Here is a 57,671-nt window from a genome sequence, read left to right as displayed (position 1 = left end):
CAAGCAGCAGCAGCTTCACAGATTGGACAATGCTTCTCTATAAACAACAGGCTTCCATCGCCTAGATCCTTGATCTCAGCCATATAACCTTCTTTTGTGCGAATATCAGCCAGTTTCTCCAGTTTTCCAATTAGATGAGATTCCCCGCCAAGTTGGAAAAGGTATTGCTCCAGCATATTTTTATTTCGTACTGCCAGCAGCTTATCCAGCCCCTCGATTCCGAAAGCCTCTCTCATAGATTGAAGCAGACTAACTGACAACTCCGAATAACCGCTTGGAAAAAAACGATCAGCTTCAGGCGTTAATCTCCACAGCTTGGCCGGTCGCCCCATCGGACGGGCTTCTTCTTCATACGTAACTAATCCTTCTTCTTTCAGCGCATTTAAATGCTGGCGAATAGCCATTCCAGATAATAGAAACTCTGAGGCTAATGCCATAACATCCATACCACCCTGCTGCTTCAGCAGATTAATGATTCCTCTTCGCGTCTTCGTTGAGGAATCTTTGTTCGTTTGACTTCCGCTCATTATAGGGACCTCCTTTTGAGGCAACTGACTCTATATCACTCTCTACATTTTAAATAAAAATGTTGACAAAGTCAAAGCTGAACTGTAGCCTGAACTTTATAAAGAAATATGTTTACTAAGTATCCGGATATGGCGTATACATAAAAAATTTTGTTGGAGGTTAAAGGCAATGCCGAATCATCAAAGCATTTTTAGTCCGCGTTATTTTGCACTATCGATAGGAATTATTTTGTCAGTAATGGCAGTAGGATTTGAGGGCTTAGCCGTAACCACGATCGCTCCTTCCATCGCCGGTGATTTGAATGGCATTCATCTCTTTGGCTGGATATTCAGCACTTATCTGCTTGCTCAGATTGTTGGCACCCTGGTTGTCGGTCGTATTATTGATAAAAAAGGGCCAGCAGTACCGTTTACGATTGCACTTGTTTTGTTTATTGCGGGTCTGATTGCTGCGGCTGCTGCCAGCGATATGTACGTTATGATTGCGGCGCGAGCGCTGCAAGGCCTTGGTGCTGGTGCGATGATGACTTGCGTATACACCGCTATCTCCTTAAGCTATCCCGATGAATTACGTTCCAAAATACTCGGTGCATTCGGTACAGCCTACGTCCTTCCGTCTATGCTCGGTCCATTTGTTGCTGGTTTGATTGCAGAACAGTGGTCTTGGCGTTTTGTATTCTGGGGCATATTGCCGATTATCGTTTTGTCAGCCATCCTTAGCTTGCCGGCTTTTAGAAAATTGAAGGTACAAGGTACAAGGGAGGGTAATGGTGCCGCCGCTACGTGGATGGCTTTATTTTTAACGATAGGTACAGGTATTTTCCTCGTTGGACTTGGCATGCTGCCCAGAATTACAGGAGCTGTACTAAGCATTGCCGGCTTATCCGTCATGTCATATCCACTGCGCAAGCTGTTGCCTACGGGCACTCTACTATTCCGAAGAGGAATGCCAGCTATTCTAGCAACACGTGGACTTTTCTTCGCCGCATATGTCAGTACACAAAATTTTCTTGTGTTAGCTCTAATCGATATCAAAGGCATTAATCCCGCTCATGCCGGATTAATTGTTGCCAGCGCGGCGCTTAGCTGGTGTCTCTTTGCTTATTTGCAAGGGCGCTGGGATACAGCAGACCAAGGCCGTGGGCGTAATAGAAGAATTATTTTAGGCGTGCTGCTGCTCACAATAGGTTTTGCTTTAGTCGGTTGGATTCCAAACGTAACGGTTGCCTTGGCCGTAATGGGGCAAATCATTGCAGGAATTGGAATGGGATTATCCCATCCAACGAGCGGTGCGGTTGCATTTGCCCATACTAGTGAAGACGGAGCTGGCGAGACTTCCGCTAATTTGCAATTTGCAGATTCTTTCACACCGGGTGTGGTGATCGGTATAGGCGGTGCTATCCTTGTCGTTAGTCAAGCTGCCGGAATGACAATGCAATCGGGATTGATTGTAACGATGGGTTTTAATCTTTTGTTAATACTAATGAGTTTATTTGCAAGTATTCGTATTTCTTCTAAGAAACCAATGGCAGGCTAAAACACGATGGGGTGATCTGGAGGAGAAGAGATTATCTCAAGCGAATGAATGAGTGAGTTACTCTGTCAGTTAGTTCATAAAGAAGAAGAGGAGCCTAATTGCAGGCTCCTCTTCTATCGTGTACGACATTAATATAAAGTTTTTGTAGCGCCTGCGTCATAGCTCAGCAGCTCATCTGTTCGATTGTCGCGTATTTTGGCTGCCCATTCTGGATCAGCAAGCAGTGCACGGCCTATGGCTACCAGATCAAACTCTTCCTTTTCTAGTCTTTCAATTAAGCTGTTCAAAATGGCCGGCTTCGCAGCGTCCCCGCTGCTGCTTCTAAATTCATTATCCAGCCCAACTGAGCCTACAGTTATCGTTGGTTTTCCTGTCAGCTTCTTCGTCCATCCTGCCAGATTTAGATGAGAATCCTCAAACTCCGGCTCCCAATATCGCCGTGTTGAACAATGGAAGACATCCACTCCCGCATCAGCAAGCGGCGTCAAAAATTGCAAAAGCTGCTGAGGCGTTTCCGCCAATTTGGCATCATAATGACCCGCTTTCCATTGTGAGAATCGGAATACGATTGGAAAATCTTTTCCGACTGCACGACGGCATGCTTCAACAATCTCAACAGCGAAACGTGTCCTCGCTGCAAGGTCGCCGCCATAGCCATCAGTCCGTTTATTTGTTTGGTCCCAGAAGAACTGATCGATCAAATAACCATGCGCACCATGAAGCTCAATACCATCAAAGCCGATTCGTGCTGCATCTGCCGCTGACTGTGCGTAAGCTGCGATAACATCCCCAATCTCTTTCTCCGTTAGTGGCTCCGTTATTTTCTCACCTGATAGATTAAGTCCCGAAGGACCAATTGGCAATGCTTCCTTATTGGGGAGGTCGCCAATTTTGCGCGTTAACCCAACATGCCATAGCTGCGGAATAATTTTACCGCCGGCTTCATGCACTTCTTTTACCACATTGGACCAGCCGCTCAGCGCAGCCTCCCCATGAAAGTGAGGCCAATTCGGACTTGCAGCAGCAGCCTTATGATCGATTACGGTTCCTTCGGTGACGATAAGACCAACGCCATTCTCCGCCCGCCGACGATAATAAGCCGCAACATCAGCCCCTGGAACTCCATTTGGGGAGTATCCTCTTGTCATTGGCGCCATCACAATACGATTGGCAATCTGCAAATTTTTGGAGACAAAGGGCTTAAATAAAGCTTCAACCGATGTTTCATTTGTGGTATTAGACATGTACATTCCTCCTATATATTTGATTTGAGTTTAATTAGGTTTGTGTACTATAGATACTATCATGAATTACCGCGTATTCCCACCACTTTACTTATTTTCAATGCTGTAAAACCGAAAACCTTTTAATCTAAAAAAATGCTCTGATGGTATAATGGAAAAGGAATCCAAATAAAACAGTTTTCCAATAGGAGGGTTTGTATGGATTATCTTCGAGATTACACCATGTATGCAGCAATATTTGGCATGTTTAGTTTCAGTTGGTTTGGCTGGGCACAAGAAAATCCTAGAGCGAGTTGGCGCAAATACATTGGCATAGCTTCTGGCATTGCACTTCTAGTATGCTTGGCAGGCGTCTACCTAAGTATAACGAACTGGGACGCACCCTCCGCTTTGTCTAATCAATCATCTTTCCGTAACTATTTGATTTCGGTATACACTGAGATCATTTTGGCAGGTGCGGGTGCTTTTGTATTCATAAAAACAAAACGCAGCAAATACGTTTCCCCTTGGATTGCCTTTATTGTTGGTATTCATTTTATTAGTTTGAAACATGTTTTCAAAGATCCCAGTTTATATGTACTTGCTGCATTGTTGATTGCCGTTGCCATTAGTACGTTAATCATATCTCAAAAGCTTAAGGTAGCCCATAGCGCAATTACAGGTATTGGTGCTGGTACCGTTTTTTTCTGCTTCGCCCTCTTAGGTCTTATTCGATATATCTTGGTCTAATACAAGCCAAAACAACCATAACTGCATCTCTGCTGTTATGGTTGTTTTATTTATTTATTTTCTATCTATTAAAATGGCGCAGCTTCTCTGGATTCATGACAATATAAATGTCCGAAATGACGTTGTCTTTGATATGGAAGGTAATAACCGAAAACGTAAGCTCGCCAGACTTAATCACAATGCCGCTATTTCCATTTAGTTCAACAACATCACAAGTGAAATCTGAAGGAACTTCCGGTCTAATCGCCGTAAAATAACGGATAATAAGATTTTGCCCCACAATCGGACGCAGAGCCGCATTTGTTTTGCCGCCTCCATCCGTATACAATACTGTTTCCGTGGAAAGAATCGACAGCATGCGATTGATATTGCCAGAAATGATTGCGTTTACGAATTCCTCCATCATAGGACTAGCAATCTCCTGCGGAGTCAATTCACTGCTGGAAGAAGACCCTATGCTTTTTTTTGCCCTATAAAAAATTTGCCTACAGTTTCCGCTGCTCTTATCGAGAATAGCGGCAATATCTTGAAATGGGTAATGAAACAACTCCCTTAATAGAAAAACAACACGTTCTACGGCGGTCAGCTGCTGCAATAACAGCAAGTATGCGGTAGACAACATTTCCTTCGAAATGTATAGTTGGAGCGGATCGTTTGAGTTAACACCACTCGTAACGAGAGGCTCTGGCAGCCACGGGCCCACATACAATTCCCGCTGCCTGCTTGTCGATTTCAACTTATTCAGGCATTTATTCGTAACTACTTTGCACATATAAGCTTTAATAAACTGGATATGATCAGACTGATCTTCATGCAAAGAGATAAACGCGTCCTGAACAATATCTTCCGCATCCGCGACACTGCCCATCATTTGATAAGCGAGCGAAAATAATAACGGCTTCAATTCAACATATAGCTGTTCCGTATTCACATGTCACTCCCATTCATACCTTTATGTTGTTTAATTACAGCTTGTGCGGCTCTTCTAGCCCCAGCAAGCACAGCATCAACCAAAGTTTCTCCAACATGACCGGTCCAATCTCCTGCAACATAAAGACCTGGGATTTCCGGAACATCCGGCCCTGGATAAATGCCATTCTTATCAATAGAAGCAAAATCATGAGCAACCGTTATATTCGGTAAAAACTGACGGGCAGCTTCCACTTCGCGCCATCCCGGCTGCATAAGATCTAGCGCTTGCTCCAAGTGCTGTTCATCCTCTTTGGGATAGCTCGGATTTTCTCCAAGCTGCTTAATCATATGAATGACGACAGAATCCCCATCGTCGTTATGGCTGGCAACGGATGTTGGGTTGTTATAAAAAATAGGAGCGTCCAACCAGAAGCCAGCGATGAAGGATGCGCTTGGATTCGGTAGACGATGCAATACAAGATCCAAACAAGCCGCTTTTATCGTATGCGCTTGCTCCTTCCAATTAAGCAGGTTCTGATTAGCGTCCTTTACAAGCTTACATGCATCTCCTAGACCAGCGGCCACGATGACAGACGAAATCACCAATGACTCTCCATCCGCAAAACTGACTCGCAAATCCTCTTTGTCTGGTACAATTCCATCTACTGAACAACCAGTCACAATCGTAACCGAGGCTTGCTCTGCTTTTTGCTTTAGCGCATCTACAAGATTTGCCCACCCCTTTTCAATATAAAATGCCTTTCCGCCAAACGTTCGCTGCAATTGCTTGACAGCGATTGAGGCTATTAGCAGCTCTGGGTGCGGCACAAAGGTGTTCGTCCGACAAATCGAATAAATAACATGCCTAATCATCGGATCTTGAACTTCCTTTTCAGCCCATTCTCGGAATGTTACCCTTTCGAGTTTCGTTGTATCGATTTTAGCTAATTTCATCATAAACCGTGCTAGCTCTATTTTCCCAGTAATCGTGAACAATTTAGATGTCATCAATTGAATGGGCCCAGTCGGCAAAGGAAACACTTGATTGTTCCATATTGCGGCCACTGATGGCGGTGGATTGGCTCCTTTTAGCTTAACATCTAGCTCTTTTAGCACTTCCTCGCCTACCCCATCCTGATAGAAAGCATGAACACCAAGGTTGAGATAAGCTCCTTTCTTTTTCACCGTTAATGCCCTTCCGCCCAATCGATTGGACTTTTCGACTAGCAGCACGCGTAATCCTGCTTTAGCCAAATAAATAGAAGCTGTCAGACCAGATAAACCGCCGCCAATAATGACAGCGTCATAGGCTGTTTTTCGCTCATTCATAATGATCACCTCATGTTTTTGCTTATATGACAAATAACAAAGGTGTTTTGTTACAGAATAGTATTCATTTTCTGCCCTGATCACCACCGTTTTCTTCTAGACAACACGAGAAAAGTGAGCTACACTTTGTTAGAATTTGGCAAGATCATGAGGAGAATGGAGCAGGTTGAAGATGCGTATTGCCGCAGATATGAAACGTTTTTTGCAGGTGGATGGTGCAGGTAGGATGCTTTTCACCTTATTTTGTTATGGCATCGGCATGGGCATTCTAGCACCGATGAATGCAATTTATTTAAGTGAGAGCATCGGGCTTTCAAAGAATGAAGTCGTATCGATCTTCGTTGTGTCGCTGCTGCTCAATATGGGAACTACGATTACAGTTGGACTGTTAAGTGATAAGCTGCGCAGCAGAAAGAGACTGGTCATTACAGCTGCTTTGTTATGTCTCGTCGGTTTGTTCATTTATATGAACGCAGAAGGTTATGTCCAGGCGCTGATCGGCATGTGTGTTGTGAGCGCTCCGTCCGGACTCATTATGGGACAATTGTTCGCTATATCTCGGAATCATTTTGCTAGACTTGCCGGGGATATTGTGGAGATGGCACAAATATGGCTGCGCGCAGGGTACAGTGTTGGGTTTTTTTGCGGTTTGCTGGCAGGAGCGAACTTGTATTTGATTGCTACGTTTCAAGGTGTATTATGGGGCAACTTTGCAGGTTACGCAATGCTCGTTATCTTGCTGTTGTTCTACCGGGAACACTCTGAAGAGAAAAAACAAGCTAATATGGGAGCGAGCGAGCCTTTTTCCCTCATTATGCTAATTGCTCTGCTGCTGCTTGCATGCGCAGATGCCATTCGCGGATTGTACTTGCCGCTTGTCGTTAAAACGTTGTTCGGCAAGCCGGAATATATGTCTTATATTTGGAGCTCCCAAGCCGTATTCGAGCTGTTGTTCATGACCATCGCCGGTTATTGGGCGGCGAAATACGGCAGCAAAATAATTATTTTAATTGGCGGCTTTGGGGCGCTTATTACTTATACGATTTATGCCTTGCACTCGCCATTGATCGTTTTTTTCCTCATTCAGCCGATTTATTCTTTTTTTGTATCCATCTTGTACGGAGTAGCGATGGGGTATGTGCAGCGCATGTTCGCAGGCCGGACCGGATTCGGCGCAAGCTTGTACGTTTTCATTTCACTAACGGCATCATTAATCGGATATTTGTTACCATTATTCATCGAAGGGTACGATCCATCCATATTCGTCATTCCAATTGCGCTAGTATCTATTTCAATAACGATTATGTCTATCGTGCTGATAAGGGAACGTCGTCTGTCACAGCTGCCTCAATAATAAAACAAGCCTTGAGCCCATTCGGGTTCAAGGCTTATTCTTTGTTGCACAATGAACCTCAATAATCACTTTTCAACCCCGCATTTAACGGTAAGTCGGATTTACGACGCCAATTGCACGCTCCACGCTAAACTTGCCCTTCTCAAAGGTCAAATACTCATTGCCTTTCACATGAAAAGGAATCTCTTGATTATTATAAATAATTGCACCCTGAATCTCACGTACACTCATTCCAATGATTCCCTTCATTTGACCCTGGCGATCGGTAATAACGCGAATGCCGCTTGGAAAACGGATGAAGCTTTCTCCATTTCGATACAGCTCCGACCCCGCCTGCATATTTAACAGTTCATAGGTAACACCATCCACGATTCGGCTGTAGCCTGTCTCACCGGTAATCTCTTCTCCATGATCCATATTGTAGGGTACAAGTCCCGTAAACCATAGCTCGCCGTCTGGTGTAGGCAAAATACCGCATAAACGCTCAACATAATCTAACAGGCACAATATCGACGGAGAATACGCCTCAGTAAATCCCTCATCTCCAGTCCACGGGCTAACCGCCTGCGCAAAGCGGGTTGCTTTGGTAAATGAAGCTAAGATCGGGTACATCACCCAAGTGAGTTCAACGTGCCGTCCATGATGCTCGAAAGCATGAGGTGCGCGAATCAAGCTAAGGAAGTTCGATGCGCCTCCCCAGCTGTTGTAGCTAGAGAACGGATCAAAGCGCGGATCGTCCATAGCCATCGAAGTAAATGGATATTTGGCAAAAAATTTGCTTGTATTCAATAAATAACGTCTGAGCATCGTATCAAAAAAAGCCTGATCTCCTACTTCGCATGCCATTACGCGCAGCAGCACATCCGATTGTACTCGCACAAGCTCATCATTTCGGTCTCGATCATAGAAGAAATGATCCTCTCCATCAAAGCAATAACGATACAARCTCGTTAAGCTCTCTTCGGCTCTCGCTAGCCAGTGCTGCTTGCTAGGAAGCTCAAGCTCCTCTGCAATACGAGCCAAGTAAAGACGTTGACAATATACATTTGCAGTTAAATCCGGCGCCAAAAAAGGTAATATCGGAGAATCAGGATTCATTTGCGCAGCATCATTAAGATGAGGGGTGTCAGGGACATGCCAGAACCGCGGTGAAAGATCATGCCCCGTATCAAAAGTACTGAATGCCTCTACACAACCTGTTCCACGGGTATTTCGGTACTGAACCAGCCACTCATCGTAGCTTGCCATCGCAGTATACATCGTTTGCAAAAACGGCTTCCCCGCATGATTCAGCTTATAATGGTTCCATATACTGCGTGCAAGCGGCGTCACCAGCTGAATCTGCCGGAATGCAGGACCATGCTCCGTTACCTTATAAGGCAACAAACCATCCTCACGCTGGTGCACGGCAAACGAGCGGAAAGTTGCATCCGATACGGATGGTATAAAGCGAGAAAGTAGCTCAGCATTAATCGTTCCTGTACTTTCCAGCCAACAGCCGAGATAGATTCCTCCTTCTTGCAAAATCGGCTCTTCACCGCCCGTAGGAACAATACAATCGAGCAGCTTGCGCACTGCTGCATAATAAACCTGCTCAAGCTTGCCTGAACGTGTTGTAAAACGAATGCCGGATTGCTTCCATTCCTCAAGGCTATTTTTATGAGATGGTTTCGTCAACTCGCCAATCTTCTCATCTATAGACAGCTCTCGAAGCTGCTTCAGCAATGATTCGCTCATCCTAATCGCCTCGCTTTTCCGATATAATTGTTTTCTCCACTTATTTAAAAACAGACTGCCGCGAGGCAGCCTGTCTATTCATGCATTGCTGATACCAACTCACAGGAAACTATTGATTGTTTTTGAATATTTTCAGAGTGCCATTATAGAAGTCCTTAACAGCCACTTCTACGCTCTTGCGTCCGAAACCAATTTCATACATCGTCGATTCGGCAAGCTTGGAATATTCAGAGAAGCCCGGAGGATTGTAGCTGACCGCAAACGGCTCCTTGTTTGTCGCTTCTGAAACACGGCTTGTGTAGTCATAAACAATTTTCTCTACGCTGTTCGCGCTAGTTTCAAGGAGCTTGCGGTTAGCCGCAACCACTGGTACACCGCGATCATTGCCTAACAATTTCGCAACATCGGGATCATTAATGAAGAAACTCAACAACGTCGCTACCTCGTTTGGATGTTTGGTCTTGGCATAACCCGACAAACCTTGGCTTGACTCGAACACTACGCCTGTTCCCTTCTCGCCGCGCGGCAGCTGTACCATAATCAGCTCATCTTGCGTAAGTCCTTGCAATGCTGCCAATTGATTGGACGGAATTAAGCTCATCGCTACTTTTCCTGTGACAACTAATGACTTACTTGTATCGCCGGGAGGATTGGATACTTGCAGCTCGGAAGGGACAACACCGCCGGCTTTCATCGTTTCATCCCAATATTGGAACCATTTTAACACGTCAGCCTCTTCGAAGCCCAGCGTCCCTTTATCCATATCATAAAGCTGTTTGCCTTGCTGCTTCAGGCCGATATCCATTCCATCAATGGACATGTTATAAGTACCATAGACACCGCTGCCCAGTTTGTCCGAGATTTCTTTGCTGATTCGTGCAAAGTCTTCCCAATTCCAACCATCCTCAGGTACGGGAAGGCCCGCTTTCTCGAACATCGTCTTATTCACAACGACTCCGCGTGCATTAGCACCAGCAGAAATATGAAGAAGCTTGCCGCCTATCGTGCCGTATTGAATCATCGATTGATCCATATCGCTTAAATTAAGCTCTTTATCCACATATGGAGAAAGATCAAGAAGCACTTCCTTATTCGCATAATCGACCACATTTCCTCCTAAGAAAAAAATGTCTGGCGCCGTGCCGGAAGCAAGCTGCGTATTAAGCTTATCGAAATAACCAGTGGATGGGGCAAACTCGCCAACAACCTTAATGGATGGGTTTTTCTCTTGGAAAATTTTCAACGCCTCGTTTGTAATATCCGCCCTCTTTTGATCTCCCCACCACATAATGCGCAGTTCTACTTGTTTTGCTTCACTTGACTCATTTCCGTTTTTCTCTTTTTCATTGCTTGATCCTCCACTGCCCGTACCACCTGAGCATGCCGCAGTGAATACCATTAACATTCCTAAAGCCAAAATAAGCAACCGCTGTTTCATTTTGATTTCCCCCAATACCCTATTATGAATTCGCTTTCACTTATGATGCTACCCTGATTTCCATTTATACGGAATTTCATTCCTTCGGGTATTCATTATCAATTTTTTCGGTTATCGAGCAAGAAAACACAATATCATTTCAAACCGGTAGTTGCGATGCCGTCCAAGAAATAGCGTTGAAAAATAAGGAATATAAGCGTTATTGGCACAAGCGACAATGCCGACATCGCAAGCAGCGCGCCCCAATCCGATTGACCAGTAGGATCAAATAAAGAACGAATTCCCAGCTGCACTGTAAACAGCTTAATATCACTCAAGTAGATCATCTGGCTGAAAAAATCGTCCCATGACCAAATAAAAGTGAAAATAGCGGCGGATATCAAAGCGGGTACTAAGAGCGGAATGATAATGCGGAAATAAATTTGCCGCGGACTGCAGCCGTCAATCGTCGCACTTTCATCCAGCTCTCTCGGAATTCCGCGGATAAACTGCACCATCATAAGAATAAAAAAGGAATCATGCGCCAGCCATTTTGGCAGAACCAGCGGAAAATACGTATTGATCCATTGCAGCTCATTATAGATGACGTATTGCGGAACAAGCGTCACATGATAGGGCAGCATAATCGTCACCAGCATTAATGAAAACCAAAGTTTCTGAAACTTGAAATTCAACCGCGCGAACGCAAAGGCTGCTAAGGAGCAGGTAATCACATTGCCAAGCACGCTTAGAATCGATATCAGCCATGAGTTTGCAAAAAACTTACTAAATGCTATTCCCTGAAAGCCGCGCCAGCCGTTAATATAATTATCCAAAGTGAATGAGCTTGACCATAATCCCGGCTGTGTAAAGATCAGCTCATTAGGCTTAAAAGAGCTGCTTATTAACCATAATACCGGGTAAAGCATGGCAATGCCAAAGATGATAATGATCGTATGTTTAGTTAATCCGTTTAACTTTCTCACTTGCATAGCTGCCTTACCTCCCTTCCTTGCTGTCACCGTAAAATACCCAATATTTTGATGTTGCAAAAATAATGGCTGTAAACGCCCCGATGATCAGCAGCATAATCCAGGCTAACGCGGATGCATAACCCATATCGAAGAACGAGAAGCCTTTCATATACAAGTACAGGGTGTAGAACATGGTCGCATCAAGCGGGCCTCCACGGCCGTCGCCAATGACAAATGCAGGTGTAAACGCTTGAAATGAATTAATAATGCTCATCACGAGATTAAAGAAAATAACAGGAGAAATCATGGGAAGCGTAATGCGAAAAAATTGACGAGCTTTGCCTGCTCCATCCACTTGAGCTGCTTCATACAGATCAAGTGGCACTTGTTTAAGGCCTGCAAGGAAGATTACCATCGCTGAACCAAATTGCCATACGGACAATGAAATAATGGTATAAACAATGTAGCTCGGATGGGAAATCCATGAAGGTCCTTGAATGCCGAACCAGCCAAGAAATTGATTCACAAGGCCGCTGCCATCAAAAATCTGTCTCCACACAATCGCAATAGCGACACTGCCCCCGAGCAACGAAGGGATATAGTATACGGTGCGGTAAATGCCTAGCGCTCGAATACCTTTGTTTAGAACCATAGCGACCATCAGCGCGAAAGCAAGACGCAGCGGAACGGAAATGAACACGTATTTGATTGTAAGCCACAAGGAATTCGAGAAGGTTTCGTCATCTTTAAAAATGTTAATATAATTTGAAAAACCAATCCATTTTGGCGACGTTAATAAATCATACTTTGTGAGCGACAAATAAAACGATCCAAGCATTGGACCGAGCGTCAGGCAGAAAAACCCGATCAGCCATGGCAGCAAAAAGGTATATGCGGTTAAGTTATGCTGATTGCTAAGCGGCTTGAGGCTTTTTCTCATCATGAATACCCCTCTCTTATTGATGTAGTTCCATCATAAGGGAGGGGCTATGAACATAGAATGCTAATTCTTTGGGTGTTCACTATCATTTTTTTCAGATTTTAATTCCGATTGCTGCTGACGATAATCCGAAGGAGTCATTCCGTACATCCTTTTAAATTTGGAGCTGAAGTAGCTTGCATTGGAGAATCCAGTAAGCTCTGCAATATCCCAAAGGTTCAGCGTTGTTGTTTTTAGCATCCGAACAGCCTCAGCAATTCGTACCTCATTCAAATAGTGAATAAAGGTTTTACCTACTTTAGCTTTGAACATTTCTGAGAAATAAGATGAATTATAATTGTACTTCTCTGCAATCATCGTCAAATTCAATTCATACATATAGTTCTCGTCAATAAACTGCTTAGCCGCCAAAATCAAGGATGGATCACTTTCCTGTGAGTCGCTTTGACGCTTGCTCTCGATTTTAACTGCAATACGCATCAGAAACCGCTCCGCTTTCTCTACAGTATCGAGACTAAGTGTCATTTCCGGCCTTAGCCAAAGCTGTTCGCCGCTCTCCAAACCGATTTGCGATTCATGCGCAATGGTCTCAAGCATCAAGTAAAGCTGGAAAATCAATTTGACAAAACGAAGCTGTGATTTCATTCCGCGCTGTAATTCTTGTCTAATCGCTGCTTCAAACGATGAAAGCTCTCCTCGAAATAAATAGCGCTCAATAACCTTAATGGTATGCTCAGGTATAGCCGTATGCCCCTCAGAAGCATGAGCTAGTCCAGCAGCTTTGCCGTATGGCATGTTCCATGCCAGCAAAGAGCTAATATAACCTTCTTTCCACTGCTTAAATCCGCTTACCGTTTGACCAGTACCTATTTTAATTTCAAACGCCATGTACTTATTTACGCTTTGAGTCAGAAACTCAGCAAATTCCCGCTCCAATTCGTGGTCCGCAGCGATTACAAAATGCATGAGGCCAGGATAATTGGTATCACGAAATACCTCCATCTTCCCTTGGAACTTGTCTGCGCATTCTCTTGATATGATATCGAACGGCAATCGAAACTTGTCCGGCGTACGGTCAACCGAAGCGCTTGATTCCCCTCGCTCCCATAGCCCTGCTGTAATAAACCTAACCTCACGTTTATCCCATAAATCCAGCTCAAACAATCGGGAACGATCTTTTATAGTACTCTCCTGCAAAATCTCTTCCTTTACGAGATGAACGATAAAATGCTCTTTCATTTCCTTATAATATTGGGAGAGCCGCCACTGCGTCATAGCCGCCTGATCATGGCTTTGCCTTTCCTTGTCCAGCTCCTTCTTTACGTTTGAAAGCGTGTCGGTCAATTCTTTTCTAGCAACAGGTTTTAACAAATACTCGCGAGCCTGATTGCGAATGGCTGCTTTCGCATAATGAAAATCCTCATAACCTGTAATGACGATCAGACGCAGGGATGGGTACTGCTCGTGACAGGAATCTAAAAATAACATACCGTCCATCACAGGCATGTTCATATCTGTAATAACAATATCAATAGCCTCTGCTGAAAGCCTCTCGAGCGCTTCGACGCCATTAGAGGCTTCCCCTGCAATGATAAGTCCAATACTGTCCCAGTCTACCTTAAGCTTTAGACCCTGACGGATCTCGGGTTCATCATCCACGATTAATACTTTATACATGCTGGTGTTCCTCCTGTGCTGGTAGTATGAGCTCAATCGTTGTACCCTCGCCAAGCGTAGAATCGATGCGGACCTCAAATAGTGATTCGTAGTAAAGACGGCAGCGTGCAAGAACATTTCCTAGTCCAATTTGGCTGCTCCGGCTGGTAAGAATTTGCTCCAGCTGAACGGATTCCGATCGCTCCAGCAGCTTCTTCTGCTGCTCGCTTGTCATCCCCGGTCCGTTATCTGACACGATTAGATGTACCCTTCCCGCAGCATGGCTTACACGAATGCGGACGATTGCCTCGGATTGATGCATGAAGCTGTATTTAACGGCGTTCTCTATCAATGGCTGGAAAATAAATTTTACCGTCGACAATCTCAGAAGGTCGCCTTCCTCCTCAATCGTTATGTTCAGTTGATCACCGAAGCGGATTTTTAAGATCGACAAATAATAGTGAACATAAACTAGCTCTTCTTCCAACGGAACGAGGTCATCGCTAATTTTAAGAGAGAAACGCATCATCTTCCCTAGTGATTCTATAACTTCGACTGTATCATCTGTCCGTCGCTGTATGGCTAAGCTGCTCATGAGCTCCAGTGTATTAAACAGAAAATGCGGATTAATTTGCATGAGCAGCGCTTTGTATTCCGCTTGCTGCCTAAGCAGCTTAAGCTCGAACTCGGTTTTGATATGCTGTCGCAGTCTCGTAACCATGTTGCGGAACGTTTCAGTTGCGAAGCCCACTTCATTGCGTACCCTCTTCTCAGGCGCCAAACGGCTCTCAGCAAGCACAAAATCGCCTCTTTGTACATGCCGCATTGCGAGCACCAGCCGTGAAAGCGGCTTCGTAATTCCATGCGAGAACCAAGTCGCCAGTATCAAAGACACAATTAATAATACAGCCGCAACGATTAGAATCGTGCTTCGCAGGCGAAAGAGCTGTGAATACAAATCTTTCTCTGATACGAACCCAACAAGCATCCAGTTCGTTTTCGGCAGTTTTTTGTATACTAAAATTTCTTTTTCTCCGCTTAAATTATTTAAATAAACGACGCCCTGCTTCCTCCAGCCTGTCCGTAAATCGTCAACCTGCCGTACCATCTCCGAATGGGCTCCGTATTCGTTCTGGGACAGCATTGGTTTACCATGCTGATCTAATAAATAGATCGTTCCGCTCTCCCCAAGATGGATTCTGCCTAGCGGCTCCAGAAAATAGTCAGCGCTTACATTAATCTTCATCACACTTTTTGTCAGTGAAGGCTCAAATGAACTGATCGGCATCAGCATACTGATTACCGGATGTTTGTTGTTATTGCGCAGCTCTGCGACATCCGTATGAGCCGGAATCCAGTATTGATCCTCGTTTTTAAAATCGAGATACCACTTTTCCTTCAGAAAGGAATCGTTAGACACAACTAAATTGCCACTGCTGACCCACATGCCTTCCTGACGATAGACGGCGACACCAGAAACACTGGAATAACTGTTCGTTGTCTGCGTCAAAAACTGGCTCATTCGGTAATGGGCAAGATTTTTTTCTCCCTCCGTGGATGCGGAATCTGACGCTACTGCATCCCAATTATTCGTAATATCGCTATTAAAAACGATAGAGGCTAAATCATAGATTTGTGTTTGAACCATATCAATGTAAGACCCGTATTCATCCATTTTCTCCAGTGCTGAAGATTCAATGTAAGAGCGAATAATGGAACGGGACTCATTAAATAAAAGAATGGACAGGGTGACGAAGGATAAAACGAATAGTAAACAAAAGATTGCAATCAAACGACTTTTTAACGAATAAAACATAGCCAGTCCCCTCTCATGCCAGCCTTTCTTCCAACGATGTTTAGACCCGGTAATAAATCTAGGAATACATTCGCTGCAATCCCCTCTTCTTTAAACCTATTATAGTCGTCAATCTCATACATGCAATAAAATATAACAGGTAAACAGAATAGACATTGGCTCCTCCCCTCCCCCCAATCCAATGACAACCGAATATCTTTTCCTCAACAGGGAAAAGATGTAATCATTCGACACTTCACTTCGGATAGGAGACTCGCATGCGGAAATCGCCCAATTTTTCACCTAATCACACTACATCCGACAAGCCTTCTTACCCGAACATTTCTCCCCATCTGGAAGAAAACTTGAACGCGATCGAAGGTTTTTTTGCCAACTGCAAAGACTTGATAATACATCGCTGGAGTTATGGACAGGGCTTGGAGCAATCAGCCTTTACCGTCTACTTCGATACGCTAACGAAAACGACCGTTACGAATTTTGCAAAGGATACGCTGCAAAATCTGGTGCCGCATGAGCTTGGTCCTGCCGAGACGGTAACGATAAAAGATGTTATCCATTATTTTGAGAATCATGGCATCGCTTCCCCTAACGTTGAGCTTATGAGCGAAATGGAACAAGCCGTCAGAGGCATTCTGGACGGCAAAGTCGTCATTTTTTTTGACGGATGGCCTAAGGCTATCGCCTATTTTGCCCTTGATGTCGAGCAGCGTCAAACCTCAGAGCCCATTACGGAGCCTACCGTTCAAGGCCCGCATGTCAGCTTCATTGAAAGCTTGGATCGCAATATCGGTGTCATTCGAAGCTTGCTGAAATCGCCCGAACTTAAATTTGAGTATTTTATATCCGGGGAGAAGGTTCACAGAAAAGTGTCCTACGGCTATTTGGAAGGCGTCGTAAAGCCGGAGACATTAGAAGCGTTTAAGCAAAAGATTGAGGGTATAGATCAAGAAGAAATGATTGATATTTCCTATCTGGAAGAGTGGGTTAATGATTCCAACTACTCCCCTTTTCCGCAAGTTCGGTATACGGAGCGCCCGGATACGACGGTTACTTCTTTGCTGGATGGCAAAATCATTGCGTTAGTGGACGGAAGCCCATCGGTTCTTATCTGTCCAGGAAAATTCATTGAGTTTTTTACAAACAGCGAGGATTATTACTATCGGACGATTTTTTCTTCGTTAATTCGATTGATTCGACTGGCTGCGTTCCTCATAGCGCTTATGCTGCCCAGCACTTATATCGCGTTATCAACCTTCCACTCTGAACTCATACCGACGGTTCTCCTGCTAGCCATTTTAGATACACGGGAAGGTATCCCTTTCCCGGCTATGATTGAGGCGTTAATTATGGAGTTTTTCTTTGAGCTGCTGCGGGAGGCCGGCATTCGTCTGCCTCGGCCGATCGGTTCGGCCGTCAGCATAGTTGGGGCGCTTGTTATCGGTCAAGCAGCTATTCAATCACAGATTGCATCTCCGGTCATGGTCATTGTCGTGGCCTTGACCGGCATCGCTTCCTTTGCGCTTCCTCAATACAACATGGCCATCGCACTGCGGATTTTGCGCTTTCCGTTAATGTTTCTCGCAGCGACGTTTGGAGGGCTAGGCATCATGGTAGGCTTAATTCTCATTTACATTCATCTAGCGACTCTACGATCCTTAGGTGAGCCCTATCTAGATTCGTTTGCACCACTGGATTTGAAAAGGCTGCGAGATGCGATTTTTGTGCTGCCAAGACGATTGCTGGTTCATTCGCCTCGGAGTCGACAACTACATAAAAAATCCGCAGGAAGGAAGAAATCATAGTGAAGCCACTCCTCTCCTTTCTCGCTTCATTTCTTGTTCTTTCCTTGATTACTGGATGCTGGGATAATAATGAACTGGACGAGTATGGCTATGTGCAAGCGATATCGATTGATCGAGGCGAGGGTGATTTTGTCGATATTACGACTCACTTTTATAACCCTTCCAGCAAAATGCAGACTGATCCAGCAACGAGTATAGCAGCGAAAGGAATTAATATTCGAACAACAGGAGAAACCTTTTTTGAAGCGATGCGAGAGATCCCTGCAAAATTCGGACGTAAAGCCAAATGGGATCATATGCGAGTCATTATCATCGAAGAGAATTTAGCCAGAACGTTGAACATCCGTGAAGTGCTTGATTTTTTCTCAAGAGACCATGAGCCACGGGGCACTATTCTTCCCATCATAGCTGAGAAATCGGCGGCAGCATTTTTGGATATTAAACCGTTTATCGAGCAGACCATTGGTCAACAGTATAGAAAGATGGAGACGACCGGAGCTCTCTATTCCGCGAAAACGTCTAACCTTCCGCTATATGATCTCGCTATTCAGCTAAGCAGCCCCTCCAAAACCTCTGCTATGCCTTACCTGCATAAAAATAGCTTGGACAATAAAGCGTCAATTTCCGGGGTCGCATTGATTCAAGACGGGAGAATGGTAGGGGTTCTTACGGAAAAAGACACCGAAACGCTGATGATGCTGACAGACAAATATAAGTATGGAGTATTTGAATTCCCTTGCATGAATCATGAAAAAAAGAAACAGCTCTACAACAAAGAATCGCTTGAAATAATCAACTTCAACAGTCAATTGGTTTCGAAAGTGACAGATGAGAATGTAACCGTCGACATCCAAATGACGATTGAAGGTACAACCGGAGAACTACGATGCTCAAACCTGAAAACCAAGCAAGATATGGAGCGTTTTGAACAAACGATTAAGGAGCAGATCGAACATCAGATTCAACATGCAATCCGTACCTTTAAGGCAAAAAAAGTTGATGTGCTCGGAATCGGCAATCAAATTTATCGGAACAACCCGAAACTATGGAAACAATTAGAACCCATTTGGGAGGATAAGCTTGCTCAAATGCAATTTCAAACCCACGTTCAAGTTCATGTGTTAAGTACGGGCATGAACGCTGGTACGATATTTGGGAAAAAGGAGCACTAGATGTGTTAGGAAAATTCATCTGCGTCCTGCTGTTAGCATCCGCTATGCTGATCCATGACATCCCGAAAGTGAAAGCCGCAAGCAAACGAGATCGGTTTGTGTACATAGCGATGTTGGCGCCGCTCCTCTATCTTGCTGTTATCTTTTTAATAGCTAAGCCATGGCCTAGCCTCGATATGATTTTCAATTTATTTACCGAACCAGCTAAACTATTCATTCGTTGGCTCAATCCCTTGCATACGTGAGTTTTATAAAATTTGGAGGAGACCCCATGAAACAAAAAGAACGTATCAGTTCGATTCAAATGTCCATGCTGTTCCTTTTTTTCATGACAGGCTCCTCCATCGTCATTGTCCCTGCACCCTTAACGAACATTGCAGGCAATGGAGCATGGATCTCTCTTCTCATCGCCTCGGCGACAGGCATGCTTTTGCTGGCTGCTATCCTTTATTTAAACCGGCTAGCCCCAGAGCTTTCGTTGATTGAGCAAGGTCGCTCCGTGCTGGGAAAGGGACTCACCTTCTTGATATTGATCCCTTTCACCTTAGTATTGCTTTGGAATATTTCGGGCGTTGTCATTGAAATCGGAATCTTCTTCAAGAATACGATGATGAAAGAAACCCCTACCTATGCTGTAAGCACATTGTTTTTCATTATGATCGGAGTAACAGCGATGGCAGGAATCGAGGTCATTGCTCGGATGGCAGCTGTATTAATGTTTCTGATGTTCGGCTGTATTGTTCTTATCTTGATTCTGGTCTCAAACCTGTATAACACGCAATATCTGCTCCCTGTGATGCCAGATGGAATTGGACCAATCCTGAACGCCTCTTATGTAGTTTATGGTTTTCCCTACTCCGAGATGGTCGTATTTTCGGTCATCCTATCGTTTGTACGCAAGGATGAGAACGCTCAGCTGCGCAAACATATGTACTTTGCGCTTGTAATCAATTCCTTGACGCTGATTGCCTCGGTCATAAGCAGCATTATGGTACTGGGACCACTGTCCGGTGACTTGAAATACTCTTTGTACCAACTAGCCCGGCTAATATCGTTTCAGGAGGTAATCGAGCGAATTGAATCCATCATCGGATTCTCGCTCATCATAGGCTTTTATTTCAAAGCTTCTATTCTCCTGCTCATCCTGATCAAAATGTTGAAAGAACTTCTAGGCTTGAAAAATGAACGCTTGGTCGTATTTCCCGTAGCATTCATTTGCCTCATGCTGTCGTTAACCACCTATACGAAGGAATCTCAATTGGAGGAGTTCGTCAATGTGACATGGCCGCTGCTCAATAATTTTGCCTATACCTTACCCGTTCTTCTGATTTTAGTGCTCACAGTGATTAAGCATCATAGAAAACGGAGTAAGAAGCAATAGTTGTCATTGACTTGTTATTCAAACTAGCAATTAATAAAAAAGAGGCAGTCCCATCGGTCACTTAAGACCTTCTGGGACAACCTCTAGAATTGATTTACCTCTTAATTATGACTGAATTTCGTTTACGATTTGACGGAGAGCCTCTTCGAGCGGCGTGACTGGACGACCAAGCAGCTTCTGAAAATCATTGCTTTCCACTTCCAATGCTCCATCGCGAATCGCACTTTGAATCTGAACCAGAATAGGAACAACCGGTTCAGGTACGCCTGCACTGCTCATGATGCTGGCATAAGCAGTGTCATCCACTTGTTGAACAGGAATTTCCCGTCCCAAGACAGCGGCAAGAATGGAAACCAGCTCTTCTTGCGTCGTAAGCTTGCCGGACAACTCATAAACGGTATTTTCGTGGCCTTCGCCAGCGAGCACCGCCGCAGCTGCCACTGCATAATCGCGACGCGTTGCCCAGCCTACTTTGCCTGAACCCGCTGATGTCAGCCAAGGCGCACCTCCAAGGACCGCTTGAATGCTGCTGATCTCGTTCTCCAAATACCAGTTATTGCGCAGGAAGGAATAAGGAATTCCAGTGTTCTTAATCGCTTCCTCTGCAGCACGATGTACTGGCGCAAGAAAAAGTGAGCTCTCGCTTGCATTTCCTACACTGGTATACGCAATGAAACCAACATTAGCGCGCTGAGCGGCTGCTACGGCATCGGCATGCTGACGAATTCTCGTTTCGTTATCGCCGTCAGTTGATACGATCAATAGACGGTCGATGCCCGAGAACGCTTTATCTAGCGTTTGTGGCTGGTCAAAATCCCCATGACGCACATCCACTCCCCGCGCACGAAGGTGTTCAGCTTTCTCCGGATTGCGGACGCTGACAGCCAGATTCTCTGCCGGTATAGTCTCCAATAAAGTCTCTACTACAATTGATCCCAATTTCCCTGTTACACCTGTCACCAAAATTTTCATCGTAATTCCTCCATTTAGTTTAATGTATTATGATTACCCTTCGTTATAACCACCTTGGTTACAACTTGGGTATAAAAAAAGCTCAATGAGCTTTTTTGTTACACAAAATGAGCTGCGAGCTGGCTTAAGTTTACTTGAGCTAGCCTTTGTTCCATTGCAGATTGAGCTTCCTTCATTTCCAAACGAAGAGCTGCTTCAATATTTCGGCCAACCGGACACTTTGGGTTCGGATTATCATGAAAATTAAACAATTGACCATCCTCAATGACTTCCACGGCACGGTAAACGTCCAAAAGTGTGATCTCATCCCGATCTCTCAGCAAGGAAGCGCCTCCGACTCCTGGTCGAATATCTACCAAGCCTGCCTTCTTGAGCATCCCCATAATTCTGCGGATAATGACAGGATTCGTATTCACGCTGCCTGCAATATAATCGCCCGTACAATCATTGGAGCTAACGGCGATTAGAGAAAGGATGTGGACAGCAATGGAAAATCTGCTACTAATTTGTTTCACTTAGCATCACCACCGTTGTAACCATTGTAGTTACTACGAAGCGGATTGTCAATCCTTTAGAAGAAGATAAGCTTATTATATTCAAAACCAGCTTTTTTAGCCTGCCAAAGCAATTTTCATTTGCATAAGAAAAAAATTTTTGATAATATAACTGACGAACGTTCGTTAATGTGAGGTGATCTTATTGAAAAGCCAAGAAATTAAAGACATTGCTTTAAAGTTTTTCACAATTCATGGGTATGAGGGTGCATCTCTGTCTCAAATTGCCGACAATGTCGGAATGAAAAAACAGTCTCTCTATGCTCATTTCAAAGGAAAAGATGATCTATTTCTACAAGTATTACAAGATGCTAAAGAAGCAGAGGTCTCATCGAAGCTAAACTATTTGAGTAAAGTGGGTACCCAAAACCCTAAAGAGGATTTATTTGGATACCTGCAATTAGTCATTGATTTGTTTCAACAGAGCGAGCAGTTGAAGTTTTGGCTGCGTATGTCTTTTTTTCCGCCTCTCCATTTGGCGCCAGCCATTAATGAGGAAGTATTCGACTCGGAAAATAAGATTCAAACCGTACTCGAAGGCAAATTTCATGATTGGATCGCGGCGAAAGCCATTAGGGAAGATATAGCCTCCATCCCTACGCTTGCTTTCTTAGGTGTTGTTGATTCCATGATGTTAGAGCTTGCTTATGGGAATAATGAAAAACGTCTACAGGATAAATTAAATGCCTCATGGACTGTATTTTGGAGAGGTATTTCACAGCTATGATTTTACAGAAAGAGGTATTACTTCATGAAGAAACCATTGAAAGAACAAAAAACCGTCTTATTTATCCTACTAAGTAATATATTCATTGTTTTTCTAGGCGTGGGACTAATCGTCCCGGTTATGCCATCCTTTATGAATATTATGCATTTATCAGGCCAATCGATGGGTTATCTAATGGCGGCCTTTGCGTTTGCGCAATTACTCATGTCTCCCCTTGCAGGACGGTGGATTGACACTTTCGGCAGGAAGAAAATGATCGTTATCGGCTTATTCCTCTTCAGCATATCAGAGGTAATCTTTGGACTTGGCACACATGTATCCGTTCTTTACTTTTCCAGAATTTTAGGAGGTATTAGTGGTGCATTTATTATGCCCGCCGTAACCGCTTTTGTTGCTGATATTACCTCTGTGGAGGAAAGGCCCAAAGCGATGGGTTATATTTCTGCCGCGATTAGTATCGGTTTTATTATTGGTCCTGGCATCGGAGGTTTTATTGCTGAGCTGGGCGTGCGCGCCCCATTCTACTTTGCAGCTGGATTCGCATTAATAACCTGTATTTCATCCCTGTYTATTTTAAAAGAACCGCTATCCAAACAGGAACTTCTGGAAATTAGTCAGCTCAAAAAAGGGACCAACTTTGTATCTGATTTGAAACGATCGATTCAACCACAATACATTATCGCCTTTATAATTGTGTTTGTACTGGCCTTTGGCTTATCAGCGTATGAAACAGTATTCAGTCTTTTTTCTGATCATAAATTTGGTTTCACTCCTCAAGATATTGCAGCCGTTATTACAATTAGTGCAATCTTCGGCGTTGTCGTTCAGGTCTTTATGTTTGGTAAGATGGTGGATAAACTCGGTGAGAAAAAACTTATCCAAATATGCTTGATTGCTGGCGTATTTTTTGCAGTAGTATCCACCATGATCTCCGGCTTTTTAGCTGTTTTGATAGTCACGTCCTTTATCTTTCTCGCATTTGACCTACTGCGGCCAGCATTAACGACCTATTTATCCAAAACAGCCGAGAAAGAACAAGGCTTTATCGCTGGAATGAATTCCACCTATACTAGCCTAGGCAATATCGTCGGACCTGCGCTTGGCGGAATATTATTTGATGTAAACATCAACTATCCTTATCTCTTTGCTGCTGTCATCATGTTGATTGGCCTTGTCATTACGATGATGTGGAAAGAAAAACAATCAGCTGGCAGCTTGGCAAAATAATGTATGGAACGCTATTGAACAACTAACGCATCTTCCTTCTTCACAATACGCATTATAAAAAAGAAATCCGACGTCTTTTTGAAAGACATCGGATTTTTTCAAAAATATTAGTTGTCATTAATTAGAAATTTTTATTCGGGTTGCGTCTTTTTTAAATAAGCCCGCCACGTAATGCACCATTGCTTCGGATCATCGAGGGATGATTCATCATTTCGGTGTACGGTGCTGCTATGGGGAGCTGATTTCACAATTTCCGGCTGCGTATAAGCTTCGTTCGAGATATGCTCCAGCGCGTGAATGTATTCGTCCAAATCTTCTTTGGAATAGGACTCTGTCGGCTCTAAGGTGAATGGCTGCTTCACGATATACGGATGATGGGAAGTCCAATAATGGAGGCCAAAATCGCACATCCGACGAGTAATATCCTCGGTTGTGACACCCGTTTCCTCGGTAAGCTGCTTCCAGCTGTAACGAACCTGCTCTAGGCGGCGACCTTTGATGTAGGGTGCACTTGCTCCGCGTATTTGCAGTATTTTGTGATAAAGATAGTTATTGTTAAGAACTGCAGTCTGTGCAACATCCTTTAGTCCATCTGGACCTAAACTCATGATCCAAGCATAAGAACGAAGCACCGTTTGGGCAACACCATGGAAGCTGCGCACTTTGCCAATACTGCTTTCTGACTGATTCGCTAATACATACTGGCCATCAACATAATCAACGAGCGGCCCCGGCAAGAAAGGTTTAAGCGCTTCGCTCACGCCTAGCGCACCTGTAGCTGGACCGCCGCACATATGAGGAGCAGCAAAGGTTTTGTGCAAGTTGAAGAAACACATATCAAAGCCAGCTTCCTTCGCTCTGGTTATACCGAGCAAACCATTAGCATTAGCTTGATCATAGAAGCAAATGCCGCCCGCTTCATGAACCAAATCGGTGAACTCGCGAATACGGTGATTGAAAATACCGGTATCTTCCGGATTTGCTACGACAAATCCAGCGGTCCGCTCAGATATCGCATTTCTCAGCTTCTCCAAATCAGGGAATCCGTCTTCATCCGGATGAAGCGTAATGATTTTGTAGCCTTTAACTGCAGCTGTTGCAGCTTGAGATGGGTGGGAGAAAATCGTCGTAATGATTTCATCCCGCTGATCTCCTTCGCCCCGCGAATCATGGTATGCACGAACGATGGAAGCCATCGCGAGCAAAGCCTGCGTCCCGCTGCTTGGCTGAAACGAGAAGGCATCCATTCCGCTAATTTCACGCATGGCCAGGTCCATTTTATAGAAAATTTCTAAAATGCCTTGAACAGAACCTGCATCCTGCAACGGATGGAGCTCCGTCATATGCGGCGTGCGGATCAGCATTTCGTTAATGCGCGGAATATATTTCATCGTACAAGTACCTTGACCGATCTCAACGTTCAAATCGGAGCCCAGTGTCTCTTGCGAGAGGCGCAAATAATGGCGAAGTACTTTTGCTTGACCAATCTCGGGAAGCCCTGGCACATTGCTGCGACGCATGGATGCAGGTATGCGCTGGGTACCATCTCCTACCTCAGCTACAATCCCAGCCTCAGTTCCAGGCGGAATGACACCTCGCTCGCCCTGACGATGGAGTTCAAATATGATCGGCTCATCCCATTTGGCTTGATGGAAATTTCGGACTTTATGGTCCCTGCGAATTCGTTTCATGGCGCTTTCGTCCTTCCTCTGTATAAGTCAAACCTCATTTGCGAACGATCGTTTGAATCGTGTCTGCCAGTCGATCTAGATCAAGCTGCGAATGAATTTCCGTCACGCAGTACAGTGCAGTTTGTCCCCACTGCGGGAATGCAGCCGACAAATCTTTGCCTCCAAAAATTCCTGCTTCCAAAAGCTGAGCGTTTATCTGAGCGACCGTTAAACCAGTATGATTAAAATCAACAACAAACTCTTTAAAGAAGGCTGCTTCTCCGAATCGAAGAGAAACGCCTGGAATAGCTGAGAGCTTCTTCGCTGCATATTGCGACTTCTGCATGATCGTCTCTCCGACCTCTTGCATGCCGGTCGGTCCAAGCAAGGACAAATAGACGCCAGCTGTTATTCCCCACAATGCAGTTTGGGTGCCAACAGATTCCTTCCCTTTCTCACGCAGCGCAAAGGAAGTTCGCTCATATGCCACATCGCCAAAGCCATACTCGCCTTCTACCTCAGTAGGCACAATGCCGAACAATCTTGATGGATACTCCATGACATACTTCTCTTCATCACGGGTCGCAATAAAACCGGCTTGCCCCCCGCCATAATTCATGTGCATTCCAAGAGGCTGCAAATCTCCGCATACGATATCAGCGCCGTACTGGCTAGGCGGCTGAAGAACGCCAAGGGAGATGGGATCAACACCAACGATCGAAATCGCATCTACCGAATGCACAAGCTCTGATATTTCATGCCCTTGGTCTTCGATAATACCTAGATAACCAGGATTCTCGAAGTAAACCGCAGCGATATCGCTCGATAGCTTGCTGCGCAAATCATCTAAGCTCATTTTGCCCGTTGCCTCGTCGATTTCAACGAATCGAAGCTCCATCACAGGCGTGCAATAATTGTTGATGATCATCACTTTGTCAGGATCAACCGACCTTGGAAGCAAGGCAACTTTGCGCCCTGTCATACGCCCTGCCATCCGAATCGAAGTTGATGCAGCTTGCGCCCAGTCAAAAGTAGGGACGTTTACGACATCCATATCCACTAGCTCAGCCATCAAACTTTGATACTCAAACAACGTTTGGAAGCGTCCATGATCTTCATAGGGTTCACCTGCATAAGCCGTTACAAATTCGGAACGCTGATTGATCTCATCACAGACAGCTGGAATAAAATGTTGCCAGCAGCCTGCTCCTAAAAAATTCAGATAAGCTGCACCATGCTTATTTTTTGCAAGCAGGCCATCGATATGACGGCGCAGCTCATATTCCGTCATCGCTGGAGGAAGGTTCATCTCATGATTCAGCTTTAAGCTCTCTGGTATGCCTTCGTGAAGCTGGTCCATCGAGGTGAGTCCAATTTCCTTCAGCATCGCTTCGCGAACTTCAGGTACCGTATTCGGTATATAAGGATGGGCATACGTTCTGTTCTTAGGCAAAATAAACGCCTCCATTCATCGTTGTCAGAATTAGTTGTATCCTGTAGCCGTTCGTTCTTAAGCAATACCGCCGCCATCCACAACGAGCACGCTTCCTGTTACCCAAGAAGACATATCGCTTGCTAAGAACAGAACCGCATTCGCAATATCACGCGGCGTTCCAAGCCTTTCAAGCGGACGACCGCTGGCAGAGGCGACAAGGAATGCTGCCTCGTCCTGCTGCAGCTGCTTTGCTTCATCGCGCAGGAGAGGAGTATCCGTATCGCCAGGTGAAACGCAGTTCACACGTATATTGGCGATTCCGTGATCGATAGCCATCGCCCTCGTCAAATTCACGACACCAGCCTTGGCTGCGCAATAAGCTGCAGCCCGATCTCCGCCTTTTAGACCCCAGCCCGAACCCGAATTAATGATACTTCCTCCACCGCTGCGTTCCATGATAGGAATGATATATTTGGAGAGCAGATAGACACCCTTCAAGGAAACATCCAAAACGAGATCCCAGTCGCGTTCTTCCAGCTCCACGACAGTCTTGCGACGAATAACGCCAGCATTGTTGAACAAGATATCTACTCGGCCATGAGCAGAATCAATTTCTGCTGCTGCACGCTGGCAATCTGCTGAAGAGGTCACATCGCAGCGCTGAAAGCTCGCTTGGCCTCCCTTTTCCCTTATTCCTTTAACCGCCTGCTCACCCATCGCCTCATTAATGTCAATAAGGATAGCTGCTGCACCGAAGCTGGCAAGAAGTTCAGCTGTCGCAAGTCCAATTCCAGAGGCGCCTCCGGTGATTACGGCTACTTTTCCCGATAGATTAAGCATGTCTTGTGTATGAAGCATCATCATTTCTCCTCCTGTTGTAGTAGATTCGCTTCCTGTCTCATGTGATGGCTGAGCCTCTCGGGAGCCGTATCTTCTGAAAGATAAGGCTTCAGCAGCAGTCTGAAACGGAATTCCTCTGCCGCAACTTTGTTTTCCAGTGATTGAGAAGGTCCACAGCTATTGCTGCCAAGACCATTCTGGCGATAATCCAAATTAAGTGTAATAAAATCCCGCGGAACAAGATCACTCGCATGCTGCGCTGCTTCTAAGTCGCCATCCGTATAACGTCGAGCGCTGAACTCAAGCGCCTTTACACCTGTCGCCAGCAGCCCAATTCCACTGCTATCTGTAATAGATACAAAGCGAACATCCATACGATTCCCGTTCTCTTGTGGATAGATATATGGGGTAAATAGTTCATCAACTGAATTTGTATACACACCAAATCTTCCTGCTTCTTTGCTGTCGGAATAATTTTCTCCCGGACCACGGCCATACCATTTGACATTATCCATTTCTGACGGCATTTCCAATTGAAATCCAATCTTAGGAAGCATAGCAGGCGGCTTCCCTTCAGGTACGCCATGCACATCAATCATGATTAAGCCTGTGCCTGTTACAGTGTAAGTCGTTTCACAGCGGAAGCCCCAATCATAGACAGGCGGAGCAATTCGGGAGGACCAGCTGATCCGAATCGTCCCTTCATTCAATCGCTCCCAATGGCAATCATCGATTCGTTCCGTCAGCTTATCGAGATGCGCCTTGCGCCAATCGGGCAGGACATACATATCGTTGTCAATCGGGGCTCGCCAGAAGTTGAGACGCGGCCCTTTATTTATTAACTCTTGTCCGTTTATTCGGAGTGAGCTGATCCCTGATTGCCGTGAATCGAATATCAAATTGAAATAATCGTTCCCCATGCTAATCTGTCGTCCATCCTCCATGCACGATAAGCTAGGAATAGGTAAACTTACGGCTGCTGCCAAAGTCAATCCTTCATTGGCATAATCCCCGACAGCTCGGGTTGTTGAGCAGCTCCGCGCAGGTTCAATGGCAAACTGCGCCCATGCGATCTCATGCCCTCTCTCTCCCCACATGCAGGATGCTGCAAGCGAGAAGCCGATATTCAGCCAGCGCTCCGCCCCCTCCACGGATAAGGACAACTGCGAATCATTTCGCATAGGAATACGAAGCTCTGCACTTTCACCGGGTGTTATCCTAGGCAGCGAAAGTACACCACTTTGGACAATCCGTCCTTCTACTGTCACATTCCAATCTGCATATAGATGATCCAGCGTTAGGAAGTCATACCGATTCGTAATTCGTATACGATCATTATTTATATAGTCGACTCTGACAGGCTCGATAATCTTCTTATATTCAATGAGTCCGGGTGAAGGCGTTCGATCTGGTCGAACAAGGCCATCAATAACAAAATTGCTGTTGTTAGGAACATCGCCATAGTCACCACCATAAGCATAATCAACTTTGCCATCGGCTGTTTTCCTGCGAATGCCGTGATCGATCCATTCCCATACGAAGCCGCCCTGCAATCTTCGATGAGCATCAAAGGTATCAAAATAAGGTTTGAGACCGCCTGGACCATTCCCCATCGCATGAGCGAATTCACATAGGATATGCGGCTTAGGATGATCAACCAGCTGACCAAAACCTTCCATCTTCTCTACGGAGGAATACATCGTGCTCACGATATCGCACACTTCTGCTTCACGATCCTCTTCATAGTGAATAAGGCGGGTCGGATCGTTTTGTTTGCACCATTCCGACATTGCCCGGAAGTTGCAGCCAAAGCCAGACTCGTTGCCGAGCGACCAGAACAGAATGGAAGGATGATTCTTATCCCTCTCTACCATACGCCTCATCCGCTCCACATACGCTTCCTGCCATGCTGGGTCATCGCYTAGCTTAGCAATATTGCCCAAAAGCTCGAAGCCATGTGTCTCTAAGTCCGTTTCTTCCATAACATACAAACCGTATTCATCACAAATATCATAAAATCTCGGATCATTCGGATAATGTGCCGTTCTAACCGCATTAATGTTATGCTGTTTCATCATTTTCACATCTTGGATCATCGTCGATAGGGTGACTGTTCGTCCCGTATCAGGGTGATGGTCATGACGATTTACGCCTTTGAGCAAAATGGCTTTGCCATTCACCAGAAATTGGCCGTTCTTTACTTCTATCTTCCTGAAGCCCACCCGCTGAGCAACGGTCTCGATCATTTGTGCATTCTGATCCACAATACTAATTGTCAGATGATACAAAGCAGGAGCTTCCGCACTCCAAAGGGCTGGCTTCACAATTGGAATGGCGAAACTTGCTACGAAAGTCTGACCATCAGCAGAAGCAATTGGATTCATCGCTGAACAAACAAATGCACCTTCAGGGCCAAGCAGCTCCAGCCGAACTTCACCTYGCAGATCCTCACCACTCAGTTCCACCTGTACCGATAACATCGCATCGCAGTATTCACTATCCAAATCGGTAACGACTCGGTAGTCCACAATACGAACCGCTGATGGCTCCGAAATCAAATATACATCTCGAAAAATACCGCTCATATACCACATATCCTGATCTTCCAAGTAGCTGCCGTCCGACCACTGGTATACACGAACAGCTAGACGGTTGATACCCGTCTTCGCATAAGGCGTCAAATCAAACTCTGATGTCAATCGGCTTCCTTGGCTGTATCCCACGAATGTCCCATTAACCCACAAATGAAAGGCACTATCTACGCCATCGAACTTGACGGCAAGCTTTCTTCCATTCCAATGTGCAGGCAGCTCGAATTCTCGTATATAGCTGCCTGTTGGATTATCATTCGGTACATGAGGCGGATCAACAGGGAATGGATAATACAAGTCTGTATAATGCGGACTTCCATAACCTTTCAGCTGCCAATGACTTGGAACCTGAATATCATCCCAGCTAGATGTATCATAATGGTCTTCATAAAATCCATCCGGTGCCCACTCAGGCCCCTTCGCATAATGAAACTTCCAACTGCCATTTAATGAGCGGAACCAAGGGGAGCTCCCTCGGTCATAGCTCAAAGCTCCAGCACGATCGGAATACGGGATGAAATATGATCGGCTTTTCGCACGTCCACGTGCAAGTATGGCAAGGTTATCCCAATCGCGTTCTATTTTCTCGTTTCGCATCGATGCCGCTCCTCTCCTAAACCTATCTCTATCACTCTATCTATTCATGCAGCCTATCCCTTAATCCCCGTACCTGCTATTCCACCGACAATATAACGCTGTGCGAAAAAAAATACAGCGAGCGGAGGAATCGAGATGAGACAAGTAATCGCCATAATCGACTGCATATCGACGCCGAACATGCCCTTGAACTGTGCTAATCCGAGCGTCAGTGTGTACTTCGACTGATCATTAAGGAAAATAAGCGGCCCCAGATAATCATTCCAGCAGCTCATAATTTGAAACACAGCGACTAAAATGAGCGAAGGTCCCATAAGCGGCACTATAATCCGCACAAGAATTCCAAATTTGCTCGCCCCATCTATAGTTGCCGCCTCATCAAGCTCACGCGGAATCGTAAGAATAAACTGCCTCAGAAGGAAAATGAAGTAAGCTGAACCGAACCAAGAAGGTACGATAAGCGGTTTAAGCGTATTAATCCATCCCAAATAGTTGAACTCCATATACTGCGGAATCATTGTCACTTCCCAAGGAACCATCATCGTCGCTAGTACAACTAGGAAAAGTAGATTGCGTCCCTTAAAATCAAATCTCGCGAACCCGTAAGCTACTAGAGTACAGGATATCAACTGGCCAATCGTAGACAACGAAGTTACGATTAGCGTATTTTTCAGAAATAAGTTAAAAGGCTGTGTCGTCCACGCATTGGCGAAGTTGCTGAATTTCCAAACCGAAGGAATCCATTTGGGTGGAAACAGATACAGCTCCGTCTGCGACTTTAGAGCGGTCGTCACCGCCCAAAATAACGGGGCAGCGAACATCAGCGAGCAGAAGATCAGCAGCGTATAAACGATGATCCGCCTCATACGGATCTCCCCTTTCCACTGGACTTCAATTTCTTCTCCGGCAAACGTTTCATTTCGCCTTCATAGAACACCCAAGCCTCTGACGACTTGAATACAAAAAAAGTCAATGTGAGCACAATAAGAAACATAAACCATGCGTTTGCAGCAGAGTAACCCATTTTGAAAAACTTGAACGCATTCTCATACATGTACATCGCATAGAAGTACGTAGATTTCATAGGGCCTCCGCCCGTGAGCAATAACGCGAGAGTGAGCTGTTGAAATGCCGCTATAATAGAAGTAATTAGGTTGAACAAAATCGTCGGTGTTAGCAGCGGAATCGTTACGCTGATGAACTGCCTGATCATACCTGCCCCATCAATTGATGCGGATTCATAAAGATCCTTTGGAATTCCCTTGAGCCCAGCGAGAAAGACGAGCATCATTGCGCCTTGTCCCCATAGGCTTGCGACAACCATGGCCACAAGAGACCACTGTGTTTCATTCAGCCAGTCCGGGCCTTGTACACCGACGAGTGACAGAAAATAATTCAATATGCCATAATCACCGCTGTACACCCAAGACCAGATCATTGCTAAAGCTACACCTGAGATGACAGAAGGCAAATAAAATGCTGTTCGAAAAATCGCGCTGCCCCGTGTCTTCTGGTTAAGAAGAATCGCAAGTCCCAACCCAACTGCAATATTGAGCGGAACAAATAGCGCTGCAAACTTAATCGTGACGCCGAATGACTTCCAAAACAACGGATCATCCGTAAACATTTCTACATAATTGCCAAATCCAATAAATTGCACCTTGCCCACGATCGGCCAATCAAAAAAAGAAATAATAAGTGAAAACAACAACGGTCCCAAAGTGAAAACGAGGAATCCAAAGATCCATGGAAAAATGAAGAGGTAGGGCACAGCCCCACCCCATCTGCGTTTCAGGCTGGCTGAATGTTTTCCTGCTGTCTGTGGGTAGGTCTGAGCCATCTCCTAACCTTCTTTCTGCATCTATAATGTTATTTCAAGTAACGCTCGCTATCTTTTACGGCTTGATTCAATGCTTCCTGCGCATTACTGCCATGCATAACTGCTTCTACTGCCGCGGAAAGCTGTCTATTCACTTCATTCCACTTTGCGCTAAGCAGGAAAGCCGGTGTATTATCAGAACGTTCAAGCATCGTATAGTACGGCTTGTACAGAGGATCTTGATCTTTTTTGAGCTCTTCCACGACGCTTAATCTTACTGGCAAATCAGCTACGCGCATCTTGATCGCTTCATTCGATACATAATATTTGATAAATTCCCAAGCCAAATCCTTTTGCTTGGAATCCTTCGCAATGGACAGCGCAGATTCTGCGACAACGCCTTTAACTTGCTTGCCTGGAAATGCTGGCATCTCCACGGTGCCTACATCAATGCCAGCTTGCTTGAAAGATTCGAGCGGCCAAATTCCGCTCTCCCACATAGCAATTTTGCCAGCTTTAAAAATATCCTCGCCGCTTTGTTGACCTTTACCACCTGCAAGCACGGCAGAGCCGTTCTTTAACATGTCGCCAAACATTTGAATCACACCTGCTGTTTCGCTGCTGTTCATGTAACCTTCTATTGTTTTACCGTCATCCGATATATAGGAACTGCCATTGCTCCATACAAACCCTTGCAGATCATAAGTGTCATTCTCAGCTCGAACTCCGAAGCCATATTGCTTCTTTGTTTTGTCCGTCAGTTGCTTGGAGATTTCTTGAAACTCATCCCATGTCCAGCCATCCTTCGGATAAGGAATCTTCGCATCATCAAACATTTTCTTGTTGTAGTACACAACACGTGTCGTGAAGCCTGCCGGAATGCCATAAAGGTTGTTGTCAATTGTCGCGTAATTAAATAGGCCGCTGTAGAAGTCATCCTTTTTCAGGTCCGCATCACTGTCTGCATAGCTGTTAAGCGGCTCAAGCGACTGGTGATAGGTTGGAAAATCCCACATGTACATGACATCGGGAGGATTTGTAGCCCCGAAGCCTGCAGCCAGCTTTTGGTCAAATCCATCTGCGTAAGCCTCTACCTGAATCTTCGTGCCAGGATGATTGGCTTCGAACTTCTTAGCGATATCCTGCTCAATCTTGAGCGCATCCCCAGTATCCCATGTGGCGAATCGAAGCGTTTTCAAAGCTGTAGAACCTTTTTCATTATCAGGCTTCGCTGTCGTGCCATTTGTACTTTCGTTATTACCTGAACATGCTGTAAGCATTGTCACAGTCATAACCGTCGTAACAATAATAAGAGAAATTTTGTTCTTCATTCTGGCAGCTCCCCTATCCGTGTAGTACTTCGTAATTGAACTGCTTTCATCTTAATAAAAATGAAAGCGCTACAAAACCGTTAAACATTCGAATGTTGGTGTGGTTTTGTTCGATTTACTTGGGAAGGTGCACATCTGTTTGGAGCGTACTGCCTTTTTGTTGGGTACGGTAGTAGCTGGGCGTTTGCCCCGTGCAGCGCTTGAACCATTTACTGAAATATTTGCTATCGCCAAGCCCTGTACGCTCGGCTATGTCCTGCATCGTAAGCGTCGTTTCTTTCAATAACACATATGCCAATTTCAGCTTGCGTTTATACTGATAGGCGACAAAGCTGTCTCCTACTGCTTTTTTGAACAGGATCGAGAAATGGCTGCGGCTAAGGCCGACCTGTTTGGCCACGTCGCTGACTGACCAATCTGCCGCTGGGTTATCATGCAGCAAGTTAACTGCTCGCCAAATTGCCTCTGGCCAATCCACCGCGGATACGCTGTGGGCTTTCTCCAGTTCTGCTTCTTTATGAAGCGCTGACCATGCTTGAAGTCGTTCATCCGCATGCATGAGCGGCCCTCTTTTGGCCCACTGCAGCTTCGTATTCTTGCTCTTTTGCTCCACCAGCAGCATGTCCAAGACATTTAATTTAGATTGCGGGACGATACAGTAGCACCGTTCCTCCCCATAAGGAATAATCGTCCCTTCACAAATTTTTTGATCCTCGTATGTCACTCTCTTCAATAGATCAAGCCAGGATGACTCGCAGCCTGAAGTCTTGACCAAATAGATATAGACAGGCTCGCCATGGAAAGACCACTCCTCGCGAGTGCGTTTCTCCATCTCGCCAATAAATTTATGGTTATGTCCATTCAACCAAGCGTACAACAGGGTACTCAAGCGTTCTCCTTGATCAATGCCATTTTCTTCAGGCACCGCGGATTCCGAAGCCGCCCCCAGTTCAATCTGGAACTTCGCCAGCATTCCTTCCAGCTCTTCGTCCTCGAAGGCGGTTTTGAGCAGATAACCTGATGCGCCCAGCTTCATGCCCTGCTGCGCGTATTCAAAATCCCGGTGGCAGCTGAGTAAAATTATTTTTGTATGAGGAGCCTTCTCCTTTACTTTCCGTGATAATTCGATGCCATCCATCTCGGGCATGACAATATCTGTTATGAGAACTTCAGGCTGATGTTCAAGAAAAGCATCCCAGGCTTTGCGGCCGTTTGGAGCGTCAGCGACCACTTCCATTCCATATTTATCCCAAGGAACGGTTGAGCGAAGTCCTTTGCGGACAATACTTTCGTCATCTGCGATTAACACCTTAATCATCTTGGTTGCTTCCATGCAGGTTATCCTCCTTTTTGGGCCATTCAATGATGATCGTAGTCCCTTCACCCTGAATCGATTGTACGGTTAACCCATACTGCAGGCCAAAATGCAGTTTGAATTTCTGATCGGCATTTTGCACCCCAAGTCCTCCTCGGCCCTTGCGATTCGTCATATTGGTCAACAATAAAAGCTTTAGCTTATCTGGCGAAATGCCAGCTCCGTTATCAGATAACTTAAGCAATAAATGATTTCCTTTCTCCTGTACAGTCAAACGGATCACACCCTTGCCATCCTCGAAGCCATGGAAAAAAATATTTTCGAACAATGGCTGCAGCGTCATTCGAGGAATCAGATAGCGTTTCAAATGCTCCTCGCATTCCAGCACATACTCGAACGTGGAACCGTAGCGCACTTCTTGAATTTTCAAAAAATGATCAATCATCCGAAGCTCACGTTCCATAGAAATCAACTCCTGTGAGATATCCAAATTACCCTCAAGCACCATCGTAAGGTGATACAGCATCTGACGGATTTCTTCTGCTCCTTGCAGTCTCGCTTTCCATTGAATCGAATTAAGCGTGTTAAACAGTAAATGGGGATTAATTTGATAATGGAAAGCCTTAAGCTCCGCTTCCTTCTTAAGTCGCTCGCTCCGCTCAACTTCGCCAATTAACGATTGTATCCCGCTGACCATATTATTAAAACTTGTATCCAAGATGCCTAGCTCGTCATGGGATTCAACCTGAGTCCTCGTATGCAGCTTTCCGAAGCTTACCTTCTGCATCGCATCCTTAAGGCGGCGAATCCGTGCGGTAAACCGGGAAGAGAACAAGTATGCGAGTCCAAAGGCCAGCAGACAGGAGCCAAAAGCGACGATGACGGTATTCGACCGTATAATGTCGGAAGAGCGATAAAAGGATGCAGCAGGCAATCTTGCCTCAATGCTCCACCCATTAACAGCAAGAGTTTTAGTCCATAAGATGTCACTCTCTTTGGGTTGGAAGGCGGTTGCCGTCTCATAGATAATCCTTCCCTGTGGATCATCAATTTTGAGATGTGCCTTCGTATCATTCTCGAACAGCTGGAACATATGAAGCAGATCTTCGGCATTTTCTTCAATTAATATTTTACTGCCTCGCAGCGCTCCGTAAGGACTATTAACCGGTACTGCCAAGCCAAGCAATGAGATCCCGTTCTCCATCGTTTCGCCCATAGCATGGTTCTGAGAGTAAAATCCTAACCAATACTTGCCACCAATCGAATTGTTCATGGCTTGCCATGCGGGAATAAGGCTGAGCTTGGATACATCAAGATTATTTTCCCCATAATAATAGCCGGAACTGGTAATAATATAGATTCCAATCGTTCGATCGGGTTTAAGCGCTTTCAAAAGTGCTTCGAAATCATTTTTATCCATGATATCTTTATACGTAGTAGGTACATGATCACTTAGATCAACGCGCGCAGGATCAAGCAAATAGGAATAAATAGTTTCTGTTGTCTGATTCATTCGATTCAAATAAGAGCTCATCTGCTGTTCCAATTGAGCCACTGCATTATCTCCATATTTGCCAAATTGAGAATTAATGACCTTCGCGGATTGGTAATAAGACAAAGCTCCAAGCGAGAGCAGCGGAATAATGGTCACAATGAGAAAACAGAAGAGCAGCTTGGTTCGTATGCTCCGGTAAGAGCCAGACAAAAGAGGAAGTTTAAGTTTCTTAAGTACATGATTCAACATAATTACATCCTTCCTCCTCCACTCCATAATACTTGAAGTGTATCATGGACCTCTTTTACCGAACAATGAGAAGCAATTCCAGCAAATATGCTGTGGACGACAACCCACCAATCACAAATGAGATCTCATTCCCATAAACGTCAAAAGCACCTCCCGTCAGCCTACTATTGGCTTATTGGAAGTGCAGTGATTCATTCGGTTGTATACTCATTACCCAAAATGAGGAACACGCTCGACGTCCATGTAAACGCTCGATCACGTAAACCTTGACCCGTCATCGCATCGAAATTTTCGGCCATCCCGCTTCGGTCCAGCATGTCGCAGAACCGGCGTGAGACCATTTCTGCAAGCTCAAGATCTCCTGCTGCGGCAGCACCTTCAACCAGTATCATAGTCGAGGGCGCCCAGATTGGACCGCGCCAATAGCCGTCAGCACTATAGAAAGGACTATTCACACTCTCCGTCGCCCAGCCATTAGAAGTTAAGAATCTGTTCTCATCACGCAGCCCTTCTAGCAGTGCAGTACGGATATGCTCAGGTAGACGTTTGCCCAATATAATTGGAACGAACAATAATAGGCTGTCTCCTTCTGATAGCTCATGCGTACCTGATCGGCAGGCTGTAAATTGACCATTTTTCCAAAAATGGCTGATCATTTTTTTCATTGTTCCCTCAGCAAGCTGTCTCCATTCGACTGCTTCTTCCACATGACCGAGCCGTTCAGCAATTTCAGCTAAAAGCTCTGCTTGAAGAATAAGAAAAGCTGCTAAATCTGGGCTCTCTACCGGAATGCCATTGTTAAAAGCCGTACTGTTATCCCAGCCGGAGTCGTTGCCATGATTGTATTGCGGAATGCCATCGCTATCGCCATCGCGGTAGTTGAACCACCATTTTGTCCATTTGGACAAAGGCCCATAAACCTCTTGAAGCTGCGCCTCCTTGATAAAGTCCGTTCGTGCCATCATCCAAGCAAGTGTCCATCCATGAATCGGCGGTTTGTTGCAATTCCACAGTTCATATTTATCGTTGATGAAATCCGGGATAAGCCCACTCTCATCCTGCCGGTCAAAGAAAATCATAAACTGATCCCATGCCAGCTTCGGATCATGGCGAACAAGCGCCATTGCATTAAAACAGTGATCCCAGCTCCAAATGTTCGTCATCCAGTTCTTTGACATATACATCGCTGGCCGTGTGAGACAACCTTCTGCCGGAACGAGGCAGGACCACGTAATATAAGCGGCAAGTACTCGGCTTTCTTCCCAGCGTTGTGGCAGCGTTAAACTATTATCCAACCACAAATTAAACTCTTCCTTCACTTGCTTAACGACATCATCAAAAGGTTCCCAAGCCATTCGCGGCTCCAAAATGGTCCTAAACTCTTCAATAGCAAATTCTAATTTACTTGTATTATTGTCCGGCAAGAAACTTGCGATAACATATGAGCTTTTGATTTTGTCCCATGGGACTTCCATTCGCAGCTCGCCAACAAGCGCAGTAAGCATGAACCTGCATTCATGGGTGAAGCTGTTTACTTCCCAGCTGCTAGGTGACGCTTGATAGGCATAATCGTAAGCGGCCGTACGGAAGGTCAAGCGAATTCCGCAGCCGTTCGCGTGAACACGGAATGTCCGGCTGTCAGATATACAAATTTCTGCCGTTAAGCCGCGTTCCGATGTTAACTGAATCCGCTCTGGGGAAGCTTTGGACAGGAAAGATACAGATTGGCCGCTTTCATCGAGCATATCGATATGGAAAGCTTCGCCGAATTTATCATCGCCACCGCGCACGGTGCGCATATATAGGCCTTGTTGTCTATCTTTGGCTTCAGGCAAAATGGAGATCGCTAGGAACGATTCTCTTCGACTGAAAGGTACTAAACTTAAGTCAAAGTTCATATCTAATCTCCTTTACGGAATAGTATACGCTTTCATTGTATCGAAAGGAGTTCTCGGAAAAAACGGACAGTTGTTTCTGATGGGTGGGAAATTTGTTTCGTTAGAGGCTTTGTTAATCACGACGGGGGAGTTTTGTTCGATGAATGCAGTACTTTTGTTCGAATCGCTATTCAAAATAGTTCTTAAATTTAATCGTATACTTGAATCATTATTTGGTGGAGCCATGTCCCCCATTTTTACAATACAATCAGAAAGAGGATGTCCTCCTGCCATGAGATTGGCAAAGGCACCCTCTTTTTTCTAGATTCAGCATTATCATTGACAACTGTATACTCTAATCTCCACAATTTCCGCTCGCGGGCTGCCATTCGTACTTTCGACAACCAATCTTAACTTATTGGTTTGTACTTCATTTATGGAATGAACTCTTTTTCTTATTCGATTATTTGTTTCTCTATGCAAAACAGTCCATCCGTTGTTTGCCCAAGCTTCAATTCGGTAGTCTTTGACGAGCTCCGGAATAACTAAAAAAGGCGTTTCGTGATGATGAAGGTTAATTAAATCCTCGTTTACATCGTCATTGAAGGTCACATGGATTTCGGACACATTCGTCGCTTCGATTAAATCAACCTCAATCCATTCGTCAATACCGGCTTTCAGCGGTTCAGATACCCAAATATGCGGTCCGCCGAACGGTCTTGCGTAACCATCGGTTGCCTTGCTCGCAGCATAGGCTCCCGTTGCCGCCGAGAAACAAAATGGCTCGCGAACCAACCGCTTCATGCTCCATTCGGTGACAGGCGTATACCGCTCGTCATCATCGCGACTGGAGTGTTCGGTATGCATGCTCTCAAAAGCGAGTACGCCGGTTAGCGGAACAGCCGACTTGAACAAGCTGATTCGGTCGTTTGCACGGACGATGATAAATGCATTTTTCGCCGGTTCATCGCTACCCTGCACGAGCGGAATCTCGACCCATTGCCGCTCACCCGTGCTTACTTTCACCTTCACACTATGACGCAACGTTGCCGGAACGTAGTTTTCCGCACGTCCGGTATCCCACAGCTCAACGGTAAGCTCACTTTCCCCGCTTGCCGACAGCAGCAGCTCGAACTGTCCCATCTCACCTTCAATTGGAAATAGCAAACCGACGTCCTTTGCAAGGGGGTACGCCTCCGATGGCTGATCCAAGCAAATTCGCGTTAAAGTACTCGAAGCGCTCATGGTTCCTCTCCTAGCCAAGTCCAATGCATCCATGTTCCGTAATCCGATAATCGAAGCGTCACTCTTAAGCAAGATCTGCTGAAGTTCGGCAATATGGTACTCACGCAGCTCGCGCGGGGTAACGCCTTTCATAACGGACAACGCGGCGCCTGCCCCCGCAGCTTCTCCTATTACCGCGCAAGTTGCCATTACCCTCGTCGTGCCAAAAGCAACATGCGTCGCGCTGATGTTCCGTCCGGCAAACAACAGATTGCTTACGTTTCTTGAATACAAAGAGCTGAACGGAATATGGTAGATTCCATCCGCATGCAAATGCTTAGATCCACTCTCAGACGCATACATGCCTTGAGGGGGATGCAAGTCAATCGACCATCCACCGAAGGCGATGCTGTCGTCGAACGGACGCTGCGCCATAATGTCGTTTTGATTCAACACCGTGTCGCTGATAAAGCGGCGGTACTCTCGCTTGCCCGGGATCGAGCCAACCCATTCGAGCGTCATCGTCTCCGCATCGAATTGACCCGAATTTTTGATATAGTCCCATATCCCATATATGACCGACCACAGTTCATCGCGGATTCGCTCGTTCTCATGAACGCTATCCAGCTCTCCACCCCATTCAATCCACCAATAGTGGCAGCCCGAATCACCGCTGCGTATGACTCGTTTGATCGGAATGGATGTCGTCAAAATGTCCTTAGCGAATGACGGAGCGACAAAACGAACCGGCTTGCCGGTATCCTTCGTGTAGAACAGCAGGGTGCTGCCTAACGTAATGTCGTCTGCAACCTCTGGCGCCCAATCTTCCTCGTATTCGTGCTGCGCTTCACGCCCTAGACGATAGGCGGCTCCCGCTAGGAAACCGACCAACCCATCTCCCGTGCAATCGAGGAACACTTCGCTCTCGAAGCGAATAAGCCGCTCCGAGCCCATCATCCATCCGGTAACAGCACGAATAATCCGCTCTTCAAGCTCTCCATCCGCTTCGACTTCCCGGACGTCTGTGTTCAAGTACAAGCTGATATTCGGTTCCGCGCGAACGGCTTCCAGCAATGTCAAATCCCACAAATAAGGATTCCCCTCGGGATTGCGGTACTGGTTCTGGATGAACAACTCTCCCATGATCCCCGTCTCACGGGCATAACGATTTACTCCATGACCGGTTGCACCGCATACCCACACTCTCACCTCCGAGCTGGAATTGCCCCCCAGCACTGGACGGTTATGAACAAACGCCACTTTCAAGCCCAATCTTGCCGCGGCGATAGCCGCGCATATTCCTGCCAATCCGGCTCCAACTACGGTAATATCCGTCTTCACTAACTCATTTCTCATGGCAATCTCCCCCTGAATATAAGTTGTGTGTATCTTCAATTTCAAATATATTGCTATTCAAAGTATAAGAAAATGCACTATAATTACTTCAAGGATATACTTTATTTCAAGGAGTTTATAAGAATGGATCATCCCGCTCTATGGTCGCACACACCGACTGTAATATCCTATAACTATTGGCAAAATATCGATCGATTCCAGCTTTCCGTGGACACTTACGCCAACTGGGTTATGTTCATACCTGAAAGTGGCCGATTTTCATTCCAGCTTGAAAGCCAAGAGGGGGAATCCAGCTTCGGCAGTATCGTCATATGCCCTCCTCATATTGCATTCCATAGAGAAACGCTTGAGAAGTTAACTTTTCATTTTATTTTGTTTCATTTAGCCGAAACGAACACCAACATTCACACAACGACAGAAAGCTATCCACATGGCCAAGTAATTATCGGGGACCCGGATCGCCTAAAATCTAATCTTCGAATGCTTCGTAAGCTATCGGGGCATTCGAATCAACAAGCGCAGCTTTGGAAGAATACGATTATTCACGATATCCTCCTGCTTGCCAGCGATCAATTCAATCCATTTCAGGAATCCATGCCAAGCGCGGAAGATCCTATGCTTGAAGCCATACTCGAGCGTTTGCAAACACTCGCCTATACACCTTTCAACATCAATAGAGTAGCCGCTGAATTTGGTTTAAGCGCTGTGCAGTTGACGAGAAAGTTTAAACAAACTTTTTCTGTCAATCCTAGCGAGTACATCACATCCTTACGAATCAATCGAATAAAATCTCTTTTAATGGAAAGCGATTATACTTTGCAGGAAATTGCTGTACAGTGCGGTTATGACAACGGATATTATCTCAGCCGTATCTTCTCGTCACGTGTCGGAGTCAGTCCATCTGACTATCGGAAAAATAACAAAGTATAACGATATGAAAAGGCTCAATCTGACTGACATGTTCTCCAAAAAGTGCCTATCTAGTAGATAGCATGCAGAAAATGGTTCCAGAACAGAAGCCCAGTCCGAATGGACTGGGCTATGATTATAATAATAAGATTGCTGGAAGCTTCCGCGAGATTCGGGTCTAGCCTGTATACCACAAAAAAGGGGATTACTCAAAAGTCGTAAGCTCGCAACCGAGTTCATTCGCTTTCTTCTAAATCAGTTTCCGAGATAGTATCCAAAATAGAGAGGATCGCCTTTACTGCCTCTGCGCGGGTAGTGAATTCGTTTCCTTTAAACCAATTATTACCTCTGCCTTGCAGCAATCCTGCATTGACAGCAGCTGCAATAGACGGTTCGGCCCAGCCCATCATTTCTTTCGAATCGTTAAACGCAGTGCGGGGAACATCATTTGTATCCAGTTTTAATGTTCTAGCCATGATTACCGCTAATTCGCTGCGTGTAATATTTCTAGCTGGCCGGAAGGTTTTGTCAGGAAATCCGGTGATAATCCCCTTTTCTACCAACGCCAACACACTCGTATTAGCCCAAGCTTGAATAACATGCTGATCTTTGAATATAGCTTTGTTTTCTTTGGGGTATAGCTCCATCGCTTTAGCTAGCATTGCGGCAAACTCTTCCCGTGTGACTGATCGGTCTGGTCGAAAGGTATGATCCGGGTAACCAACCACAAATCCTAATTCCAACGCGCGTATAATATTTTTCTCCGCCCAATGACCGGCAATATCCTTTAATTGAATTTGAATCTGCGGTTTAAATGTAAAATCAATTTTTTTGCTCACATCGATAGTACTAGCATCCAGATCTCTCGTCATCAATTTCACTTTTGATAGCTCAGCTGTGATCGCTGTTCCTGCCTTTTTTTTGCTGATTACATCAAATTGAATTTTTGCTAGATCGAGATTCCCGCTATCTCCTTGCTGGTTCCCTGTTTTCGTACCAAATATCAATAATTTCCCCGGTTCCTTGTCAAAAAGTTTGTGAAAAGATGCCGAACTGAACGCACTGACTATCTTTTTAAAGCGCAAATGCTCTGCAGGATATAGGATAGTTAGTTCGTAACCATAGACAAGTTTCGCATCTTTTGCAGAAACAGATAGCTCGATTGTATCTCCGGGCTTCACCTCATCGGACTGACTAGTAAATTCAAATGTGGTATCGCTTGCTGCTGCTTGTACATTGTTTGATGGTTGCAGGATTGAGGCTGCGATGAAACTAATGAGTAAAATAACTCTCATTGCAAAACGCGAATATTTCATCCTATGCTGTCCCTTCTTTGCCATAACTTAACGAAAGGGGGAATCCGAAATCCCCCTTTCGTTATCCGAACATGGTATGTCTTCTCTTGGTTTAACTAAATGTACAGTCGCAGTCGCCCAGATGTAACATTATTTATTCAGAATTAATCTAGCAATGAGAACAATATCTTCTAAACCAATTTCACCATCTTTATTGAAGTCCAGTTGTTTCACTTGATTCCATTCAGAATCTTGTTCCGTTATTCCATATGCCTCAACGAGCTTCACTAAGTCTCCAATAGTGAACTTGCCGTCTTCGTTCACATCGCCTGGTTTTGCAACATGAACCGCTTTGCTGAAGGCATTCAGTGCTTGCTTCAATGTTGTAATTGCAGCTTCCAACTCAGCTTGTGTTAATTTCACATTATCCACGGTGGCTTGTGCTTGTTGTAATGCTTGTTGCAGTGCCGCTTTTGCTTCCGCTGGGTATTGGCCTGGCAAGCTTCCCACTTGAGCATTCTCTAAGACTTGTTCCACTTCTGCAATTAATTTGTTCAGATCTGACTTATCAACTTCCTTCACGTCTTGAATCGTTACTTTATATTCTGTGCCGAAACCGTAGATTTCCTCATCCGGCGCATTGGCAAGCTGTAATTCCGTTACTTTAATCGATGTAGCAGCATTTTCTGCCGTTGGCGCGATCGCTTTAAAGCGAAGCTTCACAAGTTTTTTGTTGGATGATTCAGGATTCTTCGATACATTAACGGCGATAAATGTTAGTTCTCCCTCGCCAAGCTTATATTCAACAATGATGAATCCTTCTTTCTCGCTCGGTTCAACGAAGCCTTCAAATTGTACTTGGGCAGGATCGAATTGTAACGTTACCTCCTGAGCTTGATATAACTTTGTCCCTTCAGATAGACCATAGGTTAACTCAAAACTTTCTCCAATTTGAACTTGTTCCGGACCTGCCAATACAGCTTGATCGCTCGGATCCTCTTTGATCTCGGCGGCCTTGAATTTAGCGATTGCCGCATTCAACTGTACCACCGCGGCATCTACCGATGCCTGTGAGGCTATCGTGTCGGCCTCAACCGCTTCCGCCGCCTCGATAGCCGCTAGAAACTCGTCCTTCGCCACAGCCGGGTACTGACCGGCTTGATCGCCGACCACGGCCGCGTCATGAAGCTGTCTCGCCCCGGTAATCGCGCCCGTCAGCTCGGTTTTGTCGGCTTCTTGCACGGTTGCCCCCATAAACTGCATCGGACGCAGCTCCCTATAATCTTTCGAAGAGCCTATTCCGCCGCCCCATTCGAAGAACTCTCTCCGTCCTGCTCCGTCGTTCTCGTTGAACAACAAGCTGAAGCTCATCATTCCCTTATCTGGATGGACCGGAGCAAGCTCGCTCCACGGAAGGGCAATATAGTAATACGTATATTTCGTTTCTTCATCACGGATCACTTTCGCTTCCACATTCGTCACATCTCCCACTTCGACGCCCTGCGGAGTGCTCCAGCGGTGGACGACACTCTGCCCGTTCGGACAAAGTGCAAATCCGTACTCGTACTTATCGGGTATCTCCTTACCCGCAACGCCTGAGAAGAGAGCAAACTGGATCCCGTCGCCGGTCCAGGATGAGGACCCGCATTGATCCTGATAATGGATGTCGTCCTTAATCTTGGCGGTCAAATAGAAATGCTCCTCATCCCAGTTCAACCAGAAATCGCCGCTTAAATCATCCGGCCCCTTCCAGCCTCTCACCCGATTGTTGCCCGTCTCAATTAAATTCAGAGCGTATCCGGGAACCTGGACTTCCTGCAAGCGTTCGCCGGAAGCCGTTTTCTTGATGATCGGATTGAACTCGGTAGAGCCATCCAACGTTATGGGCGCCGTTTCTTTAAAATTCAACTTCACTTGGTAAGCATAAGGTTTGCCGTATGCAGGAATCGGAATATCTACGCTGCCCCGCCACGTGGAAGCAGGTGGAATTACTTCGTTATACGTTTGCGAACCGGAAAGCTCGCCCAACTGCCAATCTAAGCTCGTTAGCGTATAAGCGGACACGGCTGAATTGTTCGTATAAGAGATTTTCAACTGGCCCGTCCGATCGTCCATAGATACGATATGCGGCTCGACCGCCATGCCGAACGGCTCCTCGATTCGGGCGTTCACAAGCAAGTGAGCGCTGGGCTTGCCGTCTACTTTCACATTGGCAATATAAGTCCGGCTCCCAATCTCTGGAACCGCAGGTAGAGTGATTGGTACGTCAAGCTGCCCGTTCGCCGGGACGGATACAGTCTGCGTGACGCCGGCCACTTCAACCTCAGCTATCATCGCTGTAGTGCTGCCCGTATTATCGAGCTTTACACGTATGCGAACATGATCGTTCACGGCCGCAACAACGTCATCCGCAGAGAATAAGCCGCCAGCATGAATGCCGGAAATGTTGCCTTTTACATAGAACACCTGATTGCCAAGCTTTAAATAGACTTTGCCATTCAAAGGCATAAGCGTCTGCTCTTCTCCAGTGAAATCGGTTACGATAACAGGACTATCCGTCGTCAAGACAACCTTTTGCGGGGTAAGAGACCATAGAACGCGCAGATCTTCGCCATTCTTGCGGAACAGATAGCTCCTTACGTTGCCGTACACCTGCTCCTGCTCAACATATTCCCCACCGGTCAGCTGCCTCGTCTGAACCGCGTAAGTTGCAAAAGCCGGCTTGGCCGTATAGGCGCCCCGTCCATCTTCCTCGTTTACGATAATACCGAAGTTATGCTCCCGGTTCTCTGCGTCTGTACCGTCATTTTTCAAATCGTACCAGGTGATATTTTCCGCGCCTTCGGAGATCGCTAGGACATTATAACGGGCAAGGTATTCCGCTTGTTTATCCACCGAGATGCCATCTCCGCCCAACTTCGTATGCCAGCCCATCTCTGTCAGCCAAAGCGGTATTTCCTTGCCAGAAGTATTATATTTTGCAATCAGCTTGTTCAGCTTGTCTAAAGCTAGATCGCCGCCCTCTGGGATTTCCGGAAAACGGTACGGGTGAACGGAGACGCCGTCCAGATAGTTCAGACCACCCAGCGCAAACAATTCTTCAATCCAGTCGTAAGGAATGGTCACTCCGGCAGGTCCGATCACGCGCACATCCTCGCGAAGCTCCTTTATAGCATTGTACGTCTCTTTCAACAGCGGAAAATAATACGACGCAGATGCTCCGCCGCCAAAGGCGTTATATTCGTTCCATACTTCAACCTTCTTGATCTGATCACCGTAATGATTCAAAACGGCACGCGCGTAATTCGCAAAGCCTGCTACCCCTGCAGGGTCTTTAATATGAAAACCGCCGGGATATAGGTTATTGTTGTAGGTCAGCACGATAAACGGCGAGATTCGGTGCTGCTTTAAGGCTGCCATATACGTTTCGTACTTCTCCGGGAATTGATAAACACCCTTTTCCTTCTCAATCCCACCCCAACCAATCTCGTCGCGTACCATGCTGACACCCAGTCTGGAAACGAGCGGAATCAGAATAGGGTCCCAATTCTGGCCGAAATGGGTCGCAACGCCGAATGGCGAAGGTTGGTCGGCGAGATCCGCGTTGGGAGCGAGCACTGTAACCGAAGTCGTCGTGTTCTTAACGATTTGTTCTCCGTCTTTGGCCGTTAATTGCAGTTTATAGTAACCTTTATCCAGCGACGGCAGCGGGAGGGTCAGGTTCCCGTCATTGCCGACGGAAGCCGATCCGTTGCCGAAAGGAGCACCCCAATAATTTTCCAGTTTCCAATCGACCCGTTTAGCAACCGTTTTCAAATCAATGCTAATTGGTTCTCCCACAAGAAATACATTTCCCGTCGTCGTTGGAATAATCTTCATATCCCGCGTCTCTGGAACAAATTTGTTCACGGTGACCGCCGAGATCACGACATCCTGAGCCGTATCTACGGATGCTTTGGTATAATAAATACGATAATCCGTGCCGTTGGCACGATTGGAAAACTTGGCGTGAGGCAGAGTGACGATACTCGTCTTCCATGTCCCTGAATCCGTCAATTGAATCGGGTTTGCTTTTGTAAATCCGCCCTTTATGGCATCATACTCAGTCACAATCGTGCCTTTGCCAACATCGAGGTAAGTCACCTCAACTTCGATCGGCAAATCCACATCGTAAACATACGTATCGTCTACATTAAAATATAAGTACTTCGCGCCATTAGCCGTGTCCGTCGTCCAGCCTTCCTGCTCTGATCTTACAACGATCGGCGCCTTATTTTTGGCATTGTCTCCCGGGAACACATTAATTCCCTCGTACTTCCAGTCGCTATTTAACTGAGCTTTCACTGACTGCGCGTCGCTGTAGTTATCCAAAGGCCGGATTGAAACCTCTCTGAAATAAACGTCCGTCTCACTGGTGCCCATTTCGCCCGACCAAACGCCCAGACGCATGACTCGCTTCAAGTCCGCCTGAAGCACGATAAACCGCTCCTTTTTCCAACTGTTCGTACCCGTCAGTCGGATATGCTTCATATCACGCCAGCCGGTATCATTCAGGTAGGACAAGGCGAACTTCCCAACAGGTCCGTCAAAATATTCAACCGTCACTTCGACGCGATGATCTCCTCTAGAGACGAATTCCTCATCGGTCACTTCCATATAAAGAAAGCTGCGGGAATTGCTTTTATCCGTGCGCCAGCTGTCCTTGCCTCCTATGACTTCGGCCTTGCCGCTCTGGTCGCGCAATTGCGGATCTCCTGGAAACATATGCAAGCCGCTGAATACGGGATTCGCACCTAATGTCGCCGTAACAACCTCATGACCTTGCTCCGGATCGTCAGCTTTCGAAACCTTAATGGAGCCGATGACGACATCTTCCCCGATCCCTGCCAATCGAATTGTCGTATAGTCGGCGTCCACTGGCTGAAAAACATGTGTTTTCCACTCATTTGTCCCCGTCAGTTGCACCATATCCGAATCAGTACTGCTATTTGCCGCGGAGAAACGCAAATTAAATTTGCCTGTGCCGCGATCGAAATAGTCGACTGCGACTTTTTGATTTTTCCCGCTTCCATATGAACTATCGAGATCAAAGAACATATAGGCGTAATTATTGCTGATTTGCGTAGACCACCCCTCCTTGGAACCATAGGAGACTATCGGCTCAGCGTACTTTTCATTACCGCCTAGCCGCACTTTAATGCCCTCATAGGTCCTGTTGCTTTTCAAAACTGCCTGCACCGAGCTTGCCATGCTGTAATCCGGCAATTTGGATACAGTCACTGATTTAAAGAAGACATCCTCTTGGCTGCTCCCCATCTTGGGTCCGTACAGGCCCAGACGCATTTTCGTAATTAGTACGCCATCGGAAACGTAAAATCGATGCGTCTTCCAAGTGTTGCTTCCGGTAAGCTGTACATATTTCTCTTCCTGCCACCCGCCTTGCTTTAAATACATCAGATTAAATTTGCCGGTTCCGCCGTCGTAATAATCGACAGAAACCTCAATCCGGCTCTGCCCTTCGACGAAAAAGCCAGGAGCCGCATTCAAATACATAAACTGAACTCCTCCGCTTTTGTTCGTCCCCCAACTTTGCTTACCGCCTTTCACCGCCGCTTGCGGGGACGTAGAATTATCCCCAGGCAGCACCGTCAATCCATTAAAAATAGGATCGTTTCCTAGTTCCGCATATATCACATCCGGCGTATTTGCGGACGCCGATATCCCACCTGGCGGAATAAGTCCTCCGGATACCAATAATACGGATAACATGACGAACCATATACGAATTGCCTTTCTGCTAATATTCATTTCGCACCTCCTAGAATGAATGATTGCGTTCCATCAAACAGATCAGTCGCAGCTCTCGGTAAAGCGCTTTCATTTTCATGTTTTGAACTAATCTCATCACCTGTTGCTCCGGCATGAACATTTGTATTGCCGGAGCAAATCACCATCAGAACACTGACTACAATCATCATTGCTCGTTTCACACATAACTTTTTGCTTGCTATAATAATCGTTTATCCTTTGACCGCAGAACTGGAGAACCCTTGAATAATATACTTCTGGCCAATAAAGAAGACGATAAGCAGCGGTACGACACCTGCTGTCGCGGCAGCCATCATCATGTTATAGTCCACTCCCGATTCCAGCATGAAATTCTGCATACCAAGCGGCACCGTAAACAATCTTTTGTCCAGCAAAAAAATCAAAGCGTTTTCATAATCGTTCCACGTCCATGTAAAATCAATGATAGCGAAGGTTGCCAGAACCGGTTTGGAAAGCGGTAGAAACAATTGAAAGAAAATCCGGAAATGGCCGGCTCCATCAATGAAAGCCGCTTCAGATATTTCATGGGGAATGCTCATAAAAAATTGCCTGATCATGAAGACGCCGAATACAGTAAACAAGCCCGGAAGAATGAGCGCCCAATGGGTGTTATAAATATTCATCCAATCAAACATGATAAATTTTGGGACAAACAGTACTTGCTGCGGAATCATCATCAAACACAGATAAAGCATAAAGATGGCATCCCTTCCCTTGAAGGGAATGCGGCTGAAGCCATATGCGGCAAATGCGGCGAGCAATGGAGCTCCAATCATTAAAATGATCGATATTTTCAAAGAGTTTAAATAAAATAGAGCAAACCCGTCGCCAGTCATCCAGACTTTAAAGTGGTTGGTCCATACAGGATCAAGTGGAATCCACTGAATTGGAAAAGTGAAAACGTCCTTCGGCATCTTGAACGAGGTGCTGATCATCCAGATCATTGGCGACAACAGCAGTAGACTCGCTAGTGCCATGAAGATCGTATTAAAGCTCTTGATTATTCGTTTTCTGATTATTCTGTTATTTCTTATTTCCATTGTGCGTCTTCCCCCTCCGTTAGTAATGAACCCACTTTTTCTGGCCCGCCCACTGAATAAGCGAGATGCAAAGGATGATCAGGAACATGGTCCACGAGACGGCTGACGCGTACCCCATTTCATAAAAGCTGAACGCTTTCTTATAGGCGAAAATAGAGAAAACCGTCGTACTATTGGCAGGGCCTCCCTGTGTGATGGCATAAATCATGCCAAAGCCCTTGATGGAGCCGATGAAGCCGGTAATCATCAGAAAAAAGGTGGTAGGACTAACCAAAGGAAATATAATCAGACGCAGCAGCTGCCCAAACGTCGCTCCGTCCATCCTTGCCGCTTCCAGCTGCTCTGAGGACAATTCCTGCAGCGCGGCCAAATAAATAATCATGTTGTATYCGATTCCGCCTGCGGTCACCATGATCAGCACCGCATACATCGCTGTATCCGGGGAAGCAAACCATAGGGGAGGCTCAGAAATACCAACTGATCGCAGGAATGCGTTTATTGGACCGTTGGAAGGCTGAAATAGCACCATCCATACAAAGGCAATAGCGATGCCGCTGGTAAAGTACGGAGCGAAAAAGAACGCACGCAGCGTTTTCTGGAAATATGTCCGGTTGTTGAGTATGACAGCAATTAGAAATCCGAGCATAATCGAAATCGGTACAGGGACCAACAACAGCAAGGTATTTCTGACTGATACAGCAAATAAATCATCTCTCACCATCATTCTAAAATTATCCAATCCGATAAAACGCGGGGTTTGCCCGCTAGCGAATACCCAATCTGTAAACATTAAATAAAAGGAGAACAGAGCTGGAACGAGCATAAACACCATCATTCCGATTAGATTGGGAGCAATGAATACATAACCAATCAGCCTCTGTCGCTTCATCCAACTCACGATCGGTCACCGCCTTTCTCTATTTATAATGTAGCTTGCAGTATCCAGCAGCTTGCGGCTAAGGGGATGCGGCGTTAAAGGTTCGCTCCCCCTTAGCCTGACGACTTTATTTAGATGATGCTTGCAAATTACCGTTATGCACCCGCGCTAATTCCTTCGCGCCTTCCTCAGGAGTCAGCTTTTGGGAAAACACGTTGTCATAAATTGCCTGCTGCTCGCTGCCTGACTTCCGGTCCAGACGGCTCAGACCAAGTGGAAGGCTCCCGAACATGACCCGCTTAATCGAATCAAGGTCATAGGTGTCCTCCACACCTTTGAACATAAGGGCAACAGCCTCATCGACTGGGAAGTCCTTGGATGAAGGTACTCTTCCGCCTGCCGCCATCGGCAGCATGCCACCGTCCGCATACCACTTGATAAATTTCCAGGTGGCTTCCGGATGCTTGGTGCGGGGATTGATAGCAACCACGTCTCCTAAGCCGCCAGCGTTAATGTAATCGGCCTGATCCATGTTAACCTTGGGAGCCGGCGCCGCAGCCACCTTGAACGACCTTGGGAACTCTGCCACGTTGTTAGTCGTACGGAAAATCTGGTTCGTGGAAAATAGCATTGCGCTTTCTCCCTTCACAAACATCTGGTCCAAAGCGGGCTTTGAAGTAATCTGCTCCGTATGAGGCATCAAGCTTTTATCCGTAAACATCATGTCCGAATAAACCTGAAGTGCTTTGACCGTCAACGGATTGTCGAAAGCTGAAGTACCGTCCGGATTCGTCAGCTGCAAGCTTTGCTTCAGCATGGAACCGTTGATAGGCACATTGAAGTAATAATCGCTTTGCGCCAATCCCCAAACCTTATCATCCTTCAGCTTGGCGGCATAATCCCTGAACTCGTCCAGTCCCCATTCCGTAGGAACAGGCAGTCCCTTGGCATCGAGCATGTCCTTGTTCAACCAGACAAAGGATAAGCCTTTCTGGGTAGGAACGCCATAATACTTATCGTCCACCTTCCAAAAGGCAGCACCTTCACCCATTTTTTCGTTCACATCATAGTCAGTGAAACTGCTTATATCAAGCGCGTTTCCTGCTTTTATACGCTTCTCGTAAAGGCTGTAATCATAGTTTACGTACATGTCTACGGGTTGGCCGGACATGAGTGCCGTATCCAGCTTCAGATTGCCGGCTTCATCATTGACGAACCGTACATACTCCACCTGAATATCCGAATTTTCTTTGTTCCAGTTGTCGACAACCTCTTGGGGTCCGTTCTCGGCCGGCACAGCTCCCCACATCGTCAGTTTGACCGGATCTGCACTTGCAGTTGCAGTGGGCTCGGCGCTTGCGGATGTCGTTGGTCCATCTACTCCCCCATTGCTGTTACCGTTTCCGCCACAGCCAGCAAGCATCAGAGACACCGCCACAATCGAAGTCAAGCCTGCAACCAATCTCTTTCTGTTTCTCATCTTTCTTGTAACCTCCCTAATCGGATGTTTAATACATCCCAACTATATCAACTCGCTCTTGGGTCTATAAGAGACGAAACTTGCGGATTGGCTGTATAAAACTTATATATTGTTCTCTTTCCTAAAGGAGCTGGGGGTTTGTCCAACCAAGCGCTTGAACACTTTGATGAAGTACGCATCGTCAGTGAAGCCCGTCTGGCTCGCAATCTCTTCTACACTGAGCTTGGAATGCAGCAGCAGACGTTTGGATTGTTCAATACGAATGTTTCGCAAATAGGCGATTGGCGTCAATCCCGTTTTTTTGCCGAATACGGTACTCAAATAGTCTACATTGATCGCTACCAGACTAGCCAAATCCGTAACTTTAATGTTCTCCCTGTAATGCTCCAGCATATATTGAATCACCCGGTTTACCTCTGGATGGTCTGTATAGCTTATATGCTCCTCCTGCTTCTGCCTAATAAGCTCCCGTATTGCTTGCAGCATAAGCGCAAGCAGCGATTCATGGCTTACGGCAGAGTAGATGTCTGTCCGATCCTCCGATTTTCGTCCTGCCAGCATCGTCACAACATGAAGCAGATGGGCTGCTCGTTTTTTCACTTCCACATGAGAAAATGACGAGTCTTTCATGCACGACCAGATCAGCGTTGCTGCCTCCGTGCATTTTGGTTCATTCCTCTCTTCAAAGCAGCGAATCAACTCAGCCTCCAGCTCCTCGATTGGCACCATCACGTGTTTCTCCCCTATCGGAACAGTATCACGACCGTACCAATTGCCGTTTAATTGATTCAGCGCATGCAGCCAATCATCGGACAAACGGGACAAGTTGCTAATAGTCGTTGTTTCAATCATCCGCTGGGACGGGATCTGGCTGACCGATTCTGACTTCTTCTGAAAGCTCCAGCAAAAGAAAGTGGTCTGACCCGCATCATGGAAGGTTTGGACAAGCAGATATTTTTCCGGCCGGATCCCAACTTGATCCATGCGAGCAGGTGCGGCACCGTTTAGAGTGACTACAATCTCTAATCTCAGACTGCTGAATTTCTCCACCGCCAAGACAAGCTCCGCTGCATCTGCCTGAGCCGATACTCCTATTCCCAAAATAACCGCCCACGTGCGGTGATAATAAGGAAAAAGCGCCTCTCCAGCCCCTTTAAGCTCTGCAAGCAATTCCTGCTTGATTCGTGCCAAACTTTCCAGCAAAACATCATCATTTAAGGATAGTTTCAGCAAATAGTTGGAAGCTCCGTATTGAAGCGCATCCCGTGCATAATCGAACTGGTTCATAGCCGTCAGCATAATAAAGCGGCTGCGTATACCAGCTTTCCGTGTTTCCTTCAGCAATTCAATTCCGTCCATGCCAGGCATAACTATATCGGCGATGACGACATCCGGCTTCAAATCCACAATAGCCGAAAGCGCCTCATTGCCGTTGCCTGCTTCGCCGACAACACAAAAACCATGGCTTTCCCAGTCCAAAATTTCTCTGACGGCTTCACGAACAAACACTTCATCTTCCACCAATAAAATCGTCCACATGTCCGTCATCTCCTTTCTGTGAATAAGGCGCTGCAATCAATAATGGCATACGTATTCGAACGAGGGTTCCTTCCGCGCCCGATATAAGTTCAATCACACCCTCACGTTTAAAGAGCAGCTCCAGCCTTTCTCTTAAATTGCTCAGTCCAATCCCGTGTCCGCTGCGTCTCCCCTTATTGTGGGCTGCCTCTTCCATGCCAATTCCGTTATCTTCCACCTCAAGAACAAGCTCGCTCCCCTCCGCTCGCGCCCTGACCCATATGGTGCCACGACCTTCAGACATATTAAAGCCGTGGGCGATAGAGTTTTCTGTCAGAGGCTGCAAACTAAATTTTGGAACAAGCGCATACTGTACCGATTCCTCTGTTTCATATTCGATTGTAAACTGTTCTCTAAATCGAAACGCCTGTATGGATTCATAGGATCGCAGCAAAGTGATCTCTTCTTTAAGTGGAATCAGCTCAATATCGGAATTCAGACTAGCCTCCAATATTAAGCCTAAAGAAGTACAAATACCCGCAATGGCGTCCTGTTTCTCTTTTCTTGCAATCCATTTGACAGTGTTCAACGTATTCAAGAGAAAATGCGGGTTCATTTGGTAGAGCAGCATTTGAAAACGGACTACCTGCTTTTGCCGTTCTTCCTGTTTCAACTTAGCAATTAGCAGAACAACATCATCAATCATTCGGTTAAAGCTATCGCTTAGCGAACGAATTTCATCTGTTGCACCTTGGTTGATCGATATTTTAACATTCAGCTTCTTGTCCGACGCCTCTTCCATGCTTCGTTTCAAAACATACAACGGCTTCGTTATTCGAGACGCCAAAAAGAAGGTTACCGTGATGAAAACGATTACCAGAATAATGAGAAACATATAGATCATCAGTCTTAATTGCTTGACTTCACGCTGAAGCTCACTTAAGGGCATTTGACTAACGACATACCAATCCAGCTCCTCCACATAACTGTAATTGACTAGTGACAAAGCGCGTTCATCTTTGTAATGTCCATTTTTTGCATGTGAAGAAATGATCCTTTTCATGCTGTCCACACTGAAAGCGGATTCCTTATTTTGTAAAATGATTTCTTCTTGCCCGGTAAAAATGGTTAGATCCTGATTGACCGGATTATCTTTTAGCGTATTGTTGAACCACTCCTGAATGTTGATGCTGATACGTGCTAATCCATAATTTCCCCGCAGCTCGTCGTCCAGCATCGTATACAGACTTAGTAGCTTACTTCCTTGACTTCCTCTTACATCATTCCAGTCGTTCGCCACCCATCGGTAAGGACGCAAGCCGATTTGCAGCTTATTTTGCCACTCCTGTAATTCTTTCCGTTCGTTTGTCAACTGGTCATTGGGAGCATAGGAGGTGTATACATTGCCATTACGGTCGATAAAACGAAAATACAGCTCCGTCTGATGGAAGAAAAAGCTGTTGTTGATTCCGAACATTTTGCTTTCTATTATTTTCTTTCGTACAAAAGGATCATATTTATCAGGAGCGTGCATAATCTGGATCAGGCTTTCATCCTGACTCAGCATGGTATTTGCTTTGTATGAAAATGCCATCATATCCGTCAAGGATATATAAACCTGCTGCATACGCTCAGACATGCGGTCGATCATATCATTCTGCCGAATCGTTTCAAAATGCTGGAAAAGATAATAAATTGCGATGCACAAAGGAAGCATCAGTAGTGTGATATACGCGATAAACAGTCTATATTTCAACGTATTTGGGAGCCATTTTCTCCTATATTGCATCATTTGTGTATCATTCACTCCTCATATCGTTTTTGAGCCGATTAAGCGCACCTTTCATTTTATCACACCCAAAAACTGAACCAGCAGATTAAAAACTTGTATTTTTATATAACAATTCTTAGAAATTGAGCACTAAAGAGATTCATCTCATCTAACGCTGTGGTTCGCTCATTGGGCATTCCAACATATAAAAAAAATCACGCCCAATGGACGTGATTTTTTTAATTGGTGCAGTCTAAGGGCGAATCAGCACTAGCCTAATCACATTAAATTGCATACAATTCCATCTGGATGGTTCTGTAAATTATATTGAACTTATCTTTTCACAATTTTGAAAGTGATCCTAAGAGCTTATTTTCATAATAAGAATGGAAGCATTTGAATTGATTTGAGACCCCCCAGCATTGGTTTGTAAAGTAACGCTAGAGGCGCTGGAATGATTTCTTAAAGTTAGTACATCACTAGCGGCAGCAGTAATAATAATCATGCCTGGATTAGGTTGAGTACCGGCACCCGAGCCATACACGCTTCCGCCAACAGGGGCACCATTCTGATATAAGGTAAATTGATTACTTTCTACTGCAGTTACAATATAATAAACGGCATAGTCTCCAGCGTTATTTATCATAATTTGTGATGTATTCGGTGTATGGGTGATGTTATTTAGATTACCATTGCTATCGAAAATAATATCCGTTTCTACCGCTACTGACTGGCTACCTGTATTGAATACATAACCATACGCTGACAAGCCTTCACCTGTTGCTCCTGTTGCACCCGTTACTCCTGTCGCTCCTGTTGCTCCCGTTACTCCTGTCGCTCCTGTTGCTCCCGTCGCTCCTGTTGCTCCCGTTGCTCCTATTGATCCTGTTGCTCCTGTTTCACCTGTCGCTCCCGTTACTCCTGTCGCTCCTGTTGCTCCCGTTGCTCCTGTTGCTCCCGTTACTCCTGTCGCTCCTATGACTCCTGTTGCTCCTGTTTCACCTGTTGCTCCCGTTACTCCTGTCGCTCCTATGACTCCTGTTGCTCCTGTTTCACCTGTCGCTCCCGTTATTCCTGTCGCTCCTATGACTCCTATTGCTCCAGTTTCACCTGTCGCTCCCGATACTCCTGTTGCTCCTGATGCGC

Annotated in this window: 41 protein-coding genes (1 of these 41 running past the window's edge); 10 read left to right on the top strand and 31 right to left on the bottom strand. The window is 45.7% G+C overall.

The window, feature by feature from the left end; genetic code table 11:
- A protein-coding gene (locus AC1DPK_RS26225; protein WP_477512129.1) for a helix-turn-helix transcriptional regulator crosses the window boundary here: on the bottom strand, positions 1-527 show its 5' portion. 133 nt of this gene lie to the left of the window's left edge; 527 of the gene's 660 nt are visible here — the first part of the coding sequence; it begins with the start codon at positions 525-527; its stop codon lies beyond the left edge, outside the window.
- A gap of 169 nt (positions 528-696) precedes the next feature.
- Here AC1DPK_RS26225 and AC1DPK_RS26220 point away from each other — a divergent pair, with 169 nt between their 5' ends.
- A complete protein-coding gene (locus AC1DPK_RS26220) occupies positions 697-2,064 on the top strand; it encodes an MFS transporter (RefSeq protein WP_477512128.1) in 1,368 nt (455 codons plus the stop codon).
- Between the two features lie 128 nt (positions 2,065-2,192).
- On the opposite strand, the gene AC1DPK_RS26215 is transcribed toward AC1DPK_RS26220, so the two are convergent.
- On the bottom strand, positions 2,193-3,308 hold the full coding sequence (locus AC1DPK_RS26215) for an NADH:flavin oxidoreductase (protein ID WP_477512127.1): 1,116 nt from the start codon (positions 3,306-3,308) through the stop codon (positions 2,193-2,195).
- Between the two features lie 198 nt (positions 3,309-3,506).
- On the opposite strand from AC1DPK_RS26215, the gene AC1DPK_RS26210 reads away from it, so the two are divergent.
- Complete coding sequence (locus tag AC1DPK_RS26210) at positions 3,507-4,037, top strand: hypothetical protein (protein WP_477512126.1); 531 nt, start codon at positions 3,507-3,509, stop codon at positions 4,035-4,037.
- A gap of 61 nt (positions 4,038-4,098) precedes the next feature.
- On the opposite strand, the gene AC1DPK_RS26205 is transcribed toward AC1DPK_RS26210, so the two are convergent.
- Positions 4,099-4,968: an RNA polymerase sigma-70 factor gene (locus AC1DPK_RS26205; RefSeq protein WP_477512125.1), complete on the bottom strand. Its 870-nt coding sequence runs from the start codon at positions 4,966-4,968 to the stop codon at positions 4,099-4,101.
- Positions 4,965-6,278 carry a phytoene desaturase family protein gene (locus AC1DPK_RS26200; protein ID WP_477512124.1) on the bottom strand — a complete coding sequence of 438 codons (1,314 nt, stop codon included), beginning with the start codon at positions 6,276-6,278 and terminating at the stop codon, positions 4,965-4,967. The genes AC1DPK_RS26205 and AC1DPK_RS26200 overlap by 4 nt, the downstream gene beginning before the upstream one ends.
- 172 nt (positions 6,279-6,450) lie before the next feature.
- On the opposite strand from AC1DPK_RS26200, the gene AC1DPK_RS26195 reads away from it, so the two are divergent.
- On the top strand, positions 6,451-7,632 hold the full coding sequence (locus AC1DPK_RS26195) for an MFS transporter (protein WP_477512140.1): 1,182 nt from the start codon (positions 6,451-6,453) through the stop codon (positions 7,630-7,632).
- A gap of 84 nt (positions 7,633-7,716) precedes the next feature.
- On the opposite strand, the gene AC1DPK_RS26190 is transcribed toward AC1DPK_RS26195, so the two are convergent.
- The 6 genes from AC1DPK_RS26190 to AC1DPK_RS26165 all read right to left on the bottom strand — a co-directional run bounded on the left by AC1DPK_RS26190 (position 7,717) and on the right by AC1DPK_RS26165 (position 16,172).
- A complete protein-coding gene (locus AC1DPK_RS26190; protein ID WP_477512123.1) occupies positions 7,717-9,369 on the bottom strand; it encodes an MGH1-like glycoside hydrolase domain-containing protein in 1,653 nt (550 codons plus the stop codon).
- Between the two features lie 109 nt (positions 9,370-9,478).
- Positions 9,479-10,807, bottom strand: coding sequence for an ABC transporter substrate-binding protein (locus AC1DPK_RS26185; RefSeq protein ID WP_076270501.1), 1,329 nt, complete (start codon positions 10,805-10,807; stop codon positions 9,479-9,481).
- Between the two features lie 134 nt (positions 10,808-10,941).
- On the bottom strand, positions 10,942-11,778 hold the full coding sequence (locus tag AC1DPK_RS26180) for a carbohydrate ABC transporter permease (protein ID WP_076270500.1): 837 nt from the start codon (positions 11,776-11,778) through the stop codon (positions 10,942-10,944).
- Between the two features lie 7 nt (positions 11,779-11,785).
- Entirely contained in the window at positions 11,786-12,700 is a 915-nt protein-coding gene (locus AC1DPK_RS26175; RefSeq protein WP_076270536.1) for a carbohydrate ABC transporter permease, read from the bottom strand.
- A gap of 63 nt (positions 12,701-12,763) precedes the next feature.
- On the bottom strand, positions 12,764-14,377 hold the full coding sequence (locus AC1DPK_RS26170; RefSeq protein WP_477512122.1) for a response regulator: 1,614 nt from the start codon (positions 14,375-14,377) through the stop codon (positions 12,764-12,766).
- On the bottom strand, positions 14,370-16,172 hold the full coding sequence (locus AC1DPK_RS26165) for a sensor histidine kinase (protein WP_477512121.1): 1,803 nt from the start codon (positions 16,170-16,172) through the stop codon (positions 14,370-14,372). The genes AC1DPK_RS26170 and AC1DPK_RS26165 overlap by 8 nt, the downstream gene beginning before the upstream one ends.
- Positions 16,173-16,429: 257 nt before the next feature.
- On the opposite strand from AC1DPK_RS26165, the gene AC1DPK_RS26160 reads away from it, so the two are divergent.
- Genes AC1DPK_RS26160 through AC1DPK_RS26145 form a run of 4 tightly spaced genes read left to right on the top strand, consistent with a single transcriptional unit; the run spans position 16,430 to position 20,527 of the window.
- Positions 16,430-17,974 carry a spore germination protein gene (locus AC1DPK_RS26160; protein ID WP_441880867.1) on the top strand — a complete coding sequence of 515 codons (1,545 nt, stop codon included), beginning with the start codon at positions 16,430-16,432 and terminating at the stop codon, positions 17,972-17,974.
- The gene (locus tag AC1DPK_RS26155; protein WP_477512120.1) at positions 17,974-19,146 is read left to right on the top strand and encodes a Ger(x)C family spore germination protein; all 1,173 of its coding nucleotides are present in this window, start codon (positions 17,974-17,976) and stop codon (positions 19,144-19,146) included. The genes AC1DPK_RS26160 and AC1DPK_RS26155 overlap by 1 nt, the downstream gene beginning before the upstream one ends.
- A gap of 2 nt (positions 19,147-19,148) precedes the next feature.
- Positions 19,149-19,391 (top strand): hypothetical protein, encoded by a 243-nt coding sequence (locus tag AC1DPK_RS26150; protein WP_441880865.1) that lies wholly within the window; start codon positions 19,149-19,151, stop codon positions 19,389-19,391.
- A 26-nt stretch (positions 19,392-19,417) separates the two neighbouring features.
- Positions 19,418-20,527, top strand: coding sequence for a GerAB/ArcD/ProY family transporter (locus AC1DPK_RS26145; protein ID WP_477512119.1), 1,110 nt, complete (start codon positions 19,418-19,420; stop codon positions 20,525-20,527).
- 105 nt (positions 20,528-20,632) lie between these two features.
- Here AC1DPK_RS26145 and AC1DPK_RS26140 read toward each other — a convergent pair whose 3' ends face one another.
- Positions 20,633-21,499, bottom strand: a complete 867-nt coding sequence (locus tag AC1DPK_RS26140) for an SDR family oxidoreductase (protein ID WP_477512118.1) — start codon at positions 21,497-21,499, stop codon at positions 20,633-20,635.
- 98 nt (positions 21,500-21,597) lie between these two features.
- Positions 21,598-22,014, bottom strand: coding sequence for an Rrf2 family transcriptional regulator (locus AC1DPK_RS26135; protein WP_339203942.1), 417 nt, complete (start codon positions 22,012-22,014; stop codon positions 21,598-21,600).
- A gap of 184 nt (positions 22,015-22,198) precedes the next feature.
- Here AC1DPK_RS26135 and AC1DPK_RS26130 point away from each other — a divergent pair, with 184 nt between their 5' ends.
- The gene (locus AC1DPK_RS26130) at positions 22,199-22,780 is read left to right on the top strand and encodes a TetR/AcrR family transcriptional regulator (protein WP_076270492.1); all 582 of its coding nucleotides are present in this window, start codon (positions 22,199-22,201) and stop codon (positions 22,778-22,780) included.
- Positions 22,781-22,804: 24 nt separating this feature from the next.
- Complete coding sequence (locus AC1DPK_RS26125; protein WP_477512117.1) at positions 22,805-24,007, top strand: MFS transporter; 1,203 nt, start codon at positions 22,805-22,807, stop codon at positions 24,005-24,007.
- A 131-nt stretch (positions 24,008-24,138) separates the two neighbouring features.
- Here AC1DPK_RS26125 and gcvPB read toward each other — a convergent pair whose 3' ends face one another.
- From gcvPB to AC1DPK_RS26070, 11 genes are all read right to left on the bottom strand, one after another.
- Positions 24,139-25,698 (bottom strand): aminomethyl-transferring glycine dehydrogenase subunit GcvPB, encoded by a 1,560-nt coding sequence (gene gcvPB / locus AC1DPK_RS26120; RefSeq protein ID WP_477512116.1) that lies wholly within the window; start codon positions 25,696-25,698, stop codon positions 24,139-24,141.
- Between the two features lie 34 nt (positions 25,699-25,732).
- Positions 25,733-27,145: an aminomethyl-transferring glycine dehydrogenase subunit GcvPA gene (gcvPA, locus tag AC1DPK_RS26115; RefSeq protein ID WP_477512115.1), complete on the bottom strand. Its 1,413-nt coding sequence runs from the start codon at positions 27,143-27,145 to the stop codon at positions 25,733-25,735.
- Between the two features lie 42 nt (positions 27,146-27,187).
- Positions 27,188-27,970 (bottom strand): SDR family NAD(P)-dependent oxidoreductase, encoded by a 783-nt coding sequence (locus AC1DPK_RS26110; RefSeq protein WP_076270534.1) that lies wholly within the window; start codon positions 27,968-27,970, stop codon positions 27,188-27,190.
- Positions 27,971-27,972: 2 nt separating this feature from the next.
- Complete coding sequence (locus AC1DPK_RS26105; protein WP_477512114.1) at positions 27,973-31,140, bottom strand: glycoside hydrolase family 2 TIM barrel-domain containing protein; 3,168 nt, start codon at positions 31,138-31,140, stop codon at positions 27,973-27,975.
- Positions 31,141-31,193: 53 nt separating this feature from the next.
- The gene (locus AC1DPK_RS26100) at positions 31,194-32,006 is read right to left on the bottom strand and encodes a carbohydrate ABC transporter permease (RefSeq protein ID WP_441880857.1); all 813 of its coding nucleotides are present in this window, start codon (positions 32,004-32,006) and stop codon (positions 31,194-31,196) included.
- Positions 32,003-32,980, bottom strand: coding sequence for a carbohydrate ABC transporter permease (locus AC1DPK_RS26095; protein WP_339203949.1), 978 nt, complete (start codon positions 32,978-32,980; stop codon positions 32,003-32,005). The genes AC1DPK_RS26100 and AC1DPK_RS26095 overlap by 4 nt, the downstream gene beginning before the upstream one ends.
- A 29-nt stretch (positions 32,981-33,009) precedes the next feature.
- A complete protein-coding gene (locus AC1DPK_RS26090; RefSeq protein WP_477512113.1) occupies positions 33,010-34,290 on the bottom strand; it encodes an ABC transporter substrate-binding protein in 1,281 nt (426 codons plus the stop codon).
- A 115-nt stretch (positions 34,291-34,405) separates the two neighbouring features.
- Entirely contained in the window at positions 34,406-35,623 is a 1,218-nt protein-coding gene (locus AC1DPK_RS26085) for a response regulator transcription factor (RefSeq protein WP_477512112.1), read from the bottom strand.
- The gene (locus AC1DPK_RS26080; protein WP_477512111.1) at positions 35,601-37,349 is read right to left on the bottom strand and encodes a sensor histidine kinase; all 1,749 of its coding nucleotides are present in this window, start codon (positions 37,347-37,349) and stop codon (positions 35,601-35,603) included. The genes AC1DPK_RS26085 and AC1DPK_RS26080 overlap by 23 nt, the downstream gene beginning before the upstream one ends.
- A gap of 191 nt (positions 37,350-37,540) precedes the next feature.
- Positions 37,541-39,247, bottom strand: a complete 1,707-nt coding sequence (locus AC1DPK_RS26075; RefSeq protein ID WP_477512110.1) for an amylo-alpha-1,6-glucosidase — start codon at positions 39,245-39,247, stop codon at positions 37,541-37,543.
- Positions 39,248-39,562: 315 nt separating this feature from the next.
- Positions 39,563-41,806, bottom strand: a complete 2,244-nt coding sequence (locus AC1DPK_RS26070; RefSeq protein WP_477512109.1) for an FAD-dependent oxidoreductase — start codon at positions 41,804-41,806, stop codon at positions 39,563-39,565.
- A 123-nt stretch (positions 41,807-41,929) separates the two neighbouring features.
- Between AC1DPK_RS26070 and AC1DPK_RS26065 the strand changes: the two genes are divergently transcribed.
- Entirely contained in the window at positions 41,930-42,736 is an 807-nt protein-coding gene (locus tag AC1DPK_RS26065; protein ID WP_477512108.1) for a helix-turn-helix domain-containing protein, read from the top strand.
- A gap of 215 nt (positions 42,737-42,951) precedes the next feature.
- Here the strand turns inward: AC1DPK_RS26065 and AC1DPK_RS26060 are convergent, their stop codons facing one another.
- From AC1DPK_RS26060 to AC1DPK_RS26025, 8 genes are all read right to left on the bottom strand, one after another.
- Positions 42,952-44,031 carry an S-layer homology domain-containing protein gene (locus AC1DPK_RS26060; RefSeq protein WP_477512107.1) on the bottom strand — a complete coding sequence of 360 codons (1,080 nt, stop codon included), beginning with the start codon at positions 44,029-44,031 and terminating at the stop codon, positions 42,952-42,954.
- A gap of 129 nt (positions 44,032-44,160) precedes the next feature.
- Positions 44,161-49,818, bottom strand: coding sequence for a hypothetical protein (locus AC1DPK_RS26055; RefSeq protein ID WP_477512106.1), 5,658 nt, complete (start codon positions 49,816-49,818; stop codon positions 44,161-44,163).
- A 212-nt stretch (positions 49,819-50,030) separates the two neighbouring features.
- Positions 50,031-50,879 (bottom strand): carbohydrate ABC transporter permease, encoded by an 849-nt coding sequence (locus AC1DPK_RS26050; protein ID WP_477512105.1) that lies wholly within the window; start codon positions 50,877-50,879, stop codon positions 50,031-50,033.
- A 19-nt stretch (positions 50,880-50,898) separates the two neighbouring features.
- The gene (locus AC1DPK_RS26045) at positions 50,899-51,768 is read right to left on the bottom strand and encodes a carbohydrate ABC transporter permease (RefSeq protein ID WP_477512139.1); all 870 of its coding nucleotides are present in this window, start codon (positions 51,766-51,768) and stop codon (positions 50,899-50,901) included.
- 115 nt (positions 51,769-51,883) lie between these two features.
- Positions 51,884-53,236 (bottom strand): ABC transporter substrate-binding protein, encoded by a 1,353-nt coding sequence (locus AC1DPK_RS26040; protein WP_477512104.1) that lies wholly within the window; start codon positions 53,234-53,236, stop codon positions 51,884-51,886.
- 102 nt (positions 53,237-53,338) lie between these two features.
- Complete coding sequence (locus AC1DPK_RS26035; RefSeq protein ID WP_477512103.1) at positions 53,339-54,775, bottom strand: response regulator; 1,437 nt, start codon at positions 54,773-54,775, stop codon at positions 53,339-53,341.
- Entirely contained in the window at positions 54,747-56,546 is a 1,800-nt protein-coding gene (locus AC1DPK_RS26030) for a cache domain-containing sensor histidine kinase (RefSeq protein ID WP_477512102.1), read from the bottom strand. Before AC1DPK_RS26030 ends, AC1DPK_RS26035 begins: the two co-directional genes overlap by 29 nt.
- Before the next feature lie 340 nt (positions 56,547-56,886).
- The coding region (locus AC1DPK_RS26025) for a BclA C-terminal domain-containing protein (RefSeq protein WP_477512101.1) at positions 56,887-57,671 on the bottom strand (785 nt) is incomplete at its 5' end.

Source organism: Paenibacillus sp. 01T424, from assembly GCF_056398745.1.
This window is presented reverse-complemented; position numbering and strand designations above follow the sequence as displayed.

Coding starts and splice junctions, on each gene's coding strand:
- AC1DPK_RS26160 (WP_441880867.1), top strand. CDS start 16,430: ATGCGGAAATCGCCCAATTTTTCACCTAATCACACTACATCCGACAAG.
- gcvPB (WP_477512116.1), bottom strand. CDS start 25,698: ATGAAACGAATTCGCAGGGACCATAAAGTCCGAAATTTCCATCAAGCC.
- AC1DPK_RS26050 (WP_477512105.1), bottom strand. CDS start 50,879: ATGGAAATAAGAAATAACAGAATAATCAGAAAACGAATAATCAAGAGC.
- AC1DPK_RS26075 (WP_477512110.1), bottom strand. CDS start 39,247: ATGAACTTTGACTTAAGTTTAGTACCTTTCAGTCGAAGAGAATCGTTC.
- AC1DPK_RS26195 (WP_477512140.1), top strand. CDS start 6,451: ATGCGTATTGCCGCAGATATGAAACGTTTTTTGCAGGTGGATGGTGCA.
- AC1DPK_RS26040 (WP_477512104.1), bottom strand. CDS start 53,236: ATGAGAAACAGAAAGAGATTGGTTGCAGGCTTGACTTCGATTGTGGCG.
- AC1DPK_RS26210 (WP_477512126.1), top strand. CDS start 3,507: ATGGATTATCTTCGAGATTACACCATGTATGCAGCAATATTTGGCATG.
- AC1DPK_RS26085 (WP_477512112.1), bottom strand. CDS start 35,623: ATGGAAGCAACCAAGATGATTAAGGTGTTAATCGCAGATGACGAAAGT.
- AC1DPK_RS26070 (WP_477512109.1), bottom strand. CDS start 41,806: ATGAGAAATGAGTTAGTGAAGACGGATATTACCGTAGTTGGAGCCGGA.
- AC1DPK_RS26095 (WP_339203949.1), bottom strand. CDS start 32,980: ATGGCTCAGACCTACCCACAGACAGCAGGAAAACATTCAGCCAGCCTG.
- AC1DPK_RS26165 (WP_477512121.1), bottom strand. CDS start 16,172: ATGTTTTATTCGTTAAAAAGTCGTTTGATTGCAATCTTTTGTTTACTA.
- AC1DPK_RS26090 (WP_477512113.1), bottom strand. CDS start 34,290: ATGAAGAACAAAATTTCTCTTATTATTGTTACGACGGTTATGACTGTG.
- AC1DPK_RS26035 (WP_477512103.1), bottom strand. CDS start 54,775: ATGTGGACGATTTTATTGGTGGAAGATGAAGTGTTTGTTCGTGAAGCC.
- AC1DPK_RS26215 (WP_477512127.1), bottom strand. CDS start 3,308: ATGTCTAATACCACAAATGAAACATCGGTTGAAGCTTTATTTAAGCCC.
- AC1DPK_RS26185 (WP_076270501.1), bottom strand. CDS start 10,807: ATGAAACAGCGGTTGCTTATTTTGGCTTTAGGAATGTTAATGGTATTC.
- AC1DPK_RS26110 (WP_076270534.1), bottom strand. CDS start 27,970: ATGCTTCATACACAAGACATGCTTAATCTATCGGGAAAAGTAGCCGTA.
- AC1DPK_RS26100 (WP_441880857.1), bottom strand. CDS start 32,006: ATGAGGCGGATCATCGTTTATACGCTGCTGATCTTCTGCTCGCTGATG.
- AC1DPK_RS26220 (WP_477512128.1), top strand. CDS start 697: ATGCCGAATCATCAAAGCATTTTTAGTCCGCGTTATTTTGCACTATCG.
- AC1DPK_RS26140 (WP_477512118.1), bottom strand. CDS start 21,499: ATGAAAATTTTGGTGACAGGTGTAACAGGGAAATTGGGATCAATTGTA.
- AC1DPK_RS26055 (WP_477512106.1), bottom strand. CDS start 49,818: ATGAATATTAGCAGAAAGGCAATTCGTATATGGTTCGTCATGTTATCC.
- AC1DPK_RS26030 (WP_477512102.1), bottom strand. CDS start 56,546: ATGATGCAATATAGGAGAAAATGGCTCCCAAATACGTTGAAATATAGA.
- gcvPA (WP_477512115.1), bottom strand. CDS start 27,145: ATGGAGGCGTTTATTTTGCCTAAGAACAGAACGTATGCCCATCCTTAT.
- AC1DPK_RS26080 (WP_477512111.1), bottom strand. CDS start 37,349: ATGTTGAATCATGTACTTAAGAAACTTAAACTTCCTCTTTTGTCTGGC.
- AC1DPK_RS26065 (WP_477512108.1), top strand. CDS start 41,930: ATGGATCATCCCGCTCTATGGTCGCACACACCGACTGTAATATCCTAT.
- AC1DPK_RS26060 (WP_477512107.1), bottom strand. CDS start 44,031: ATGAAATATTCGCGTTTTGCAATGAGAGTTATTTTACTCATTAGTTTC.
- AC1DPK_RS26170 (WP_477512122.1), bottom strand. CDS start 14,377: ATGTATAAAGTATTAATCGTGGATGATGAACCCGAGATCCGTCAGGGT.
- AC1DPK_RS26175 (WP_076270536.1), bottom strand. CDS start 12,700: ATGAGAAAAAGCCTCAAGCCGCTTAGCAATCAGCATAACTTAACCGCA.
- AC1DPK_RS26180 (WP_076270500.1), bottom strand. CDS start 11,778: ATGCAAGTGAGAAAGTTAAACGGATTAACTAAACATACGATCATTATC.
- AC1DPK_RS26200 (WP_477512124.1), bottom strand. CDS start 6,278: ATGAATGAGCGAAAAACAGCCTATGACGCTGTCATTATTGGCGGCGGT.
- AC1DPK_RS26145 (WP_477512119.1), top strand. CDS start 19,418: ATGAAACAAAAAGAACGTATCAGTTCGATTCAAATGTCCATGCTGTTC.